The organism is Paraclostridium tenue (assembly GCF_039521565.1).
GTDB lineage: Bacteria > Bacillota > Clostridia > Peptostreptococcales > Peptostreptococcaceae > Paraclostridium > Paraclostridium tenue.
In genome coordinates, this window is record NZ_BAAACP010000003.1 from 57672 (window position 1) to 115342 (window position 57671).

At 28.4% G+C, this 57671-nt stretch carries 57 protein-coding genes, 1 tRNA gene and 1 other annotated feature (2 of these 59 cut by a window edge); of the genes, 50 read left to right on the top strand and 8 right to left on the bottom strand.

Features of this window, described 5'->3' with window-relative positions:
- On the bottom strand, window positions 1-618 hold the 5' portion of the coding sequence (rocF, locus tag ABFX13_RS03615) for an arginase (protein WP_346042624.1). 285 nt of this gene lie to the left of the window's left edge; 618 of the gene's 903 nt are visible here — the first part of the coding sequence; it begins with the start codon at window positions 616-618; its stop codon lies beyond the left edge, outside the window.
- Between the two features lie 354 nt (window positions 619-972).
- On the opposite strand from rocF, the gene ABFX13_RS03620 reads away from it, so the two are divergent.
- The 20 genes from ABFX13_RS03620 (at window position 973) to mgsA (ending at window position 19518) form a co-directional block, all read left to right on the top strand.
- Complete coding sequence (locus ABFX13_RS03620; protein WP_346042627.1) at window positions 973-1581, top strand: hypothetical protein; 609 nt, start codon at window positions 973-975, stop codon at window positions 1579-1581.
- A 75-nt stretch (window positions 1582-1656) separates the two neighbouring features.
- Complete coding sequence (locus ABFX13_RS03625; RefSeq protein ID WP_346042630.1) at window positions 1657-2409, top strand: endonuclease/exonuclease/phosphatase family protein; 753 nt, start codon at window positions 1657-1659, stop codon at window positions 2407-2409.
- 62 nt (window positions 2410-2471) lie between these two features.
- A complete protein-coding gene (locus ABFX13_RS03630) occupies window positions 2472-3371 on the top strand; it encodes a hypothetical protein (protein ID WP_346042631.1) in 900 nt (299 codons plus the stop codon).
- 172 nt (window positions 3372-3543) lie between these two features.
- Window positions 3544-4881 (top strand): electron transport complex subunit RsxC, encoded by a 1338-nt coding sequence (rsxC, locus tag ABFX13_RS03635; RefSeq protein WP_346042634.1) that lies wholly within the window; start codon window positions 3544-3546, stop codon window positions 4879-4881.
- Between the two features lie 16 nt (window positions 4882-4897).
- Window positions 4898-5878, top strand: a complete 981-nt coding sequence (locus ABFX13_RS03640) for an RnfABCDGE type electron transport complex subunit D (RefSeq protein ID WP_346042636.1) — start codon at window positions 4898-4900, stop codon at window positions 5876-5878.
- Complete coding sequence (locus tag ABFX13_RS03645; protein ID WP_346042638.1) at window positions 5879-6904, top strand: RnfABCDGE type electron transport complex subunit G; 1026 nt, start codon at window positions 5879-5881, stop codon at window positions 6902-6904. It abuts the gene before it with no gap.
- Between the two features lie 3 nt (window positions 6905-6907).
- Window positions 6908-7504, top strand: coding sequence for an electron transport complex subunit RsxE (rsxE, locus tag ABFX13_RS03650; RefSeq protein WP_346042641.1), 597 nt, complete (start codon window positions 6908-6910; stop codon window positions 7502-7504).
- An 11-nt stretch (window positions 7505-7515) separates the two neighbouring features.
- Window positions 7516-8091 (top strand): electron transport complex subunit RsxA, encoded by a 576-nt coding sequence (gene rsxA / locus ABFX13_RS03655; RefSeq protein ID WP_147546195.1) that lies wholly within the window; start codon window positions 7516-7518, stop codon window positions 8089-8091.
- Between the two features lie 18 nt (window positions 8092-8109).
- Window positions 8110-9081 carry an RnfABCDGE type electron transport complex subunit B gene (locus tag ABFX13_RS03660; RefSeq protein WP_346042644.1) on the top strand — a complete coding sequence of 324 codons (972 nt, stop codon included), beginning with the start codon at window positions 8110-8112 and terminating at the stop codon, window positions 9079-9081.
- A 158-nt stretch (window positions 9082-9239) separates the two neighbouring features.
- On the top strand, window positions 9240-9824 hold the full coding sequence (locus ABFX13_RS03665; protein ID WP_346042647.1) for a Maf family protein: 585 nt from the start codon (window positions 9240-9242) through the stop codon (window positions 9822-9824).
- 42 nt (window positions 9825-9866) lie between these two features.
- Window positions 9867-10526 carry a RadC family protein gene (radC, locus tag ABFX13_RS03670; RefSeq protein WP_346042896.1) on the top strand — a complete coding sequence of 220 codons (660 nt, stop codon included), beginning with the start codon at window positions 9867-9869 and terminating at the stop codon, window positions 10524-10526.
- A 28-nt stretch (window positions 10527-10554) separates the two neighbouring features.
- A complete protein-coding gene (locus tag ABFX13_RS03675; protein WP_346042649.1) occupies window positions 10555-11625 on the top strand; it encodes a rod shape-determining protein in 1071 nt (356 codons plus the stop codon).
- Window positions 11626-11643: 18 nt separating this feature from the next.
- The gene (gene mreC / locus ABFX13_RS03680) at window positions 11644-12525 is read left to right on the top strand and encodes a rod shape-determining protein MreC (protein WP_346042651.1); all 882 of its coding nucleotides are present in this window, start codon (window positions 11644-11646) and stop codon (window positions 12523-12525) included.
- A gap of 14 nt (window positions 12526-12539) precedes the next feature.
- On the top strand, window positions 12540-13028 hold the full coding sequence (gene mreD, locus ABFX13_RS03685; RefSeq protein WP_346042654.1) for a rod shape-determining protein MreD: 489 nt from the start codon (window positions 12540-12542) through the stop codon (window positions 13026-13028).
- Between the two features lie 10 nt (window positions 13029-13038).
- A complete protein-coding gene (locus tag ABFX13_RS03690) occupies window positions 13039-16017 on the top strand; it encodes a penicillin-binding transpeptidase domain-containing protein (protein WP_346042656.1) in 2979 nt (992 codons plus the stop codon).
- Between the two features lie 59 nt (window positions 16018-16076).
- Window positions 16077-16751, top strand: coding sequence for a septum site-determining protein MinC (locus ABFX13_RS03695; RefSeq protein WP_346042660.1), 675 nt, complete (start codon window positions 16077-16079; stop codon window positions 16749-16751).
- 25 nt (window positions 16752-16776) lie between these two features.
- Window positions 16777-17574, top strand: coding sequence for a septum site-determining protein MinD (gene minD / locus ABFX13_RS03700; RefSeq protein WP_346042663.1), 798 nt, complete (start codon window positions 16777-16779; stop codon window positions 17572-17574).
- Window positions 17575-17591: 17 nt separating this feature from the next.
- Entirely contained in the window at window positions 17592-17876 is a 285-nt protein-coding gene (minE, locus tag ABFX13_RS03705) for a cell division topological specificity factor MinE (RefSeq protein ID WP_021125000.1), read from the top strand.
- Between the two features lie 117 nt (window positions 17877-17993).
- Window positions 17994-19085: a rod shape-determining protein RodA gene (gene rodA / locus ABFX13_RS03710; protein ID WP_346042668.1), complete on the top strand. Its 1092-nt coding sequence runs from the start codon at window positions 17994-17996 to the stop codon at window positions 19083-19085.
- A gap of 19 nt (window positions 19086-19104) precedes the next feature.
- On the top strand, window positions 19105-19518 hold the full coding sequence (gene mgsA, locus ABFX13_RS03715) for a methylglyoxal synthase (protein ID WP_147546216.1): 414 nt from the start codon (window positions 19105-19107) through the stop codon (window positions 19516-19518).
- 40 nt (window positions 19519-19558) lie between these two features.
- Here mgsA and ABFX13_RS03720 read toward each other — a convergent pair whose 3' ends face one another.
- Complete coding sequence (locus tag ABFX13_RS03720) at window positions 19559-20752, bottom strand: FprA family A-type flavoprotein (protein ID WP_346042671.1); 1194 nt, start codon at window positions 20750-20752, stop codon at window positions 19559-19561.
- A gap of 273 nt (window positions 20753-21025) precedes the next feature.
- Here ABFX13_RS03720 and ABFX13_RS03725 point away from each other — a divergent pair, with 273 nt between their 5' ends.
- The 13 genes from ABFX13_RS03725 to ABFX13_RS03785 all read left to right on the top strand — a co-directional run bounded on the left by ABFX13_RS03725 (window position 21026) and on the right by ABFX13_RS03785 (window position 34795).
- Window positions 21026-22873, top strand: coding sequence for a TIGR03960 family B12-binding radical SAM protein (locus ABFX13_RS03725; RefSeq protein WP_346042673.1), 1848 nt, complete (start codon window positions 21026-21028; stop codon window positions 22871-22873).
- Window positions 22873-23571, top strand: coding sequence for a TIGR03936 family radical SAM-associated protein (locus ABFX13_RS03730; protein WP_346042675.1), 699 nt, complete (start codon window positions 22873-22875; stop codon window positions 23569-23571). Before ABFX13_RS03725 ends, ABFX13_RS03730 begins: the two co-directional genes overlap by 1 nt.
- Before the next feature lie 192 nt (window positions 23572-23763).
- Window positions 23764-25164, top strand: a complete 1401-nt coding sequence (locus ABFX13_RS03735) for an Rne/Rng family ribonuclease (RefSeq protein ID WP_346042677.1) — start codon at window positions 23764-23766, stop codon at window positions 25162-25164.
- 119 nt (window positions 25165-25283) lie between these two features.
- Entirely contained in the window at window positions 25284-25595 is a 312-nt protein-coding gene (gene rplU / locus ABFX13_RS03740) for a 50S ribosomal protein L21 (RefSeq protein ID WP_147546226.1), read from the top strand.
- Between the two features lie 11 nt (window positions 25596-25606).
- On the top strand, window positions 25607-25924 hold the full coding sequence (locus ABFX13_RS03745) for a ribosomal-processing cysteine protease Prp (protein ID WP_346042680.1): 318 nt from the start codon (window positions 25607-25609) through the stop codon (window positions 25922-25924).
- Window positions 25925-25938: 14 nt separating this feature from the next.
- Window positions 25939-26223 (top strand): 50S ribosomal protein L27, encoded by a 285-nt coding sequence (rpmA, locus tag ABFX13_RS03750; protein ID WP_021124986.1) that lies wholly within the window; start codon window positions 25939-25941, stop codon window positions 26221-26223.
- Window positions 26224-26387: 164 nt separating this feature from the next.
- Window positions 26388-27665, top strand: a complete 1278-nt coding sequence (obgE, locus tag ABFX13_RS03755; protein ID WP_346042684.1) for a GTPase ObgE — start codon at window positions 26388-26390, stop codon at window positions 27663-27665.
- A gap of 30 nt (window positions 27666-27695) precedes the next feature.
- The gene (locus ABFX13_RS03760) at window positions 27696-28064 is read left to right on the top strand and encodes a YhbY family RNA-binding protein (protein ID WP_346042687.1); all 369 of its coding nucleotides are present in this window, start codon (window positions 27696-27698) and stop codon (window positions 28062-28064) included.
- Window positions 28065-28289: 225 nt separating this feature from the next.
- Window positions 28290-29624, top strand: a complete 1335-nt coding sequence (locus ABFX13_RS03765; protein ID WP_346042689.1) for a CoA-disulfide reductase — start codon at window positions 28290-28292, stop codon at window positions 29622-29624.
- Between the two features lie 103 nt (window positions 29625-29727).
- Complete coding sequence (locus ABFX13_RS03770; protein WP_346042691.1) at window positions 29728-30420, top strand: response regulator transcription factor; 693 nt, start codon at window positions 29728-29730, stop codon at window positions 30418-30420.
- Window positions 30417-31658: a sensor histidine kinase gene (locus tag ABFX13_RS03775; RefSeq protein ID WP_346042693.1), complete on the top strand. Its 1242-nt coding sequence runs from the start codon at window positions 30417-30419 to the stop codon at window positions 31656-31658. The genes ABFX13_RS03770 and ABFX13_RS03775 overlap by 4 nt, the downstream gene beginning before the upstream one ends.
- 76 nt (window positions 31659-31734) lie before the next feature.
- Complete coding sequence (locus ABFX13_RS03780) at window positions 31735-32418, top strand: ABC transporter ATP-binding protein (RefSeq protein WP_346042694.1); 684 nt, start codon at window positions 31735-31737, stop codon at window positions 32416-32418.
- Window positions 32411-34795: an ABC transporter permease gene (locus ABFX13_RS03785; RefSeq protein ID WP_346042695.1), complete on the top strand. Its 2385-nt coding sequence runs from the start codon at window positions 32411-32413 to the stop codon at window positions 34793-34795. Before ABFX13_RS03780 ends, ABFX13_RS03785 begins: the two co-directional genes overlap by 8 nt.
- A 66-nt stretch (window positions 34796-34861) precedes the next feature.
- Here the strand turns inward: ABFX13_RS03785 and ABFX13_RS03790 are convergent, their stop codons facing one another.
- Both ABFX13_RS03790 and recX read right to left on the bottom strand, forming a co-directional pair.
- Window positions 34862-35728 (bottom strand): mechanosensitive ion channel family protein, encoded by an 867-nt coding sequence (locus ABFX13_RS03790; RefSeq protein ID WP_346042698.1) that lies wholly within the window; start codon window positions 35726-35728, stop codon window positions 34862-34864.
- A 119-nt stretch (window positions 35729-35847) separates the two neighbouring features.
- Window positions 35848-36489, bottom strand: coding sequence for a recombination regulator RecX (gene recX, locus ABFX13_RS03795; RefSeq protein WP_346042701.1), 642 nt, complete (start codon window positions 36487-36489; stop codon window positions 35848-35850).
- Between the two features lie 147 nt (window positions 36490-36636).
- On the opposite strand from recX, the gene nadD reads away from it, so the two are divergent.
- The 8 genes from nadD to sdaAA all read left to right on the top strand — a co-directional run bounded on the left by nadD (window position 36637) and on the right by sdaAA (window position 45021).
- Window positions 36637-37326 carry a nicotinate-nucleotide adenylyltransferase gene (gene nadD / locus ABFX13_RS03800; RefSeq protein ID WP_346042704.1) on the top strand — a complete coding sequence of 230 codons (690 nt, stop codon included), beginning with the start codon at window positions 36637-36639 and terminating at the stop codon, window positions 37324-37326.
- Between the two features lie 2 nt (window positions 37327-37328).
- Window positions 37329-37898 carry a bis(5'-nucleosyl)-tetraphosphatase (symmetrical) YqeK gene (gene yqeK, locus ABFX13_RS03805; protein WP_346042706.1) on the top strand — a complete coding sequence of 190 codons (570 nt, stop codon included), beginning with the start codon at window positions 37329-37331 and terminating at the stop codon, window positions 37896-37898.
- A 172-nt stretch (window positions 37899-38070) separates the two neighbouring features.
- Window positions 38071-38424 (top strand): ribosome silencing factor, encoded by a 354-nt coding sequence (rsfS, locus tag ABFX13_RS03810; RefSeq protein ID WP_147546250.1) that lies wholly within the window; start codon window positions 38071-38073, stop codon window positions 38422-38424.
- 30 nt (window positions 38425-38454) lie between these two features.
- Window positions 38455-38650: a binding site (T-box leader), on the top strand.
- A 53-nt stretch (window positions 38651-38703) separates the two neighbouring features.
- The gene (gene leuS / locus ABFX13_RS03815; protein WP_346042710.1) at window positions 38704-41124 is read left to right on the top strand and encodes a leucine--tRNA ligase; all 2421 of its coding nucleotides are present in this window, start codon (window positions 38704-38706) and stop codon (window positions 41122-41124) included.
- 442 nt (window positions 41125-41566) lie between these two features.
- The gene (gene ilvA, locus ABFX13_RS03820; protein ID WP_147546254.1) at window positions 41567-42781 is read left to right on the top strand and encodes a threonine ammonia-lyase; all 1215 of its coding nucleotides are present in this window, start codon (window positions 41567-41569) and stop codon (window positions 42779-42781) included.
- Between the two features lie 165 nt (window positions 42782-42946).
- The gene (locus ABFX13_RS03825) at window positions 42947-43327 is read left to right on the top strand and encodes a RidA family protein (protein WP_147546257.1); all 381 of its coding nucleotides are present in this window, start codon (window positions 42947-42949) and stop codon (window positions 43325-43327) included.
- 117 nt (window positions 43328-43444) lie between these two features.
- The gene (gene sdaAB, locus ABFX13_RS03830; protein ID WP_346042714.1) at window positions 43445-44119 is read left to right on the top strand and encodes an L-serine ammonia-lyase, iron-sulfur-dependent subunit beta; all 675 of its coding nucleotides are present in this window, start codon (window positions 43445-43447) and stop codon (window positions 44117-44119) included.
- 23 nt (window positions 44120-44142) lie between these two features.
- Entirely contained in the window at window positions 44143-45021 is an 879-nt protein-coding gene (gene sdaAA, locus ABFX13_RS03835) for an L-serine ammonia-lyase, iron-sulfur-dependent, subunit alpha (protein WP_346042716.1), read from the top strand.
- 25 nt (window positions 45022-45046) lie between these two features.
- On the opposite strand, the gene ABFX13_RS03840 is transcribed toward sdaAA, so the two are convergent.
- Entirely contained in the window at window positions 45047-46399 is a 1353-nt protein-coding gene (locus tag ABFX13_RS03840) for a D-alanyl-D-alanine carboxypeptidase family protein (protein WP_346042719.1), read from the bottom strand.
- 77 nt (window positions 46400-46476) lie between these two features.
- Between ABFX13_RS03840 and ABFX13_RS03845 the strand changes: the two genes are divergently transcribed.
- From ABFX13_RS03845 to selB, 4 genes are read left to right on the top strand one after another with little or no spacing between them, the layout of a single operon-like run.
- The gene (locus tag ABFX13_RS03845) at window positions 46477-47211 is read left to right on the top strand and encodes a ComEA family DNA-binding protein (protein WP_346042722.1); all 735 of its coding nucleotides are present in this window, start codon (window positions 46477-46479) and stop codon (window positions 47209-47211) included.
- Window positions 47212-47266: 55 nt separating this feature from the next.
- Window positions 47267-48313 carry a selenide, water dikinase SelD gene (gene selD / locus ABFX13_RS03850; RefSeq protein WP_346042724.1) on the top strand — a complete coding sequence of 349 codons (1047 nt, stop codon included), beginning with the start codon at window positions 47267-47269 and terminating at the stop codon, window positions 48311-48313.
- A gap of 26 nt (window positions 48314-48339) precedes the next feature.
- Window positions 48340-49749, top strand: coding sequence for an L-seryl-tRNA(Sec) selenium transferase (gene selA / locus ABFX13_RS03855; RefSeq protein ID WP_346042727.1), 1410 nt, complete (start codon window positions 48340-48342; stop codon window positions 49747-49749).
- Window positions 49750-49751: 2 nt separating this feature from the next.
- On the top strand, window positions 49752-51635 hold the full coding sequence (gene selB / locus ABFX13_RS03860) for a selenocysteine-specific translation elongation factor (protein ID WP_346042730.1): 1884 nt from the start codon (window positions 49752-49754) through the stop codon (window positions 51633-51635).
- A 56-nt stretch (window positions 51636-51691) separates the two neighbouring features.
- On the opposite strand, the gene ABFX13_RS03865 is transcribed toward selB, so the two are convergent.
- A complete protein-coding gene (locus tag ABFX13_RS03865; protein ID WP_346042731.1) occupies window positions 51692-52738 on the bottom strand; it encodes an FAD:protein FMN transferase in 1047 nt (348 codons plus the stop codon).
- A gap of 61 nt (window positions 52739-52799) precedes the next feature.
- Here ABFX13_RS03865 and ABFX13_RS03870 point away from each other — a divergent pair, with 61 nt between their 5' ends.
- From ABFX13_RS03870 to ABFX13_RS03880, 3 genes are all read left to right on the top strand, one after another.
- Window positions 52800-53165, top strand: a complete 366-nt coding sequence (locus tag ABFX13_RS03870) for a NusG domain II-containing protein (protein WP_346042733.1) — start codon at window positions 52800-52802, stop codon at window positions 53163-53165.
- Between the two features lie 15 nt (window positions 53166-53180).
- On the top strand, window positions 53181-53855 hold the full coding sequence (locus ABFX13_RS03875; RefSeq protein ID WP_346042736.1) for a uracil-DNA glycosylase: 675 nt from the start codon (window positions 53181-53183) through the stop codon (window positions 53853-53855).
- Window positions 53856-54096: 241 nt separating this feature from the next.
- Window positions 54097-54193: transfer RNA gene (locus ABFX13_RS03880), tRNA-Sec, on the top strand.
- A 44-nt stretch (window positions 54194-54237) separates the two neighbouring features.
- Here ABFX13_RS03880 and ABFX13_RS03885 read toward each other — a convergent pair.
- Window positions 54238-54948 (bottom strand): hypothetical protein, encoded by a 711-nt coding sequence (locus ABFX13_RS03885; RefSeq protein WP_346042738.1) that lies wholly within the window; start codon window positions 54946-54948, stop codon window positions 54238-54240.
- A 118-nt stretch (window positions 54949-55066) separates the two neighbouring features.
- Between ABFX13_RS03885 and ABFX13_RS03890 the strand changes: the two genes are divergently transcribed.
- Window positions 55067-55771, top strand: a complete 705-nt coding sequence (locus tag ABFX13_RS03890; protein ID WP_346042740.1) for a tRNA threonylcarbamoyladenosine dehydratase — start codon at window positions 55067-55069, stop codon at window positions 55769-55771.
- 62 nt (window positions 55772-55833) lie between these two features.
- Here the strand turns inward: ABFX13_RS03890 and ABFX13_RS03895 are convergent, their stop codons facing one another.
- The gene (locus tag ABFX13_RS03895; RefSeq protein WP_346042742.1) at window positions 55834-56658 is read right to left on the bottom strand and encodes a ComEC/Rec2 family competence protein; all 825 of its coding nucleotides are present in this window, start codon (window positions 56656-56658) and stop codon (window positions 55834-55836) included.
- A gap of 168 nt (window positions 56659-56826) precedes the next feature.
- Here ABFX13_RS03895 and ABFX13_RS03900 point away from each other — a divergent pair, with 168 nt between their 5' ends.
- Window positions 56827-57671, top strand: partial view of a DUF2156 domain-containing protein gene (locus ABFX13_RS03900; protein WP_346042745.1) — the 5' portion only. It continues 61 nt past the right edge of the window; the window shows 845 of its 906 coding nt (coding positions 1-845); its start codon is at window positions 56827-56829; its stop codon lies beyond the right edge, outside the window.

Consider the following 57671-nt stretch of genomic DNA (forward strand, 5'->3'; position numbering starts at 1 on the left):
TGTGTCTAGGCCTTTTTTAGATAAATCTTGAGGATAATACATATTCATATCAGTGTTTTTGATAAACTCTTTTTCTCCAAAGTCTATATCACGTCCACCTATATGATATACATTATTTTCCTTAACTTTTGTATCTTTATAATATAAATCTTTAAGTTTATTATGTCCATATCCCATTAAAGAAGCTAATGGCATCCCGTGAACATTTTTTGATTCAGATGTTTCAAATGTATTAATATCACCATGTGCATCAAACCATACTATAGCAAATTTTTTATTAAAAAATTTACTAACACCAGAAATACTTCCAAGAGCGATGGAATGATCTCCACCAATTATTAGTGGAAAGCAGTTAGAAGCTAAAGAGCAATTAACTACATGTGCAAGGTTGTTATTTATTTCAACTAATGTTTCGAAGTATTTCATATCAGGATTTGAAGTTAATTTTTCATTTTCATTAACTTCTTTTACGTATATGTTACCAATATCAAATACATTGTGCTTGTATTGTTTGATTTTAGAAACTAGCCCTTTTTCACGCAGTTTGTCTGGACCAAGTTGAGGTCCTAACTTATCACATCCATAAAAAGTAGGTACACCTATAATATTTATATTCATGATTTCCCCTCCTGTTTAGTATAATCTCGTCTCTACTAATATTTTAGCACAATAATCTTTTTAAATTTATAAAATATAAAAATAAAAAAAAGACTTCTATTGGGGGAAATAATAGAAGTCTAAAATGGGGAGATTGAGTATGTTTGATTTACATTTATAGTATTTGCTAAATTAGAAAATATATACGTAATTTATAAAAATAATTAAGAAAGAAATTTTAATAAAAAATAATATAACATAAAATTAAAACATAATATTAAATATGAGGTTTTACAATCTTTATATTAAAACCTCATATGAAGTCACTTTTATATATTCAAAGAATATAATAAAAGTAACTAAAGGGGGGATATCATGGAATCTAGAGAGTATAATGAAGATTTAAGAAAAATTATACTTGATATGACCCAAGAAGAACTTCAAAGATCTGCATCTAATAAAGGTGCAATGAGATATATTGAAGGCAAAGTAAATTCAGTCATAGATGATAGCTTAAATGAATTTAATGAAGAATCATTAGATATACAAAGATATAAGAAGATTATAAAAAAAGGATCATATCAAGAAAGTTTTAATGATATAGGAAAGTTAATAAAAAATGAAGAGATATTTAAATCCAAATTAGAACTTATAAAATTTGCTAAATATTTAAATCTAGAAGTTTATAAAAAACAATCATACAAATCAATATTAAAACAAATTGCAAATCATATATATTTAAATAAAGATTATTATAATAAAAAGTATGTATATTACTTTAAAGATGATAATGATTATGTACTTGAACCTGAGAATATAAAAAAACACTTAATTGAAGAGTATAGATCTAGAGCTAGAAATGATATGGAGTCTATTGCAAGAATACTAAATATAGAAACTAATGAAGGAGAAGGTGCAGAAGATATTAGAAAAAAAGTTATAAACTGCATAATTAAGGATAAACTAAGTAAAATTAAACATTAAGGCGCTAGAATTTAGCGTCTTAATTTTTTCGACAGTAAATCACTAGATTTTGATAAGTCAGGAGATGATTATAAAGTGTTAAAAAAGGTAGGAGTTATATTAATAATAATTATTATCATTATAGCAAGCTGCTTTTTTGAAATAGATAAATTTACTCCTAAAAAAGAAGTAAAGGTAGTTAGTTATAATATACATAGTGGATTAAATGAAGATATGTTTCCTAGCTTATTTGATATAATCGATTTTTTAAGAATAGAAAATGCAGATATAATATGTTTACAAGAAGTTAATGAGTCAGCAAAAGCAGGATTTCAAGTAAGTAGTTTAAAAGAAGATTTAGAAATGTATTCACATTTTGGAGCAAATGTAGTAAAACTAGGGTCAAATTATGGACTTGCAACATACTCTAAATATAAAATAATAAGTCAAGATCATATATATCTTAGCAGTCAGACAGAACAAAGAGGAATGTTACATACAGTAGTAAGACTTGGATTTGGAAGAAAGTTAAATATTATAAATTTACATTTGGGGTTGAGTGAAAAAGAAAGAGAAAAGCAATTAGATGAAGTAGAACAATTTGTAAAAACTTTAGATAGTCCATATATAGTTACAGGAGATTTTAATCAAAGTAATATTAAAATAAATAAAGAAGTATTTAAAGATGTTGCACTACAATTTAACAAAGACAATGTATTAACATATGCAACGTCACTTGATAGAATTGACTATATGCTTGTTTCGCCAGATATTGAAATTGACTATTACGATGTTTTAATAAAAAATATGTCAGATCATTTTCCGATAGTAGCCAAATTGAAAATATAGGAATAAATATATTTTAAATGAATATATATTTAGTAAATATATTTATATGGGGGGACAAACTAATGAATAAAAGAAGAAATATATATAGAGGTATTAATAAAAGAAGAAATAATGTGGCTAAGGGATTTACTTTAGGACTAGTTATAGTTGGTATAGCCGGGGGAGTTATGTTCATAAAATCTAAAGATTTTAGTTTATCTGAAAAAATAAATAACTTAAATTTCTTTGATAAAAAAGAATCAAAAATTCAAGAGTTTTCTTATAATGATTTAATAGATAAATCTGATGAAAACAAAAGTAAAGAAACTGCATCGGCAGTTAAAAGCGAAAATTCTAAATTAGCTACTGTGTCAAACTGGGATATGTACTCAATTCAAATAGCAGCAATAGATAATAAAGAAGAACTAAATAAAATAAAAGATAAACTAAATGAACTAAAAATTCCTTTTTCAATTGTAGATATAGATAATGTAAAAAAAGTTCAAACCTCCATATCATTTAAAGAAGAAGAAAGTAGAAAACAATTAGAGAATATAAAAAAAGATTTCTCAGATGCATTTATAAGTAAATTAGAAGTTCCATTATTAAGTTTAGAATATACAGAAAAATATGCATATGTAGAAGATATATGTAATGATTTAAATGAATTAATAAATAACTTTAAAGAAGAATCAAGTTTTTGGGATAAAAGTGAAAGTGATATAAATAAAGCAAATTATAAAAATATAATAAAAAATAAATTAGAGGTTTTAGGAAAACTTGAAAAACATACAAAGAAAATAGATTATAAAGGCATGAAAGGATTTAAGGAAAACTTAACTGTGTATATAAAATCAGTAAGAGATAAATCAAATGAAAGTTTAAAAAATGTAGAAAAAGATCAATACTATATAAGTAAAAGCTTATTTATGTCATCTATGCAAGAATATTATAGTTTTGTTAATTCTATAAAAACTATTTAAAAAGTTGTTATTTAACAACTTTTTTATTTTTACATAATTAAAAAATAAGTCACAAAAAGTTGGAATTTGTTTTAAAATAAGATATTTTTTTAACGATAGTTAATATTTTACAATTGTTATAGTATACTTATATTAGAAAAAAGTTTAAATTAAGTTATAAGGGGGTAAAATAATGAAGCTCTTAACCTTCAAAGGAGGGATACATCCTCCGTATAGAAAAGAGTATACAAATAATAAGGCATTAGAAAAAGCTAATGATCCTAAAGTCGTATATATTTCTATGCAACAGCATATAGGTGCTCCAGCTAAACCTATAGTAAACGTAGGAGATGAAGTGAAAGTAGGGGAAAAGATTGGTCAGATGCAAGGGTTTGTATCTGCAAATATTCACTCATCTATATCTGGAAAAGTAATCTCTATAAAAGATGTAGAGGTACCTGGAGGAATAAGTACGTGTGTAGTTGTGGAAAATGATTTCCAAAACTCTATTCATGAAAGCGTTAAACCAAAAGGGAGTTTAGATGACCTAGAAAAAGAAGAAATAGTAGAAATTATTAAAGAAGCAGGAATCGTTGGTATGGGAGGAGCAACATTTCCAACGCATGTAAAAATATCTCCGCCACCAGACAAGAAAATAGATTTTGTAATATTAAATGGCGCAGAATGTGAACCATATTTAACAGCAGACCATAGGTTAATGGTTGAAAATCCAGAAGATGTTGTATTTGGATTAAGAGTCCTTATGAAAGCACTAGGTGTGAGAAAAGGTTATATTGGCATAGAGGTAAATAAGCCAGATGCTATAGATGCGATATCAAAAATAACTAAAGATTATAATGATATAGAAGTTGTAGAACTTGAGGTTAAATATCCCCAGGGTGCAGAGAAGCAACTTATTTATGCATGTACAAAAAGGGAAGTTCCATCAGGGGGTTTACCGATGGATGCAGGAGCTGTAGTTAATAATGTGGGAACGGCTGCTCAGATAGCTAAAACTATAAAAACAGGCATGCCACTTATAGAAAGGATAACAACTATAACTGGAAGTTGTATACAAGAACCAAAAAATCTTGTAACTAAAGTGGGAACACTTTTCTCAGAAATTATAGATCAGTGTGGTGGATTTAATAAAGAGAAAGAACTAGGAAAAGTTATAATGGGTGGACCTATGATGGGAATAGCTCAGCATACAATAAACATACCTACAAATAAAGGCACATCAGGAATATTATGTCTAGATAAAATCGAAGCAAGAACTCCTAAACCTAAAAATTGTTTAAGATGTGGGAAATGTCTAGATGTATGTCCAGCATTTTTACAACCATTGTACATAAGTGCATATAGTATAAAAGGTGATTATGAATCATCTGAAAAGTATAAAGCATTAGATTGTATAGAGTGTGGATCTTGTTCATTTATTTGCCCAGCAAGAAGACCTCTACTTCAATCAATTAGGGTAGCTAAAAAAGAAATAATTTCATTAAAAAGAAAACAATCAATGAGTAAATAAGTTAGGGGGAAATATGATGGATAACAAACTAATAGTGTCATCTTCTCCACATGTGAGAAGTAATGAAGATACATCATATATAATGAAGCAAGTCATAATAGCTCTTTTGCCAGCTGCATTAGCAGGGATATACTTTTTTAGACTAAGTGCTATAAATGTAATGTTTTGGTGTATATTAGGATCAGTAGGATTTGAGTGGTTATATCAAAAGCTAAGCAAAAAAGAATCGGCAATAGATGATTTTTCAGCAGTTGTAACAGGACTATTACTTGCATTTAATGTACCAGCATCTCTTCCTTGGTGGATGTGTTTAGCAGGTGCGGCATTTGCAATAATAGTAGTAAAGATGGTGTTTGGGGGAATTGGTAATAACTTTGTAAACCCTGCTTTAGCAGCTAGGGCATTTTTATTAGCATCATTTCCAGTAGCTATGACTGCTTGGACAAAAACTGGTGTAAATTGGGTTAGTTCAGGAAGTATAGATGCTGTAACTACAGCTACACCACTATCTTTTTTAAAGGCAGGACCACAAGGTATACAAACTTTAACTGATAGTGGAACAGGATTATTTGATATGTTTATTGGTAATATAGGTGGTACCATAGGTGAGACTTCAGCGATACTCCTTATACTAGGCGGATTATATTTAATGTATAAAGGTATAATAAATTACGTTATACCTGTATTTTATATAGGGACTGTAGCAGTATTAATGTTTATATTAGGTGGATTTAATATTGAATTTGCTATGTACCAAATGGTAGCAGGAGGACTTATGTTAGGGGCATTTTTCATGTTAACAGATTATACTACATCACCTATGACTAAAAAAGGCCAAATTATATATGCTATTATAGCTGGTGTTATAACAACAGTTATAAGACTTTATGGAGGATATCCAGAAGGAGTATCTTATTCTATATTATTTGTAAATGTAATGACACCTCTTATAGATAAATACACAAAAACTAAAGTATTTGGGGAGGTGGAGAAATAAATGAAAGATATATTCAAATTAGGGAGTATATTATTTTTAATATGTGCTGTAGCAGCTTTATTATTAAGTGTAACTAATAATATAACTGAGCCGGTTATAAAAGAAAGAAATATACAAGCAAATAATGAATCAAGAAAAGAAGTGCTTAAAGAAGCTGAAGAGTTTAAGCAATTAGATAATGTTAAAGCTAACTTAGTAGAGGAAGTATATGAGGGATTAAAAGGTGATGAAGTAGTTGGTTATACTATTAAAACTGTTCCTAAGGGGTATGGAGGAAAAGTAGAAGTTATGATAGGTATATCTCAAGATGGAAAAATTACAGGAGTAAAAGTTGGGAATCATTCAGAGACTCCAGGTCTTGGATCTAAGGCTTCAGAACCAACATTTAAAGATCAATTTAATGGAAAGAGTACAGAAAAACCTTTAATAGTTGTAAAAGGAAGTGCAAGTAATGATAATGATATAGCTGCTATATCTGGAGCTACAATAACGTCTAATGCTGTTACTTCTGGAGTAAATGCAGCTATTAATTTGTATAAAGAACAATTATTAAACAATTCACAAAATAAAGAAGTTCAATCTCTTGAAAAAGATCCTATGGTCAAAATATTTGATAATGCACAATTTAAGAAAATAAAAGATAAATCAGAAGGTATAGTAGTATCTGTATATGAAGTATTAGACGGAAAAGATAAAATTGGATATATATTTGAAACAGAACCAGATGGATATGATTCTAAGACAGAAGTTTTAGTTGGAATAACTCTAGATGGAACAATAAAAGGTGTAGAACTAGGTGAAAAAACTAGAAATAATGAATATTTAGCATCTACTTTTGACACAGGATTAAAACATCAAATAGAAAATAAAAAGGCTAGTGAAATATCTTTAGTACAAGAAAAAGCTAGTAAAGATAATGAAGTTCAAGCTGTTTCGGGGGCTACTATAACATCTAAATCAGTTGTAGAAGGAGTTAACTCTGCTATAGACTTATTTAAAAAAATAACTAATGGAACGGGGGCATAGAAAATGGGTTTAGGAAAAATAATTAAAAATGGATTAGTAGATGAAAACCCAACACTTGTTCAAGTAATTGGTATGTGTCCAACTCTAGCTGTAACAACATCAGCTATAAATGGATTAGGAATGGGTCTTTCAACTACGATAGTTTTGATATGTTCAAATATAGTAATATCTATGATGAGAAAAATTATACCATCTAAGATAAGAATACCAGCATTTATAGTAGTAATAGCAACATTTGTTACTATGGTAGGTATGCTTTTAAAAGCTTATATACCAGCACTTGATAAAGCATTAGGTTTATTTATACCTTTAATAGTGGTTAACTGTTTAATATTAGCACGTGCAGAAAGCTTTGCATCTAAAAATAAACCAATAGAGGCTGCAGTTGATGGAATTGGTATGGGCCTTGGGTTTGCACTATCTTTAACTGTATTAGGGGCTATAAGAGAAATACTTGGTAATGGAAGTTTATTCGGATTTGCTTTATTTGGGTCATCTTTCCAACCAGCTTTATTATTTATATTACCTCCAGGAGCTTTCCTAACATTAGGATTTTTACTTGCAGGATTTAATAAATTAAAAGCTAAAAGAGCTAATTAGGAGGGAGATATATGAATTTAATACTTTTATTTTTAAGTGTTGTATTAGTTAACAATGTTATAACATCTCAATTCTTAGGAATATGTCCATTCCTAGGTGTTTCTAAAAAAGTAGATACAGCAGTGGGTATGGGGGTTGCAGTTACGTTTGTTTTAACATTAGCATCATTTATAACTTACTTTGTTCAAAGAATATTAGAAATAACTAATAATCAATTTTTACAAACTATAGCTTTTATATTAGTAATAGCATCTATAGTTCAATTTGTCGAAATGGTTATACAAAAGATGAGTCCATCTTTATATCAAGCTTTAGGTGTATTTTTACCACTAATAACTACAAACTGTGCAGTTTTAGGTATAGCTTTAGTTAATGTTCAAAATGGGTATAATTTAGTTGAGACAATGGTAAATGGATTCGGAGCAGGAGTAGGATTTACTTTAGCTATAGTTTTATTTGCGGGTATAAGAGAGAGATTAGAATTAGCAGATATACCTGAAACATTTAAAGGATTTCCTATAACTTTAATATCAGCAAGTTTAATGTCTATAGCATTCTTAGGGTTTGCAGGACTTATAAAATTATAAGTTAGGGGGGCGAAGTAATTGGCTATAATTAATTCAATTTTGGTTTTAGGTGTAATGGGTCTAATCTTTGGAGCTATACTTGCATATGCATCTAAAAAGTTTGCTGTAGAAGTAGATGAAAGAGTAGAAAAAATACTTGAGGTATTGCCAGGAGCAAACTGTGGGGGATGTGGATTCCCAGGTTGTGGAGGATTAGCAAGTGCAATAGTAGAAGGAAAAGCTTCTGTAAATGGATGTCCTGTTGGGGGAAGTGATTGTGCATCAAAGATAGGTGAAATAATGGGAGTGAATTCAGAAGTAGGAGAACGAAAAGTAGCAAATGTTATTTGTAAAGGTAGTTGTGACGTTTCTAAGGATAAATATACATATGAAGGAATGTTAGATTGTAAAGCTGCTAATGCATTAAATGGAGGAGCTAAATCTTGTAAATATGGATGTCTAGGACTTGGTACTTGTGTTAACGTTTGTAAATTTGATGCTATAAAAATAATAGATGGAGTAGCTGTTATAGATGAAGAAAAATGTGTTCTTTGCGGAAAATGTATTGAAGTTTGCCCAAAAGGATTGATACATGAAAAGCCAGTTAAAAATCAAGTAATAGTAGAGTGTAATAGCAAAGACTTTGGAAAGAGTGTAAAGGAAAAATGTAGTGTAGGATGTATAGGATGTGGTATATGTGCTAAGTCATGTCCATTTGATGCTATAATAATAGAAGATAAATTAGCAAGAATAGATTACAGTAAATGTGTACAATGTATGGTTTGTGTAGAAAAATGTCCGACAAAAGCTATAAAAGGAGACTTGAGTAAAAGAAAAAAAGTTCAGATAGAAAAAGATAAGTGTGTAGGATGTACTATATGCAAGAAACAATGTAAATTTGATGCAATAAAAGGGGAATTAAAAGAAAAGCATAAAGTAGATGAAAGTAAGTGTGTAGGATGCCATGCTTGTGTTCAAAAATGTCCTAAAAAAGCTATTAAAATTTTATAATGTGGATATCATAGAGATATGGAGTTTTTCCATATCTTCTTTATTTTGGTAAAAAAGTAAAAATTGTAACCGGAGTGTAACAAAAACGTTCGACATTAACATTGAATTTTTTACAATATAGTGATAAACTAATTAAGTATTAAAAAAGAGGTGAATTAATGAGTATAATATTGGCATCAGGATCGCCTAGAAGAAGAGAAATTCTAGCTAATACAAAGGTTAAATTTTCGGTTATAACTAGCGATATAGATGAAAAAATATTTGATTTTGAGGAGCCTACACAACTAGTATTAAGGCTAGCATTTGAAAAGTGTATGGATGTTGCTACTAATAACACTAAAGATTTAGTTATTGGAGCAGACACTATTGTCGTTTTAGATAATGAAATATTAGGAAAGCCTAAAAATGAGAAAGAAGCTTTTAATATGTTAAGCAAATTATCTAATAGAAAACATCAAGTAATAACAGGAATTAGCATAGTGCATTTGGAAAAAAATAAAAAAATTCTAGACTATGCTGTAAGTGATGTTAAATTTAAAAATTTAACTGAGCAAGATATAAAAGACTACATAAATACTGGAGAGTGTTTAGATAAAGCTGGTGCATACGGAATACAGGGATATGGAGCTTTATTGGTAGAAGAAATAAAGGGAGATTACTTTAATATAGTAGGATTGCCTATATCTAAGTTAAGTGATATTCTTAAAGAAAATTTCAATATAAATCTTTTGTATCAAGCTTAGGAGGTTAATTTCATGAGGTCATCAAGTTTATGTGTAAAGGAGATGGCATTAGAAGAACGACCTAGAGAGAAAATGCTTACTAAAGGAGAAAAAAGCTTATCTAATGCCGAGTTATTGGCAATTATTTTAAGGACAGGAACTAAGAAGCAAAGTGTTTTAGAATTAGCAAATTATATAATTAATAAAGATAGTCAAGGAATAAGATGGCTAAATGATATAACTATACAAGAGTTATGTGAAATAGATGGAATAGGTATTTCTAAGGCAGCTCAAATAAAGGCTTCCCTAGAACTTGGAATAAGAATATCAAGTGCAAAACCTATTAGATATAAAGTCACGAATCCATGGGATGTATATAAATATTACATGGATAGCCTCAGATATTTAAATAAAGAAATATTTAAGATAATTCTTTTGAATACTAAAAATGAAATAATTTGTGACATAGATATATCAGTAGGGACTTTAAATATGTCTGTGGTACATCCAAGAGAAGTATTTAGAGAAGCGATAAAAAGAAGTAGTAATAAGATTATTCTTATGCATAACCATCCATCTGGAAATGTAGAGCCATCTAATGAAGATAAAAATGTAACGTCTAGATTAGTAAAATGTGGCGAATTAATTGGTATTGAAGTCATTGACCATATAATAATAGGGGATGGGCTTTATTACAGTTTCAAGGAAAATATGATAATTTGATGGATTTATGTGAAAGGAGCTTGAAATTATGGCAAAGAAAGAAAAAAAAGAAAAAAAAGGATTCAAGTCGTTATTTGGATTTAATAAAATGTCTAAAGATATGGGAATAGACTTAGGGACAGCAAATACATTAGTTTATATAAAAGGTCAAGGTATAGTGGTTAGAGAACCATCTGTTGTAGCAATAAGAGATGATAGTAAGTCTGTTTTAGCAGTAGGTGAAGAAGCTAAGAAGATGATAGGTAGAACACCAGGTAATATAGTTGCTATAAGACCTATGAAAGATGGAGTTATAGCTGATTTTGATGTAACTCAAGCAATGCTTAGCTACTTTATAAAAAAAGCTGCTTCAAATAAAGGTGTTGTTAGCCCAAGAATAGCTATATGTGTACCTTTTGGAGTAACTGAAGTTGAAAAAAGAGCTATAGAAGAAGCTGCTAGACAAGCAGGAGCAAGAGATGCATATCTTATAGAAGAACCAATGGCAGCAGCTATAGGTGCTAACCTTAGAGTCGAAGAGCCAGAAGGAAATATGGTTGTTGATATAGGTGGAGGTACAACAGAAATAGCTGTTATATCTTTAGGTGGTATAGTTACTGCTAAATCTATAAGAATAGGTGGAGATGAGTTTGACGAATCTATAGTTAGTTATGTAAAGAAAGAATATAACTTAATGATAGGTGAAAGAACTGCGGAAGATGTTAAAATACAAATAGGATCTACTTTTAAAGATGATGCAGAAGAAACTATGCAAATAAGAGGTAGAGACTTAGTAACTGGTCTTCCAAAAACGGAGCATATATCATCAACTCAAGTTAGAGAAGCATTAAAAGAACCTATAACATCAATAGTAGATGGAATAAAATCAACTTTAGAAAAAACTCCACCAGAATTAGCTTCAGATATAATGGAAAACGGAATAATGTTAACTGGAGGAGGAGCTTTACTTAGAGGACTTGATAAGCTAGTAAAAGAACATACAGGAATGCCTGTTCATATAGCTGAAAATCCACTAGACTGCGTTGCATTAGGTACTGGTAAGTCTGTAGAAGATCAAGAAATATTTGAAAAAGTATTAATGATGAATGAAAGAAGATAATTTAAAGTTGGTGATAGGGTGAAACTAGGTAAAAATAAAAAAAATAATAAAAAATACAATGTTAAAGTGATAGCAACTATAGGAGTTGCTATCACTTTAATTGGAATTGTAGGAATGTCAATCGGCAGATATTCAAAAGATAGTTTTACAAAAAATGGATTTGTCTTAAATACAATATCTTCAATAGAAGGCAGCTTAAATAATGGATTTACATTTATAAAAGAAGGTACAGGAAATATATTTAAGTTCAAGGAAAATGCCAAAAAAGTAAAACAATTAGAAAAAGAAAATGAAAAGTTAAAAAAAGAAATAATTGAATTAAAAGAAGACGCACAAAGTGCACAATCATTGCAAAGTCTAAAAAAATCTTTGAAATTTATAGAAGAAGATTATAAAGATACTATGATTAGCACTGAAGTTGTAAGTAAAAATGATGGAAATTGGTATACATCTTTTGTAATAGGGGCTGGAAAGGATGAAGGTGTTAAAAAAAATAGTATTGTGATGAATGGAAAAGGATTGGTAGGAATTGTTACTGAGGTTTCAAATCATTACAGTAAAGCAATATCTTTATTAGACACTAAATCATCAGTTAGTTTCCAATTACTAAAAAATAAAGAATTTAAAGGTGTAATAAGCCAAGGTGCAAATGAAGATGAAAATTATAAAGCAAAAGGTTTATTAGAAGGATATATGTTTAAAACTTCTTATGATGTGCTTCCTGGTGATGTTTTAGTAACATCTGGGTTAGGTATATATCCTAAGTCAATACCTATAGGAGAAATAGAAAAAGTTGTTGATGATAAAAACAAAGGCCTAAAATACGTAGTTGTAAAGCCATACGTTAATTTCAAAGACGTTGATGATGTTGTAGTTATTGAGCCAAGAAATATAAATTAAAAGGAGAACTACAAATGAAAAGAATATTACTTTTTCTTATAGGTGTTTTAATAGTTATAATAGAAGGAAGTATAACTAACTATGTAGATTTCTTAGGCGTTAGCATTAACCTTCTTCTTATCTATATAACTATAATATCATTATATTTAGAGGATGTAGAAGCAAGCATTTTAGCAATACTACTAGGTTTTGTTAAAGATATCGCTATGGGTAGTTTATTTGGAGTTAATGCATTAGTATTAGCTGTAGTAGCATATGGAATAAGTAATCTAAAGGATAAGATATATAAAAATAGTTATATAACTATTTTTGCTTTAGTTTTTATAGCAAGCTTAATAGATTCTATTGTAAATATAATTCTTTTAGGAAGCGTATATCAAACATATGATATCTTAACTATTTTTATAAAAGGTATCTGCACAATACCACTTGTTAATAGTATAGGAAGTTTAATTTTTTATTTTGTATTTAAGGATTCAATCCTTAAACTAAAAAAAGATTAGTGGTGATTAAATGGAGAAAAAAAAGTTTGATAGGCTTGATATAATCAAGCTTATAGTAGTAGTAGCATTATGTGCAATTTTTTTGAAAATTGCTTATATGACAACATTTAAACATGAGCATTATAATGAATTAGCAAAAAATAAAACATATAAAGAAATACCTGTAAAAGCACCAAGAGGTGAAATAAAAGATAGATATGGACGTACTATAGCTACAAATAGAAACTCTTTTACAGTTCATATATCTAAGGATGGAATAGAGAAAAAAGTTAAATCTGGTAACTCAAGAGCTAATGAAATTTCATTAGAATTAATAAACTTATTGAAAAAAAATAAAGAAGAATACTTAGATGAATTCCCTATATATGTTGAAAATGGAAAATATTTTTATACATTTGATAAAAAAATAAGGGAATTTAAATTGGAAAATAAAATTCCACTAGACTACAATGCTAAGCAAAGCTTTTATTATATGGTTGATAAGGCTATAGAAGATCATAAAATAGATGCATCTGTTAGAGATTTAAAGCCAGATGAAATCCAACAGAAGTTAAATTCGGCAGGCATATACCCTCCGATTTTAGTAAAAGGTTGGAAGTTTACAGAACAAAGAAATAAAGAAGACTGGTTAAAATCTTATAAAATAGATAATATAAATACTAATGCAAAAGATGCTTTTAAAGATATAAGAAAATATTATGAAATACCTAGCAATTTATCTAATGATGATGCTAGAAGTATAATGATTGTAAGAGACTTACTTAAATCTCAAGGTTTTGTTCAATATAAACCAGTAACTATAGCAAAAGATATAACACAAGAGACCATATCTCAAATAGAAGAAAGGGCTATGCAATTACCAGGGGTATCTATAGCAGTAGAACCAGTAAGGGACTACCCTGATAAGAATCTTGCATCACATGTACTTGGAACTATGGGTAGAATATCAGAACAAGAGTTAGCCCAAAAGCAAGAAAATGGAGAAAGTGGATACACTAAAAATGATGTAGTCGGAAAAACGGGTATAGAGAAATTTTATGAAGATAAATTAAAAGGTAAAGACGGATATAAAAAAGTTGAGGTAGACTCAGTAGGAAGAATAAGTAAAGAACTTGCATCTTCTGCACCTGTTTCAGGAGATACTGTATATCTTAGCTTAGATAAAGATTTACAAAAAGTATCAGATGATTCACTAGCTAGAGTAGTCAAAGCAGGAAAAAGTGGAGGTACTTTTAAAAGTAAATTTGGAGACTATAGTGCATCAGGAAAGGCAGCACCTAATTTGGAATCAGGAGCTACAGTTGTTATAGATGTTAAAACAGGAGATATATTAGCAATGTCTAGTTATCCAGACTATGATCCTAACTTATTCGCAACTGGTATATCATCAGAGGAATATAAAAAATTACAGCCTAAAAATCCTAATGATGTTTTAGGGGCAAATCCTTTAAGTAACTTAGTTACAAAAGGAGCATTCCAGCCAGGTTCTACATTTAAAATGGTAACTGGTATGGCAGCCTTAGATAATGGGCTAAATCCTAATTATGGAATAAATGATACTGGTGTAATTTATATGGGAAAAAGACCTTTTGCCGATTATGTATGGCATCACGGAAGAGGAAACCATGGATACACTAATTTATACAAAGCATTACAAGAGTCTTGTAATATATACTTCTATACAATTGGTACAGGCAAAAACTGGTTAGGAGGGAATGATCCTAATGTCAAGATTGGTGCCAAAGATATATTAGAATATGCAAGATTATTTGGTTTAAATGATAATACAGGTCTTGATAAGGAAATTGGTGAAAGTAAAGGAAAGGTTCCTAACCAAACTGATAAACTTAAAAACACTGAGAATTCCCTTAGATTAGCTTTAGATAAAGCTATGAGAGATGCATTTACTGATATAACTAAAGCAAAAGATCCAGAAGAGTATAAAAAGAGAATAAATGAAATTGTAAGTTGGACTAAAGAAAATCCATCAAGAACAGAAACTATGAAGAGATTAGAAAAGCTTCATGTAAAAGAAGATAAAGTTACTGAAATTGCAGATTTAGCTAAATTTAATTACTTTAACTTTGGAAACTGGACTGATGCTGATACATTCAACTTAGCAATTGGACAAGGTGAGAATGCTTATACTCCTGCTCAGATGGCTAGATATATTGCAGCTATAGCTAATGGAGGAAATTTAGTAGAAGCATCTGTAGTAGATAAAACTATATCTAGTGACTATATGAATATAGATATAGATGAAAATAAAGTAGAAAAAATACCATTTAAAAATAGTGAAAAACTTAAAGATTTAACTAAAGGTATGAGACTTGTTTCTACTCAAGGTACAGGTAAAAGTATATTTGGTAATTTCCCTATTGAGGTTGCAGCAAAAACAGGAACTGCAGAAAAAAGTGGTAAAATACCTACTGCAGATGAGTATAAATACTTATTAGACCATATAGGTTCATATGGAGTATCTAAAGATGAAGCTGTGAAATTAGCTAATAAAATGAAACAAGAAGACGATGCAAAAGCTAAAAAAGAATTTGAAAAGGAACAAAAAGAAAAAGAAAGTAAAGAACTATTTGGAAAAGATGAAAAAGATAAAGCAGAATTTGTTCCAGACAATAGTGAAAAAGCAAAAGCTAGATATTTAAGAAAAGCAATTAAAGAGTTAAATCCTAAGATAAAAGATGAAGATATAGATAGATTTAAACAAGATTATGCATCTTTTGCTTGGGCAGCAGCATTTGCACCAGCAAATGATCCAGAAATAGCTGTAGTTACAGTTTTACCTCAAGGAAACTCAAGTAGTCTTGCTTTACTACCTATAAGAGAAGTAATGGGTGAATATTTTGGATTAACAAAAGATAAGGAAAAAGATAAAGAAAATAAAAAACAAGTTGAAGATTCAAATAAAGAAGCAGAACCTGTAAGATCAAAAGAAGATAATGAAATGAATTTTGTATCACAGCTAAAAAAATAAAAGGATTTGAAGTTTTTTTGAAGAATATATAAAATGAGATAGAGCTTTGGAGGTATAAAATGTCTTTTAAAGCAGCAACCAATGAAGAACTAATAGAGTTCAAAGGAAATAAAAGAGGCATAGTTGTAAATGTAAAGAAAAAAGCTTCTTTTGAAGAAATAAGACAAAGTATAATAGATAAAATAGAATCCTCTGTAGGTTTTTTCAATGGAGCTAAAATTTACTCTATAAATTATAATCATTTAAGCGACATACAATTACTTCAACTTAAAGAAGACATAACCTCTAGATTTGATATTGAATTTATAGAAGAAGAAATTCAAGTACCATTTGGAGTTTATGAAACTAAGTATATAAACAATATGCGTTCTGGAGATAATGTTGAGTTTGAAGGGGATGTAGTTGTTATGACGGATATGAAACCAGGTTGTCGGGTTATGGCAACAGGAAGTGTAGTTGTAATGGGAAATATAAAACCTGGAGCTAAAGTGGTTTCATATGGCAATGTAGTTGTTATGGGCAAGGTAGAAGGGTTTATACATGCAGGAGCAAAAGGAAATAAGAATGCATATATAGTTGCTAATAATTTAAATCCTATGGTTTTAAAGATAGCTAACTACATAGCAGAAGCTCCGGATGAAGAATATATAAAAAGTGATGATATAAATCCAGAAATAGCATTTGCAAGTAATGAAATGATTGTTATAGAAAATTATTTGCCAAAAAATAAATAAATTTTGAGTAGGAGGGGGTAGTACTATGAGTGAAGTTATAGTTATAACATCAGGAAAAGGTGGAGTTGGAAAAACTACAACAACAGCAAATTTAGGAACGGCCTTAAGTTTAGAAAATAAAAAAACTGTTGTAGTGGATGCAGATATAGGTCTTAGAAATTTAGATGTTGTTATGGGACTAGAAAATAGAATAGTATATGATATTGTTGATGTTGTAGAAGGAACTTGTAGATTAAAGCAAGCTCTAATAAAAGATAAAAGATTTGACAATTTATACTTATTACCAGCAGCACAAACTAGAGATAAAAATGCAATTTCTGTAGAACAAATGAAAAATTTATGTGACAAACTAAGAGAATCATTTGATTATATAATAATAGATTGTCCTGCAGGTATTGAACAAGGATTTAAAAATGCTGTAGCAGGAGCTGATAGAGCTATAGTTGTAACTAATCCTGAAATATCTGCTGTTAGAGATGCAGATAGGATAATAGGATTACTAGAAGCTAATGAAGTTAAAGATATACGTTTAGTTATAAATAGAATTAGAAATGAAATGGTTAAACGTGGAGATATGATGGACAAGCAAGATATAGTTGAAATACTTGCTATAGATTTAATTGGTTTAGTTCCTGATGATGAAAGTATAATTGTTTCTACGAATAAAGGTGAGCCAGCTATATTAGATTCAAAATCAAATGCAGGTCAAGCATATAAAAACATTGCTAAGAGAATACTTGGAGAAGATATACCTCTAATGCAAATAGAAAATGAAACTAATATATTAACTAAGATTAAGAAGATGTTTGGAATGGCTAAGTAATAAAGGGGGATATACTTATGTTAGATTTGTTTAAGATATTTTCTAATGAGTCTAAAACTAGCAAAAATGTAGCTAAAGAAAGGCTAAAATTAGTTTTAGTACATGATAGAATAGACTGTTCTCCACAGCTTCTGGATCTGATTAAATCAGATATATTAAAAGTTATTGCAAATTATGCTGAGATAGAAGAAGACGGATTGGAAATAAAGATGGCTAAATCTAGAAGTGATGAAGAAGATGGTCCTGTATCAGCATTAGTTGCTAATATACCATTAAAGAATATAAAAGAAAGAAGTAGGTAAAAGGGGGAGGCGTATTAGCCAAGCCCCTTTTTGTATTAATATAAAATTATACGACTTAGGGATGGCCTTAATAGGAAAGATGGTGATGAAGTGTTTGACTATAAATCGAAATTTAAATTGATAAAAGAACTTGATTGGAAACTTATAACTATAGTTACATGCATATTTGCTTTTGGGCTTATGATATTAAGTAGTGCCACTCATGCAACTACAGGGGGTAGTTATTTACAAATAATTAAACAAGGGCTGGCTTTTATTGTAGGAATGGCACTTGTAATAGTTATATTATTGTTTGATTACAATTTTTTAGGAAAGCATTATAAAGGATTATATATAGTTAGTATAATATTACTTTTACTAGTGTGGATACCTGGACTTGGTAAAGATATGGGTGGAGCTAGATCTTGGCTTAACCTGGGGCCTCTTGATTTTCAAACATCTGAACTTGTTAAATTAACATTTATACTAAGTTATGCAAAGTTAGTTGAAGAAAAAAAGGGGAAATTAAATACTATAAAGGATTTAATTCCACTTGGGTTATATGCAGCACCTATATTATTATTATTACTTATACAACCAGATTTAGGTACTGCAATAGTATTTTGTTGTATAATAGGAGGAATGTTATTTACAGCAGGTCTTAACAATAAAATAATAAGAAATACTATTATAGTAATAGTTGTAGCTATGCCTTTGATGTATATGCTTATGGCAAATCACCAAAGAATAAGAATAGATGCATTTTTAAATCCAGAAGATGTTTCATTACCTGGTAACTATCAAGTTATGCAATCTATGATAGCTATAGGATCAGGTGGGCTAACAGGTAAAGGATTATATGAAGGTACACAAAATCAAAATGACTTCTTACCTGTTCAAGACAGTGACTTTATATTTGCTGTTATAGGTGAAGAATTAGGGCTTGTAGGAATGTTTGTTATAATGGTTCTTTATGCATTATTTTTAATAAGAATGATTTCTATGGCACGAGAAGCTAAAGATTTTTATGGAACCTTGATTATAATTGGAGTAATGAGTATGTTTGCATATCAAATTATACAAAATATAGGAATGACTGTTGCTGCAATACCAGTTACAGGAGTAACTCTTCCTTTTGTTAGTTATGGAGGAAGTTCATTAATGACATCATTAGCTAACTTAGGATTAGTTCTAAATGTAGGTATGAGAAGAAAGAAAATAAATTTCTAATATATTAGGGGTGACTTAAATGAATATAGCATTAATAGCACATGATGAAATGAAAAACACTATGGTTGGATTTTGTATAGGCTATGAGCATATACTTAAAAACTATGGGTTATATGCAACTGGAACTACTGGAAAAAGAATTGAAGATGAAACAAAACTTAAAATCAAAAGATTGGCATCTGGACCACTTGGAGGAGACCAACAAATTGGCTCTTTAGTCGTTTCTCAAGAAATTGACTTAGTAATTTTTCTAAGAGATCCAATGACAGCTCAAGCTCATGAACCAGACATACAAGCATTGATTAGGCTTTGTGATGTATATCATGTGCCTATTGCTACAAATCTTGCTTCAGCAGAAATTTTTATTAAGGCATTAGACAGAGGAGAACTTTCTTGGAGGGAAATTAGAAAGACTAAAACTCAACGTATATAAATAAAAAAGCTATCTCAATGAGATAGCTTTTTTATTTATATTATTTAATTGCTTCAGCAAATTTTACACCGAAATCAAAGCATTCTTGTAATGTTTCATCACTTGGGAAGAATTTTTTCTTAAGTGTTTCAACAGGCATTTTGAATCCCATGCTCTTAACAAGCATCTCAGCCATTGTTATACCTTCACCACTCCATCCATAAGAACCAAATACTCCAGCAAACTTACCTTGGTTGGCCATAGGATCTATTAAAGAAAATGCATCCCACATAGGTTTAACCATAGTTCTATTTATTGTTGGAGAACCAAATAGTATACCTTTTGACATAACCATAACATCGTGAAGTTCTGCTAAGTCCATATTTTCTATATCATATAAAGCTGCAGATTCACCAGTAGATACTATACCATCATAGATTTTTTCAGCCATAACTTTAGTATTAGTATAAGCTGATAAGAATAATATAGCTACTTGATCTTGATTAGTAGAATTAACTGTCTCAGTAGACCAATCTACATATCTTTTAACTTGAGCCATAGGATCTTTTGATAATATAGGACCATGAGAAGTTAATATAGTATCAAAATCTAATCCTAATTCTACAACTTTATTTACAGCTTTTAATACATGTTTAGAGAATGGTTTAACTATACAATCAAAGTAATGTTTAGATGATTTTAAATAGTCTTGACTATCTACTACATCAGGATCAACACTTGCAAAGTGACATCCAAAAGCATCACAAGTTAATAAAGTTTTGTCTTCTTCTATATAAGTAAACATTGTATCTGCCCAGTGTAAAAATGGTGCAGATATGAATTTTAAAGTTCTCTTACCTATATTTAAAGTTTCACCATCTTTTATTACATGACATTTAAAAGGTCTATTTACTTGCTCTGTTAAATACATTTTAGCTGCATTAGTACAAATAACTTCTACATCTGGATTTATATCAAGTATATACTTTAAACTTCCAGCATGATCTGGTTCAGTATGGTGTATAACAACATAATCTAAATCCTTTATGTTTGTTAATTTTGATAATTTTTCAATAAATTCATCTTTAAAATTTGGTTTTACAGTATCAAATAACACTTTCTTTTCATCATCTAAAAAGTAAGCATTATAAGTTGTACCAAATTCAGTTTCCATTATGATGTCAAAGATTTTTAAGTCTTTATCTATAACACCAGTCCAATAAATATCTTTTTTAATTTCAAAAGCTTCTTTCATAAGAAAATCCTCCTAAAACGTGGTTAATAAATACATAATTATATTTAAAATATACCCATAAATAAAACTTTGAAACATTTTGTATACAAAAAAGTTTAAAAATTCTTTAAATTTTTTGCCTCAATTATTATATTAACAAAAAATGCGAACGTTTTGAATAGAATAATTGTCAAATTACAAATATTATAGGTAATTATATTTTGATACATCTTAGTATATCGTGTATAATAATATTTATGTTTATAGAATGAAATAAACTTACGGAGGTTTTTTATGAATAAAAAAGTAGACTTAAAAAGGATTCTAAAAAAGGTTGAAAAACCTGCTAGATATTTAGGTAATGAAGTTAATTCAATACATAAAGATATATCAAATGAAAACCTAATAAGATATGCTCATTGTTTCCCTGATCTTTATGAGGTAGGTATGAGTCATTTAGGTAGTCATATATTATATGATGTTATAAATAAAGATGAAGAAGTATTTTGTGAAAGGGTATATGCTCCTAATGTAGATATGGAAGAAAAAATGCGCGAAAACAATATTCCTTTATTTGCATTAGAATCAAGAGAAGCTATAACTAATTTTGATTTTTTAGCTTTTACACTTCAATATGAATTATCTTATACTAACATATTAAACATGTTAGATTTAGCAAAAGTTGAAATATTAGCAAAAGATAGAAAGTTAGATGATCCTTTTATATTAGTTGGAGGGCCATGTGCATATAATCCAGAGCCAATAGCTGATTTTGTTGATATAGTTATTTTAGGTGAAGGTGAAGAAGTTAACCTAGAAGTAATTAATAGATATAAAGAGTGGAAGAAAAATAAAACTACAAGAGATGAGTTTTTAATGGATATAGCTAGCATAGAGGGGGTATATATACCTAAGTTTTATGATGTAGCTTATAATGAAGATGGTACTATAAAAGAAGTAAAACCGAATAGAGAAGGAGTACCAGCTAATCCTCATAAGAGAATAATAAAGAATATGGATTTAGTAGAATATCCAGAAAAATTAATAGTTCCATTTATAGATACTGTTCATGACAGAATAGTGCTAGAATTATTTAGAGGATGTACAAGAGGTTGTAGATTCTGTCAAGCAGGTATGATATATAGACCAATAAGAGAAAAAAGTTTAGATAGATTAAAAGAGATACTTGAAAAATTAGTTAAGAATACTGGGTATGATGAAATATCACTTTCTTCACTAAGTACAAGTGATTATAGTGGGTTATCAGAACTTACTGATTACTTAGTTGAAGAATATGCATCTAGAAACATTGGTATATCATTACCATCACTTAGACTAGATAACTTCTCTATGGAAATAGCTGAAAAAATACAACAAGTGAGAAAGTCAGGTCTTACATTTGCACCAGAAGCAGGAACTCAAAGAATGAGAGATGTTATAAATAAAGGTGTAACAGAACAAAACTTAGAAGATGCTACAAGAAAAGCATTTGAAATGGGATGGAATAGTGTTAAGTTATACTTTATGATAGGACTTCCAACAGAGACATATGATGATTTAGATGGTATAGCTGACCTTGCGTATAAAGTTATAGATATATACAGAGATGTTAATTGTGGAAAGTTAAGAAGAGCATTTGGAGTAACTGTAAGTACTTCAACTTTTGTTCCTAAACCATTTACACCATTCCAATGGCATGGACAAGATACTACTGAACAAGTAAGAGAAAAACAAAGATATTTAGTTAAAAAATTAAAAAATGGAAATATAAAATATAACTACCATGATTCTAAAACTAGTTTAATGGAAGCTGTTATAGCTAGAGGAGATAGAAAACTAAGCAAGGTTATATATGATGCATATAAAGCTGGAGCTAAGTTTGATGGATGGGCTGAACACTTTAAATTAGAAATATGGGAAGAAGCTATGAAAAATAATAATCTTGATATAGCATTTTATGCAAATAGAGAAAGAGATTATGAAGAAGTATTCCCATGGGATCATTTAGATGTAGGTGTTAATAAAAAATTCTTAATAAGAGAAAATGAAAAGTCAAAACAAGATGCTATAACTGTTGACTGTAGACATAAATGTAATGGTTGTGGAATAAATACACATACTATAGGAAGGGGAATGTGCTAATGAGTAAAATAATAAGATGTAAGTTTAAAAAAGAAAATGATATGATATATATATCACATCTTGATTTACAAAGATTATTACAAAGAGCTTTTAGAAGAGCTGAAATACAATTATCATATTCTCAAGGGTTTAATCCCCACCCTAAGATGAGTTATGGACATGCTCTAGCTCTTGGAACAGAAAGTCAAGGGGAGTATTTAGACGTTGAGATAGAAGATGATTTAACATCTGATGAATTTTTAACTAAAATAAATGCTACTATGCCAGAAGGTATAGAGTTTATAAAAGCTAAGGAAATAACTAAAGAAGTTCCTTCATTAGCATCTACTATCGAATATGGTGAATACATGTTTACTTTAGAAGTAGATAAAGAATTATCTAAGGAATTTATAAAAACTAAAGTATCAGATTTAATGAATCAAGAGCAAATATTAATAACAAAGAAAAATAAAAAAGGAAAAACAGTAGAAGTTGATATAAGACCTATGATAAAGACTTTTGATGTTATAGATGTTGAAGATAAAGTTATAACTTTAGAAGCTACTATGTCTACTGGGTCTAAAGCAAACTTAAATACTAATATATTTATACCTAAGATGTTAGAAGCTTTTGGTTTAGATATAGATCCTTTAGATGTTGATATATTAAGAAGAGAATTATATATAGTTAAAGATGGAGAATTAGTAACTCCAATGTAGGAAAGAGGTGGATGTCCACCTCTTTTTCTGGTATCGGGGTCGGCTTGGTGTTTGCGGGATTGCTTCCTTCACACGACGTACTACGTACGTAAGTGTTACGTCAACAATCATACAAACAACTTTGCCTTTTGATATATAAAAGTTATGGACATTATCAAAAAAATAGAGAAAGAGAAGAGGAAGTGAAGTTTTTTGAAAAGTATTGTTATAGAGTCGCTAGTAACTTCTCAGAAAGTAGCTGTTTTAGAGGATGGTAAATTAAGTGAGCTTTTTATAGAGGATAGTTCTAATATAAAAACTGTTTCTAATATTTACAGAGGAGTGGTTAAAAAGGCATTAAAGGGGATAGAAGCTTATTTTGTTGATATAGGAACTGATAAACTTGCTTATCTTAGTATGAAAAGTAATGAAAGTATTAAGTGTGGTCAAGATATTTTAGTTCAGATTAATAAAGAAGCAATAGGAACTAAGGGAGCTAAGCTTAATACAGAAATTAGTTTTGCAGGTAGGTATTTAGTTTTTATTCCATCAAATGAGAGATTGACTATTTCTAATAAGATAAAGTCTGAAAAAGAGAGATTTAGGATAAAGAAAATTGTTCAAGGTATAGATAAAAATTTTACAGGGATTATAAGAACTGAAGCTGTTGGTTGCTCTAGAGAAGAACTTGAAAAGGATATAGAAAATTTAAAAAATAAGTATGAGTATGTTTTAAGAGAGTTTAAACTAGGTATTGGACCAAAAATTTTATATAAGGATTTAGATTTTGCATCTAAATATGTAAAAGATAATGTAAATGATAGTGTAGAAAAAATCATTGTTAATAATAAAGAAAAGTATGAAGAGTTAAAATCTATTTTATTAAATATAAATAAAGATTATAAAAGTAAGTTGATTTTAGAAAATAATAAAGATGTATTTGATTTATATTCTGTGCAAAGTCAAATAGATAAGTGCTTGAGTAGGAAAGTATGGTTAAAAAGTGGAGGCTATTTAATTATAGATAAAACAGAAGCTCTTACAGTTATAGATGTTAATACTGGAAAATTTACAGGGAATTCTAATTTAGAAGAAACTGTTTATAAAACTAATTTAGAAGCTGCACTTGAAATTTCAAGACTTTTAAGAATTAGAGATATGGCAGGAATTATAATTGTAGATTTTATAGATATGCAAAAAAATGAGTATAAGAAAAATCTTATTGATATCTTAAACAAAGAAACATCTAAGGACAAAAGAAAAACTAATGTTATGGGAATTACAAAGTTAGGTTTAGTTGAAATAGCAAGAAGAAGAGAAAAAAATTCAATAGATAGTTATTATCTTGAGTCTTGCTATACTTGTAAAAACGGAGAAAGTATAAAATCTATAAATAGATTAATAGATGAAATAGAAAAAGAAGTTATGAGAGTTAAAGAACATACCTCTTACAATCAAGTAGAAATAGAGTTAAATGATAAGGTTTTTGAAGATATTAACAAAAACCATAAACAAAAAATAGATAGTATAAGTCGAAAATATAATATAAAAATATGTTTAATCAAAAAAACAGAAATAGATCATGAAAAAATGAATATTATTTTTAATAGTTAGTTGACACAAACTATAAATTATAGTATTATTTATAAATGTAGTGCCGCTCAATAAAGGTCTGAAAATCTCTTAAATGAGTACCTTTGATTGGCGAGTTTGAGACCGAGGAGGTGTATTTAATGTACGCTATAGTTAAAACTGGAGGAAAGCAATATAAAGTTGCTGAAGGTGATGTAATCTTCGTAGAAAAGTTAGAAGCTAACGAAGGTGATGTAGTTACTTTAAACGAAGTATTAGCTTGTTCTAAAGATGGAAACTTAGTAGTAGGAGCTCCTACTGTTGAAGGTGCATCTGTAACTGCTAAAGTTGCTGAGCAAGGAAAAGCTAAGAAAGTTATAGTTTTCAAGTATAAAGCTAAGAAAGACTACAGAAGAAAGAACGGACATCGTCAAGCTTACACTAAGTTAGTAGTTGAAAAAATAAACGCTTAATTGTAAGAGCCATGATAAAGGTTAAATATTATCAAAACGACGATTTTAAGCTTAAAGGTTTTTGTCTTAAGGGACATGCTGATTATGCAGAACTAGGTTCTGATATTGTATGTGCAGCTGTTACATCCAATGCCTTATCAGTTATAAATTCTTTAAGTGTACTTAAAAAAATTGAATTTGAAAAAGTGATAGGCCAAGAAGGTCATATTGAGTGTATTGTCGAAGATAAATATCTAGATGAAGCTCAATTATTATTACAACATTTTCAATTAGCAATTAATGAAATTAAAAGGGAATACCCAAAAAATATAAAAATTCTAAAAAAGTAGGAGGTGACTCCAGAATGTTAAAAATGAACTTACAATTACTTGCATCTAAGAAAGGGGTAGGATCTTCTAAGAACGGTAGAGATTCTATATCTAAGAGATTAGGTGTTAAGAGATTCGACGGGCAAGTTGTAACTGCTGGAAGTATAATAGTTAGACAAAGAGGAACTAAAATACATCCAGGAACTAACGTAGGTAAAGGTGGAGATGACACTTTATTTGCATTAGTTGACGGTGCTGTTAAATTCGAAAGAAAAGACAAGAAAAGAAAGAAAGTAAGTGTATACCCAGTTGCTGAGTAATATACTAAAAAAAGGAGTGTTCATACACTCCTTTTTTAAATATAATAATTAATATTAAATATTGTATTTAGTGTTAATTTTGACTTAAATATAGCGCGCATGGAATTTATATTATAGATTATGGCAAATATAAATAAAAAGCTTTAAAAAGAAGGTGAATAATTATGTTTATAGATAAGGCTAGGATATTTGTTAAAGCTGGAAATGGTGGTAACGGATCAGTATCTTTTAGAAAAGAAAAATATGTTCCAGCAGGAGGTCCAGACGGTGGAGACGGAGGCCGTGGAGGAAGTATAATATTTAAGGTTGATTCAGGGTTAAGAACTTTAATGGATTTTAAATACCAAACTAAATATTCTGCACCATCAGGTGGAGATGGAACTAAAAAAAGACAAGCTGGTAAAAATGGTGAAGACTTAGTTTTATTAGTTCCTCCAGGAACAATAATAAGAGACGAAGCTACAGGCCTTGTAATAGCTGACTTAAAAGAAGATGGAGATGAAGCTATAGTTGCAAAAGGTGGAAGAGGCGGAAGAGGAAACCAACATTTTGCAAACGCAATAAGACAAGCTCCTGCATTTGCAAAATCAGGAACTGATGGAGAAGAAAAATGGATAACGCTAGAGTTAAAAATGATAGCAGATGTTGGATTACTAGGATTCCCTAATGTAGGAAAATCAACATTCTTATCAGTTGTAACTAAAGCTAAACCAAAGATAGCTAACTACCACTTCACAACTTTAACACCAAATTTAGGTGTTGTTCAAACTAAGTTTGGAGATAGTTTTGTACTTGCTGATATACCAGGACTTATAGAAGGTGCTGCTGAAGGTATTGGTTTAGGACATGACTTCCTAAGACACGTTGAAAGAACTAAAGTATTAATTCACATAGTTGATATATCAGGGATAGAAGGTAGAGATGCTTTAGAAGACTTTGATAAAATAAATGATGAATTAAAGCTATACAATGAAAAATTATCAACTAGACCACAAGTTGTTGTTGCTAACAAAATAGATATAATGGAAGATGAAAGTAACTTTGAAAACTTTAAAAATGAATTAGAGTCAAGAGGATACAAAGTATTTAAGATGTCTGCTGCAACAAGACAAGGTATAGATGATGTTATAGCTTATGTTTCTCAATTATTAAAAGAAGTTGAAGATGTAGAGTTAGTATCAGAAGAAGAAATGTATAGACCAGAATTAGTTGAACAAGCTGAAGAAGGATTAGAAGTAGAAATAGAAGATGGAGTATATGTTGTTACTGGTAAAGCATTAAGAAGAATAATGTACTCTGTTAACTTTGAAGATATGGAATCTGTTCAGTTCTTCCAAAAATCTATGGAATCTCAAGGTGTATTTGATAAACTAAGAGAAATGGGTATAGAAGATGGAGACACTGTTAAGATATACGACATAGAATTTGAGTTCTATAACTAAAATTAATTTAAGACGTAAAGAGGTGGACATATGTTAAAAGGAAAGCAAAGAGCATACTTAAGATCTATAGCTAACACTTTAAAGCCTATAACTCAAATAGGTAAAGAAGGTGTTACTGAAAGTTTCTTAGATCAATTAGAAGATATGTTAAAAGCTAGAGAAATAGTTAAAGTTTCTATATTAGAAAATGCAGGATTAGATGCGAAAGAAACTGCAAATGCTATATGTGAAGCTTTAAGAGCAGAATTTGTTCAAGCTATAGGATTTAAGTTTACTATATATAAGAAAAATTCTGAAAATCCTAAGATAATATTCCCAGGTCATGAACAAGCAAAAGCTAAAAAAGTAAATGACAAGGTAACTAAAAAAGGAAAACCAACAAAGAGATCTGCTAGATAGATATAAAAAGATGCCCTAAAAATTATATGGCATCTTTTTTTATTTAAATTATTATTATATTAAAATAATATTGAATAAATATTTCAAAATTTCAAAACAAGTAGAAAAAACAATTAAAATATGGTAATATATTTTGAGAAATGGGTAAACGATATACTATATAATTTATTTTAATATTGAAAATAAAAATACATTCAAAATATAGTACTTTTAAGGAGAATGAATATGAGAGTTATAATAGTTGGTGGAGTAGCTGCAGGTATGAGTGCCGCTGCAAAATTAAAAAGAATGAAGCCAGAATATGAAGTTGTAGTTTATGAAAAAACTGATGTAGTATCATTTGGAGCTTGTGGACTTCCGTATTTCGTAGGTGGATTCTTTGATGATCCTAATAATATGATAGCAAGAGCACCTGAAAAATTTAGAGAAAGTGGAATTGATTTAAATATATTCCATGAGGTAGTATCTGTTGATACTAAAGATAAGAAATTAAAAATTAAAAATGTAAATACAGGGGAAGAATTTATAGATAACTACGATAAGTTAATGATAGCAACAGGAGCTAGCAGTATAATACCTCCTATTAAAAATGTTAAGCTTGAAAATGTATCTACATTAAAAAGCTTAGAAGATGGCATAAAGATAAAAGAATTAATGAATAAAGAAGATATAAAGAAAGTAGCTATAATAGGCGCTGGATTTATAGGACTTGAAGCTGTAGAAGCTGCTAAAAAATTAGGTAAAGATGTAGTAGTATTCCAATTAGAAGATAGAATATTACCTCAAGTATTTGATAAAGAGATAACTGACATACTAGAAGAAGAAATAAGAAATCACAATGTTGATTTACGTTTAGAAGAAATAGTTAGTGAATTAGTTGGAAAAACTAAAGTAGAAAAAGTAATAACTAATAAAGGTGAATATGAAGCTGATTTAGTTATAGTTGCTACTGGTGTTAGACCAAATACTGCATTTTTAAAAGATACTAATATAGACATGCTAAAAAATGGGGCTATAATAGTTGATGAGTTTGGAAAAACTTCTGTAGAAGATATATATTCTGCTGGGGATTGCGCCACTATAAAAAATATAGTAACTGGACAAGATTCATATGTTCCACTTGCAACAGGAGCTAATAAGTTAGGAAGAATAGTTGGAGAAAACTTAGCTGGAGCTAATATTAGTTTCCAAGGTTCTTTAAGCTCAAGTTGTATAAAAGTTATGGATATGGAAGCTGCTGCAACAGGAATTACAGAATCTCAAGCAGTTAAGTTAGGAATGAATGTTAAAGCTAAGTTTATATCTGACTTTAACCAAACTAATTACTATCCAGGTAGAAATAAAATGTATGTAAAATTAGTGTATGATGCAGATACTAAAGTTATACTAGGTGGACAAGTGGCAGGATTTAAAGATGCTGTTCAAAGAGCTAATGTATTAGCTGCTTGTATATTTGGTAAATTAACTACAAACCAATTAGGTATGCTAGATTTATGTTATGCACCACCATTTGCTAGAACTTGGGACATATTAAATGTAGCTGGAAATGTATCTAAATAACAAATTAAAATATATATTAAAATAATTATACCCCTGGGTAACGAAATGTTACCTAGGGGTTATTTATGTAGTAAAATATATTATATGAATTGAGGAGGTAATTATGGGAAATATACTGCTTTTAGAAGATGATAAATCTTTAAATAGGGGAATAAGTTTTAAGTTGAAAAAAGAAGGCTATAAAATTTTTAATGCCTTCAATATAAAAGATGCTAAAGAAATATTTAAAAGTAATAAAATAAATTTAATAATATCAGATATAGGACTACCAGATGGAGATGGATTTGAATTTTGTGAGTATATAAGAAGTATAAGTAATGTACATATAATAATGTTAACAGCTCTAGATCAAGAAGTGGATATAGTTACAGGTTATGAAGTTGGAGCTGATGATTATATAACAAAACCATTTAGTTTGATAGTTTTAATATCAAAAGTTAATGCAGTTATGAAAAGAATAAGTGATTTTACAAATGAAAATCAAATTTATTGTGATAATTTAATTTATAATTATGTAGATGGTAAAATTACAAAAGGTAGCAATGAAATAATACTTAGTAAAAATGAAGGAAAATTACTTAGATATTTAATGGAAAATTCATGTCAAATTGTTACAAAAGAACAACTTATAGAAGTTCTTTGGGATATTGATGGGAATTTCGTAGATGAAAATACAATAGCAGTTAATATAAGAAGGCTAAGACAAAAGGTTGAAGAAAATCCATCAAACCCAGATTATATAAAAAATATTAGAGGCATTGGATATACCTTTGAAAAGAGGTGTATTAAAAAATGATAGAGTTATTAAAAAGAGAACCTATAATAAGGAGAATTTTTTTAATAGCTATTATAGGAGTAATATTAATATTTGGAGCATTTTTCATATTTCAATATGAAAATTTGAAAAATATATACTTAGAACAACAAAATATAAATAAAAGAATAGTTGGAAAATTAGTAAACAAGTATCCTCAATCTGAATCAGATATAGTAAAAAGCGTTTATAGTGAAAGTAAAGAATATGAAAATATAGGACAAAATATTTTGAAAAAATATGGATATGATGAAAATTATAATATGATTAGAAATATAAATTTTCATCAACATTTAAAATATTTCCTGGTAAATAATTTGATTGTTTTTGTTGTTGTAATGATATTAATGATAATAATGCTATCAAATTTGATGAAATATGTATTTTCTAAGTTAAAAATAATAAGTAAAAATATAGAAAATATAATTCATAATAAATATGAAATAGAAGATGATTTCAAGGAAGAAGAAGTATTAAATATAATACATTCAGATTTAAATAAACTATCTAAAAGTTTAAATTTAAAAATAAATAATATATATAAAGAAAAAGAAAGTATAAAAGAACTAGTCACAGATATATCACATCAATTAAAAACTCCATTAGCATCTTTAAAGCTATATAATTCTTTATTACTAGAAGAAAAACTTGATGAAGAAGATAGAATTGAATTTTTAACAACTAATAAAATGTCTATAAATAAACTACATAATCTAATTGATTCTTTAGTAAATATATCTAGGCTAGAAGCTAGTATGATAAGTATAAAAAAAGAAGATAAAAGTATAAAACAAACTTTAACTAAAGCTATAGATAGCGTTAAAGCAAAGGCTAATTTAAAAAATATAAAAATTAGCGTAACAGATTTTGAAGATAAAACAATACCTCATGATTCTAAATGGACAGAGGAAAGTATATTTAATATTTTAGAAAATGGAGTTAAATATACTCACGATAACGGGAAAATAGAAGTCTCAGTACAAGAAACTATAAACTTTATAAGAATTGATGTAAAAGATAATGGTATAGGTATAGATAAAAGTGAATTTAACAATATATTTAAAAGGTTTTACAGAAGTGAAAAAGTAGAAGAAATGGAAGGTTCAGGGGTAGGACTTTATTTAAGTAGAAAGATAATAGAAAGTCAAGGTGGAAATATTATTGTTTCATCAAAAATAGGACAAGGCAGTAAGTTTTCTTTATTTCTTACAAAAGTGTAAGCCAATATGAAAGTGTTATGTAAGGATTACCTTTTATCATTAAAGTATAAAGAATAGAGATAAGGAGAATTAAATTATGGAGATTTTAAAAACTAAAAATTTAAAAAAGTATTATGGTAAAGGAGAAAGTTTAGTAAAGGCAATTGATGACACAAATATAAGTATAATTGAAGGTGAATTTGCTGCAATAGTTGGAAAGTCAGGTTCTGGGAAAAGTACTTTGCTTCATATGATTGGAGGACTTGATAGACCAACAGAAGGTAAGGTTTTTATAGATAAAAAAGATATATTTACATTAAAGGATGAGCAATTAGCTATATTTAGAAGAAGAAAAATAGGATTTATTTTTCAATATTATAACCTGATACCATCGCTTAATGTATGGGAAAATATTGTTTTACCAATAGGTCTTGATAATAAAGAAGTAGATAAAAATTTTATAAATGATATTATAAATGCTTTAGGGCTTGAAAATAAAAAAGAGTCATTACCTAATACTTTATCTGGGGGACAACAACAAAGAGTTGCTATAGCTCGTGCTTTAGCAAGTAGACCGTCAATAATACTTGCAGATGAACCAACTGGAAACTTAGATTCTAAAACTTCTGATGAAGTTATGAGTTTGTTAAAAACTATGATAAAAAAATACAATCAAACATTAGTTATGATAACACATGATGAAACTATAGCACAAATGGCTGATAGAGTAATCTATATTGAAGATGGTAAAGTAGTAAAGGACGGTGCTATAAATGATTAATACTACTAAAATAGCTAAAAGTAATTTAATGATAAATAAGGCAAAAAGTATAATAATTATTATCACTATAATATTATCAACTACATTATTATCAGCAGTTGGCTTAACATGTTTAGATTGGAGTAAAGCTAATAAAGAGAGAGTTATAAAATATTCAGGAACACAACATGGCGTTTATGGTAATATGGGTGAAAAGAAAATTGAAGAAATTAAAGCTCATGCAGATATAGATGCTGTAGGATTATTAAATGGCATAGGAATTATTAACTATGATGATAAAAGTAAGGTAGCTTTATCATATGTAAATGATAAATCTATGGAGTTAAGTAGTATAAAGCTTGAAAAAGGAAGTATGCCTAAATTAAAAAATGAAATAGCATTAGATGATTTAGCATTAAAAAAATTAGGATATAAAGGCAGAATTGGAGAAAAAATAAAAATAAAATATGAAGATTATGCTAAAAAAGGATTTACAGAAAATGAATTTATTTTATCTGGTATAATTGAATCTAATGAAATGGCAAAAATTAAAAGAATTTATTCTGGCATAGTTTCTAAGGAATATATGAACTCTACAAGAGATATGAGTAAAGAAAACTTTAATGCATATATTACTATTAAAGAAGAAACTAACTTAAGTGGAGATGAATTAAAGCTTAAAGTAGAAGATATAGCTAAAGATTTAAATATACCTAAGGCAAGAGTTTTAGTTAATGAAGATTATATAAATACATTAAAACCAGACATGGAAGTTATAATGTGGGGTGTTGTAATTGGTATTATAGTTATAATGTCTAGTATATTAGTAATATATAATATATTTCATTTATCGGTGGTAACTAAAGTACAAGAGTTTGGAAAACTAAGAGCTATAGGAGCTACAAAAAAACAAATTAAATCAATAGTTCTTAAAGAAGGTATTTTCTTATCTATGATAGGAGTTCCAATAGGAGTTTTAGTTGGCTTTTTAATAAATGAATTTGTTATAGGAAAGATATTTATGTTTGAAGGGAAGGCTTTTAAATTACCTATGATTATAGGAGTTATGATTATAAGTTTAATAACTATATATATATCATTACTTAAGCCTATGAAAGAAGCATCTAAAGTATCTATAATAGAAGCTGTAAGATACAATGGAGAAGATAAAAATAATAAAAAAAGCAGAAAAGGATATGAAAGTATAAACTTAAATAGACTTTCCTGTGCTAACTTAAGTAGAAATAAAAAGCGTACTTATATAACAGTAATATCACTTTCATTAAGTGCTATAATATTTGTCGTTATATCTAGTGTTATGAATAGTATAGATGCAGAAAAGATGACTAGAGAACGATTTTCACAAGATATAAAAATAGATTTAGATGGATATACATATGGAGAAGAGGATAGTCCTGATACTGAAATGAATATTTTACAGAAAAATAATCCTTTAGGAGAAAATTTTATAAACAAATTATTAAATATAAATGGAGTAACTAATATAGATAAAAGTAAGAGTGCTAAATGTGAATTAAATGGATATAAAACTGAGTATAAATACCATGATTTATCCAGTGTGAATGAAAATGATTTAAAGAATTTAGAGTTTTATTTAGAAGATGGAGAAATAAACTTAGAAAAGTTAAAATCAGGAGAAGAAATACTTATAACACAGCCGGAATTAGCAACAGAAATAGGGATAAAAGTCGGTGATAAAATAACTTTAACCTTATATGATGGAGATAAGAAAATAAAAAAAGAATTTAAAGTTCAAGGTATAACTTCAAACCCATCTACATTTGCTATGCATTATGATGCATTTGATAAAATGTTTGATACAGATACAACAACAACTATTAGTGTATATACTCAAAAAGGTGAATATGAAAATATTAAGTCATATATAGAAAGTTTAGATAAAAATGATGATTATATTCAAGCAAACTATATAGATGAATTACTTAAAGATAATAAACTATCTATAGCTGTTACCAAAGGTATAGGTTATGCATTAGTCGTAATTATAGGAATTATAGGATTTATGAATTTGATAAACTCTATGATAACAAGTATTATAACTAGAAAAAAGGAACTTGGAATGTTACAAGCTATAGGATTAACAGATAAACAACTTGTTAAAATGTTAAATATAGAAGCTATGTTTTATATAGGTACAATGATTTTGAGTTCATTAACTTTAGGAACAGGAATTGGATATATTGCAGTTTATGCATTTAGAAAAACAGGAGCTTCATATGCAACTTATACATTCCCTCTAAATCAAATTTTAATTATGGTTTTTAGTGTATTTATAGCACAATTACTTTTAACTTACTTTATAAGTAAGAATTTTAATAAAGAATCATTAATTGATAGAATTAGATATAGTGAGTAATTTTTGATAAACAAAAAACTACTTTAGATGGGTTTTCCGATATTTCCATTTAAAGTAGTTTTTTTATTAGTTATTTTTTATATGAACATCCATTTGAGGGTAAGGTATATTTATACCTTCTTCATCAAATTTAATTTTAACTTTTTCTAATAAACTAGCATGTATAGTCCAATAATTTTCAGAATTACACCAAACTCTAACGGCGAAATCTATTGAACTTGGACCATGAGCAACCATTCCTACAAAAGGAGCTGGTTCATGTAAAATAAGATCTTGAGTTTTAACTATATCACTTAAGACATTTTTAACATGATTTATATCATTATCATAACTAACATTAAAAATTAAATCAACTCTTCTTGTTGCTTTAGCAGAGTAGTTTACTAAACTTCCATTAGATAAAGTTCCGTTAGGTATTAAAATTAATTTATTATCTATAGTAGTAAGCTTAGTATAAAAAAGGCCTATCTCTTCTACAGTACCTTGATATATACCTGTTTCTATGTAATCGCCTACTTTAAAAGGTCTAATTAATAATATTATAAAACCTCCGGCAAAGTTAGATAAACTTCCTTGAAGAGCTAAACCTATAGCAACCCCTCCAGATGCTATTAAAGCAGCAAATCCTGTAAGTTCTACATCCCAGTATCCAAGTACAATTATAAACAATAATAGTTTTAAGGATATTTCTACAAAACCATGTAAAAACTTTGTAAGTGTAATATCTACAGATTTTTTTTCTAAAAATTTAGTAAAGTGTTTAACCACTTTTTTTATAACTTTTAGTCCTATAAATATAACTATAAGACCAATTATAAGTTTTATACCATAATTTGTTACCCAACTTATAAAATTTTCTGTTAGTTTATCTAATGGCATATTGCTTAATCTTTCAACTTCATTAGTTACTGATTTAGCTACATTATTAGTCAAGTACAACACCTCGTTTCTAAAAAATTATACTAATAGATAATATAATAATATTCGACAAATGTCCACAAAATGAAGCTGAAAAGATTATACATAAAGATTAAGTAACAGTAACTTTTAATTTAGCAGTAATCAGACTCATCAAAATTAAGTAGTTTGTTTAAAACTCTTTTAATAATATCATAGCCAAAACCTTTATAAGCTAAATGTTGAGATATCTTTTGATAAATTTTATTTCTATCTTCATTTTTAACACGTTCGTATCTTTTTTTAGCTAGATACATTGCATTTTCAAATTCTACATCTGAATCAATATCAGAAACAACAGAATCTATGGTATTTCTATCTATTCCTTTGTTGTATAAATTTTGTTTAATTCTGTTTTTACCACATTTATTAAGTTTTAAGTTAGTGTTAGTTATTCTTTGAGCAAGATCTTCGTCATTTACAAAATTATATTTTCTTAAAAAAACAAGCACATCTTCTATAATATCTTCATCAAAATCATTAGATAATTTGTTTATTATATTTTTTTCAGATTGAGGAGCTTTAGATAAAATATTTAAAGCTTTGTTTTTAGCTTTTATATACATTTCATCATAAAGCATATTTTTTAAAACTTCTTCATCTATTTCCATTCCTTTTTTTAGATTTAAAGTGAAAACTAATTCTTTATAAATTCCCATGAAAAATTGATCGTTTAAATATATGTTAACTCTATCTTCATTTTTTTGTTGAGCTTCTATTTTAGTTATTATAGGCATATATATCTCCTTTGTATTGTTATAATATTTACATTAAATATCTTTCTAAACATATACAAAATTATACAGGAAAATATAGAATAATTGTATCTAAGAAGTAAAAATTAATGATACAATAGTAGTATAAAGGACAAAAGGAGATAGTTAATGAGAATTGATGAATTAGTTTTAGAAGCCAGGAATATAAACAACCTAAAGTCAAATTTTCATGAAACGGGAAATGAGAAAATAAAAATTGGTATAATGGGAGGAACTTTTGACCCTATACATTATGCACATTTAGCAACAGCGGAATATATAAGAGAAACTTATAATCTTGATAAGATACTTTTTATACCAAATGGAAATCCACCGCATAAGTTAAGATTAATAACAAATAAAATAGATAGATACAATATGGTATTATTAGCAACAATGAATAATGATAACTTTGTAGTTTCAGATATGGAAATGAACAGAGAATCTAGGACTTATACGATAGATACATTAAGAGAACTTCATAAAATATATAAAAATGCTAATATATACTTTATAACTGGATTTGATGCTATTTGTGATATGGAAAGTTGGAAAAATGTTTCTGAAAATTTTGAATTAGCAACTTTTATAGCAGCAAATAGGCCTGGAGTAAGCTCTTTAGAAGCTAAAGAAAAAATAGAAAAGTTAAAAACTAAATATAATGCTAATATAAGGTCTGTAAATGTTCCTTCTTTGGATATATCGTCAACATATATAAGAGAGCATATAAAGGATGGTAAATCTATAAAATATTTAATTCCTGAAAATGTAGAAACTTATATATATGAAAAAAATATATACACAAATGGAGATGAATAAATTTGAATTTAGAAGACATAAAAAATAAGTTAAATGAAATGTTACCTAAAAATAGAATGATACATTCACAAGGAGTAGCTGATTGTGCAGTTAAGTTAAGTCAAATATATGGCTATGATAAAAATAAAGCATATTTAGCAGGCATACTTCATGACTGTGCAAAATATTTAAGTCAAGAACAAGTTGATTATTATGTAAATAAATATGAAATTTATCTAGATGAATATGAAAAAGATAACTTAGCTTTGTCTCACAGTATAATAGGATCAGTATTAGTTAGACATGAATTTTTAATTGAAGATATAGATATAATAACAGCTGTTAGATATCATACAACTGGAAAATCAAATATGGATATGTTAGAAAAAATAATATATATAGCTGATTTAATCGAAGTAAACAGAGATTATCCAGGAGTAGATGAACTTAGAGAGTTAGTTTATGATGGAAAAATGAATGAAGCTTTATTAAAATCTTTTGACAATACTATAAAACTAGTAATTGATAGAAAACAAATAATACATCCTAGAACTATAGAAGCTAGAAATTATATTTTAAATAAAAAGCATTAATAAAATAAATCACAATAATTATAAACATAAAGTATTATATAATAATAATAATAATAAAAAGTGAAAAGTTTTATTAAATAAGTTAATACTAATGATATAAATTAGTATTAGAAATATAGTTTTTTGTGGTATAATATAAAAACGCGAAAAATAAGGAAGGTAGGAATTTAACATGACGACAGTAGAACAAATGGTTAAAGTTATATATGATGCTATCGATGATAAATTAGGTAAAGATATATCTATAATAAATGTAGGTGCAGTATCAAGCTTATGTGATTACTTTGTAATAGCAACAGCTGGATCTCAAAGACAAGTAAAGGCTATAGCTGACAATGTAGAAGATGAACTTACTAAGTTAGGAATAGAATCAAGAGGTAAAGAAGGATACGAAACTCAAGAGTGGATATTACTAGACTTTGGTGATATAATGGTTCACGTATTTAATGAAGAAAATAGAGCATACTATAACTTAGAGAAAATGTGGAAAGATGCTCCATATGTTGATGTTGACACATTAGCATAATAATTATATAATTTAAAAATATAACTTAAAATTAAAATAGACTAGAGTAGTAAAATTAAATTTTGATTTCAGAGAGCTAGTGGTTGGTGTGAACTAGTATAAAGTTGATTTGAACTTGCTAGGTAAAATCTATTTAACCGTAGTTGGTATAAAGACTAATCCAAGAGGGTTATTTATAAAAATAACCAATTAGGGTGGTACCGCGAGTAATATCCTCGTCCCTAAACAGTAATGTTTAGTGACGGGGATTTTTTAATATAAAAATATAGGAGGTAAACAATGAGCGTTTATAAACCAAATGAAGTTGAAGCTAAATGGCAAAAGATTTGGGAAGAAAATAATCAATACAAAACTGATACTAATGATACAACAAAACCAAAATACTATGCATTAGAAATGTTCCCTTATCCATCAGGAAAATTACACATGGGACACGTTAGAAACTATTCTATAGGTGATGTTGTAGCTAGATTTAAAAAGATGCAAGGATACAATGTCCTACATCCAATGGGATGGGATTCATTCGGACTTCCAGCAGAAAATGCAGCTATAAAGCATGGAATACACCCAGATAAGTGGACTATGGAAAACATAAAAGACATGAGAGGGCAATTTAAAACATTAGGACTTAGCTTTGACTGGGATAGAGAAATAGCAACATCTACTCCAGAGTACTACAAGTTTACTCAACAAATATTCTTAAAGTTTTTAGAAAATGGTTTAGCATATAAGAAAAAATCTTTCGTTAACTGGTGTCCATCTTGTGAAACAGTTTTAGCAAATGAGCAAGTTGTTCAAGGTGCTTGTGAAAGATGTGACTCTGTAGTAGTTAAAAAAGATTTAGAACAATGGTATTTTAAAACTACTGAATTTGCAGAAGAATTACTTCAAGACTTAGATACTTTAGATGGATGGCCAGAAAAGGTTAAAACAATGCAAAAGAACTGGATAGGAAAAAGTACTGGTGCTGAAATAACTTTCGATATAGATGGTATGGATAAATCTATAACAGTATTTACAACTAGACCAGATACAGTTCATGGAGTTTCTTATATGGTTTTAGCTCCAGAACACGACTTAGTAAAAGAATTAGTTGCTGGAACTGAGTATGAAGAAGCTGTTGAAAAGTTCGTAGCTAAAATGCATACTATGACTGAAATAGAAAGAACTTCAAGCGATGTAGAAAAAGAAGGAATGTTTATTGGAAAGCATGTTATAAATCCATTAAACGGACAAAAAGTTGAGTTATGGATAGCAAACTATGTATTAGTTGACTATGGAACAGGTGCTGTAATGGCAGTTCCAGCTCATGATGAAAGAGATGGAGAATTTGCAGCTAAGTACAACTTAAACGTAGTTGAAGTTATAAATGAAGACAATATAATGGTAAACTCTGGTGAGTTTGATGGAATGGAAGCTTCAAAAGCGTTTGATGCAATAATAGAAAAATTAGAAGAAATGGGAAGAGGAAAGAAAACAGTTAACTATAGATTAAGAGACTGGTTACTTTCTAGACAAAGATACTGGGGATGCCCAATACCTGTAGTATACTGTGATGAATGTGGTATAGTTCCTGAAAAACAAGAAAACTTACCTATATTATTACCAACAGATGTTGAATTTACAGGTAAAGGTGAATCACCACTTACAACTTCAAAAACATTTATGAATACTACTTGTCCTTGTTGTGGAAAACCAGCTAGAAGAGAAGTAGATACAATGGATACTTTCGTTGATTCTTCTTGGTATTACTTAAGATACATAGATCCTAAAAATACTGAAGAACCATTTAGTAAAGAAGCAGTTAATAACTGGATGCCAGTTGATCAATATATAGGTGGAGTAGAACATGCCATACTTCATTTACTTTACTCAAGATTCTTTGTTAAAGCATTTAATTCAATGGGAATGTTAGATTTTAAAGAGCCATTTAAAAACCTATTAACTCAAGGTATGGTTTTAAAAGATGGAGCTAAGATGAGTAAGTCTAAAGGAAATGTTGTATCTCCTCATGAGATAATAGCAGAGTATGGAGTTGATACTGCTAGATTATTCGTGTTATTTGCAGCACCACCAGAAAGAGATTTAGAATGGTCAGATCAAGGTGTTGAAGGATGCTTTAGATTTTTAAATAGAGTTTATAGATTAGTTGATGAATTAGCTGATGTAGCTAAATCTGATGCTACTATGGGTGAATTAACTAAAGAAGATAAAGCAATGAGATTTACTATAAATGCTACATTAAAGAAAGTAACTGAAGACTTAAATGAGAAGTTTGGATTTAATACTGCTATATCTGCATTAATGGAATTAATAAACGAAATGTACAAGTACAAAGAGTTAGAAAATAGAAATGATGCAGTTATAAAAGAAGGTATAGAAACTATAGTTACTATATTATCTCCATTTGCACCACATATGGGAGAAGAATTATGGGCTATGATAGGTAAAGTTGGAAGTATATTTGATATATCTTGGCCAAAATATGATGAATCTGCATTAGTTAAAGATGAAGTTGAAGTTGTAGTTCAAGTTAATGGTAAAGTTAGAGGTAAATTAAGTGTAGCATCTAATATATCAAGAGAAGATATGCAAGAAGCTGCAATGAACGATGAAAAAATAAAAGCTTTAGTTGATGGAAAAACTATAGTTAAAGTAATAGCTGTTCCTAAAAAGCTTGTTAATATAGTTGTTAAATAAAAAAAGGTCTTTTAAAAGACCTTTTTTTATTTTAATACGAAATTTTTGAGATTTATATAAATAAATAATATTTTATTGATTTATATTAATTATTAAAAAAATAGATAGATTAAATTTAAAAAAAGTTATATTTTAAAAAATTTTTCATTATAAAAATTAAAAAAATAAAGTTTTAAAGGTTTGTTATCTAACTAAAATAAAAGCTAAATTTTATATTTTAAAATGAAAAAAGCATACAAAAATAAAATTAAATTTAAAAAAATAATTTTTTTTATGTAGGAAAATGTCCAGGAAATTAGAAAAAACAATGGCTTGTAAATTTTTTGACAAGTTAAAAAATTACAAAAAAATGTTTTCCTGTTGATTTTTGTTGAAAAACTATATACAATAAAGATGTCAAATAAATAAACTAAATCTACATATTATGGGAGTGAGTAAAAAGATGACTAGAATTACATTACAAGATGTTCAAAAAGCTAGAGAAACTATAAAAGATATAGTTAAAACAACTGATTTGTTAGAAAGCGTTAAGCTTAGTAAAAAGACTGGGGCAAACGTATACTATAAATGTGAAAACTTACAAAAGACTGGATCTTTTAAAGTAAGAGGAGCTTGTAACAAGATAGCAAGTTTAACTGATGAAGAGAAGGCAAACGGTGTTATAGCATCAAGTGCAGGAAACCATGCACAAGGGGTTGCTTTAGGAGCTAAATTAAGTGGAATAAAAGCTACAATAGTAATGCCAGCTACTGCACCACTTGCAAAAGTTACTGCAACTAAAAGTTATGGAGCAGAAGTAGTTTTAGAAGGTTTAGTATATGATGATGCATATGCAAAAGCTGTAGAAATACAAAAAGAAACTGGAGCAACTTTCTTACATCCATTCAATGACCCTTACGTTATGGCTGGACAAGGAACAATAGCTCTTGAAATATTTGAACAATTAAATGATAAAGTTGATACTATAATATGCCCAATTGGTGGAGGGGGAATTATAGCTGGTATAGCAACTGCTGCTAAAGCTTTAAATCCTAATGTAAAAATAATAGGTGTTCAAACAGCTAATATACCATCAATGAAAGAATCTATAGCTCATGGACATGTTACAACTGCATTTAAAGCTACTACAATAGCAGATGGTATAGCAGTTAAAACTCCAGGAGATAATACTTTTGAAATAATAAAAGAATTAGTTGATGAAGTTATAGTTGTTGAAGAATATGAAATAGCACAAGCTATGTTATTCTTATTAGAAAATCAAAAATTAGTATCTGAAGGTTCAGGTGCTGTATCAACAGCTGCATTATTAAGTGGAAAATATAAACCAGCTAAAGATGAAAACGTTGTATGTGTAATATCTGGAGGAAATGTAGACGTTAATACTTTATACAGAGTTATAGGAACTGCATTAACTGAAGACGGAAGAAGATATGCATTTAAAACTAAAATACAAGATAAGCCAGGCGGATTAGCTGAATTAACTCAAATAATAAGTAAATTAAATGCAAATATATTAAATGCAAATATGTCAAGAATTTCTAAAGAAAACTCACTTGGAAGTTTATACCTTGAAATACAATTAGAAACATTTAACCAAGAACATAAAGATAAAATAAAACAAGCTGTAGAAGCAGCAGGATTTGTAATAGAAGACTAATTTATGATATAATAATACATAAAAAGTGGAAATATATGTAAAAAATATATTTTTCACTTTTTACTACAAAACTGTATACAGTGTGTACAATTTAGTAGTATAATATTACTGAAAAAAGTATAATATAAATACAAAGTTATGTTATAAGAGAAGGAGAGATTGGATATGAAACAAGTAATACATACTGAAAAGGCTCCTAAAGCAATAGGGCCATACTCTCAAGCTATAAAAAATGGAAATATGGTATTTGTATCAGGACAAGTTCCATTTAACCCAGAAACTATGGAAGTAGTAGAAGGTGGAGCTAAAGAGCAAGCTGCTAGATCATTAGAAAGTTTAAAAGAAATATTAGCAGCATCTGGAGCAAGCTTTAACGACGTAGTTAAAACTACAGTATTCATAAGTGATATGAATGATTTCGCTGAAATAAATGAAGTATATGCTTCATACTTTGGTGAAAACAAACCTGCTAGATCTTGTGTAGAAGTTGCAAGATTACCAAGAGATGTTAAGGTTGAAATAGAAGCTATAGCTATAGTAAAATAATAAATGTAATTAAGATGGCCATGCCTATTTTAGGCTGGTCATTTTGAGTTAAGGCATAATTGGAAAAGTTTTCCATAAACAAAAGAAAAAGACAATTTAAGAAAAGAGGTATTATTAATGGCTAAAGATTATAGTGTATTTGATGTCGTAGGACCAAATATGATAGGTCCATCAAGTTCGCACACTGCAGGTGCTGCTAGATTGGGGAAAATGGCATTAAAAATAGCAGGGAAGCCTGTAAAAAGTGTTAAGTTTTACCTACATGGATCATTCGCTGAAACATATAAAGGACATGGTACAGATAAAGCATTAGTTGGAGGAATCTTAGGATTTGAGCCAGATGACGCTAGAATAAGAAATTCTTTTGATATAGCTAAAGAAAACGGTGTTGACTTTGAGTTTATAAAAACTAACTTAGGAGAAAACGAACATCCTAATGCTGTTAGAATGGAAATGACTTTAGAAGATGGAAGTGTTGCTATCGTAAAAGGTGCATCTATAGGTGGAGGAAACATAAAACTTACTGAAATGGATGGCTTACCACTTGACTTTAATGGTTCTAGACCAGCTGTTATACTTGAAATAAAAGATATACCAGGTGCGGTATCTTTCGTAACTGGACTTCTTGCTCATAATAACAAAAACATAGCAAATATGTCTACTAATAAACCAGCAGGGTCTGATTATACATTTGTTACTATAGAAACAGATGAAGCATTAGACAAAGATGTATTAGAACAATTAAGAAAATTTGAAGTTATAGCTAAGGCTGTAGTTTTAGACAAATTCTAATGAGTGAGGAAGGGTGACAGAATATGAAATATAACTTTACAAGCGGAGCAGAATTAATACAAAAATGTAAAGAGCTAAACATGACTATAAGTGAAATGTGTATAGCTAGAGAAGAAGAATTAACAGGACGTTCTAAAGAAGAAATAAGAGAAAAGATGGCTGTTAGTTTAGATATAATGAAAAAAGCTACTGAAAGAGCTGTAACAGAAGATATAAAATCTGTTGGAGGTCTTATAGGTGGAGAAGCTAAAAAATTAGACAACTACAGAAACAGCCAAAGAACTGTTTGTGGTGGATTAATGAATAAAGCTTTAGCTGCTGCAATGGGAACAATGGAAGTTAATGCTTCTATGGGTCTTATAGTTGCTGCACCAACTGCTGGTTCTTGTGGTATATTACCAGGAGCTATAGTTACTATAGGTAAAGAATATGGATTTAGCGATGAAGAAATGATAAATGCATTATTTACAGCTTCAGCTATAGGAGCTATAATAACTAGAAATGCAACTGTTGCAGGTGCTGAAGGTGGATGTCAAGCTGAAACTGGTGCTGCTGCTGCAATGAGTGCTGCTGGTATAGTTGAATTAATGGGAGGAAGCGTAGAAGCTGCTGTTTCTGCTGCATCTCACTGCTTACAAAATGTAATGGGATTAGTATGTGACCCAATAGCAGGTCTTGTTGAAGTTCCATGTCAAGGAAGAAACGCTATAGGTGTTGCGAACGCTTTAATATCTGCAGAACTTTGTTTAGCCGGAATATTAAATATAATACCATTTGACGAAACTGTTGAGGCAATGTACAGAGTTGGTAAAGGACTTCCAATGGAATTAAGAGAAACTGCATTAGGTGGAGTTGCTGCAACTTGTACAGGAAACTGTTTAACTAAGAAAATATTTGGATAAAAAAAGAGGCATTTGCCTCTTTTTTTTATCTTCTTCTTCTTCTTTTATTTGAATAAATCTTTTTATTTTTATTAGTGTATAATTTTCTTTTTTTGTTATACATTAGTCTTCTTCTTTTTCTTCTTATTTTTTTTCTAATTAAAACTAATGCTATAAATACTGCAACCAATGAAAGTGCTATCAATACTAATGATTTTATAACTTTAACTATAGGATTATTTAAAATTGCTTTAAATAAACTATTAACATCATTTTGTGCAATTAAAGGGATATTAGCCACTGGTTTAGAATCATTGTCTTGATAAACTTCTAAAGTTCCTACTTTAGAACCTTTTTTTATAGGAAGATTTATATCGTCTAACTTAGTTTTAGTTGTAAAATTAGGATTTGTAGCACCTTTTTCAACAATAGTGTAGTAACTATATTTTGGCATGTATTCTAATTTTCTTTCTTTAGAATACCAAATAGATTTAGATTCTAAAAAATTATTTCTATCTATAGCTTTTTCTGACTTAAAATTATCAAATCCGTAATCTAAAAGAGTTCTACTATCTATATACATATTATCTCCTTCAGTTTTGAAAACTGCAGAGATTAATCTCATATCATCTTTCTTTGCACTAGATAATAAACATTTACCAGCATCATCTGTAAATCCAGTTTTTATACCGTCTACTATATCATACTTTATATCTACCATTTGCCCTTTATAAGGTATTTTGGTATCTCCAGTTAAAAATTTGTTAGTGTTTTTTAAAAATCTTTCTGGATAAAATTCCGTAGCAGGTAATCTTAATAATTTTGTATCTACTATTTGTCTAAAAACATCATTGCTCATAGCTTCTCTGGCCATTAAAGCCATATCATAAGCTGAAGTATAATGCTGTAAATCTGGTAAACCATTAGCATTATTAAAATGTGTATCAACAGCCCCTATTTTTTTAGCTTCCTCATTCATAAGCTTTGCAAATTCAGGAACTGAACCACTAACATGTTCTGCTAAAACTACAGCTGCATCATTAGCCGAAACTATAAGCAAACCTTCAAGTAATTCTCTAACTGTAAGTTTTTCCCCTGGTTTTAAATACATACTAGACCCATCAATATCGCCAATATTACCTATAGAAACTACTTCATCAAGGTTTTTTACATGTTTTAAGGTAACATATGCAGTCCAAACTTTAGTAGTAGAAGCTGGATACATCTTCTCGTGGGGATTTTTTTCATACAATATTTTTCCACTTGTATAATCCATTAATACTGCATATTTAGCAGATACACTTGGCGCTTGTGTTTCTGCAAATGAAACATTATTAAATGTAAATACATTAATAAAAGTTAATATGAATGCTAATAATATTGAAACTTTTTTTAACATTTTTTGTCCTCCGATTTTAAACTTATATTTTAGTATAACATATTTATGTCAATAATCAAATTTGAAGGAGTGATAAAATGGAAAAAATAAAGAGCTTTTTACCGATAATTATAATAATACTTGTAAGTTCCGTATTTATAGTAAAAAATAGTGGATTTATATCAAGTGGTGATAATTATGTTGTAAGTGAAGCTGAAGATAAGAATATAAGTAATGATAAGTATGTAAATAACAATCAAATTAATGATAGTAATAAAAATTTAAATGAATCTACTAAAGATAGCAATTTAGACGGTTTACAAAAATTAAAAAATGATGAATCTATAAAAAAGAAGATAACCATTTATATAAGTGGAGCTGTAAAATCACCTAAAGTTGTAGAATTAGATAGTGAAGATAGGCTTATGGATGGAGTAATGCTTTGTGACGGAGTTAGTGATGATGCAGATATGAATAAAATAAATATGGCTATGAAAGTAGAAGACGGAGGACACTATATAATTCCTAAAATAGGAGATGAAAATGTAAATAATAATGAATCTACAAATTATCAAAATAGTGAAACTACAAATAAGGATTTAAGTGTTAGTAACAATAATAATTCTAGTAGCGATAATAATAAAATAAATATAAATAATGCATCTCTTGCTGAACTAGATTCTTTGCCTGGAGTTGGAGAAATAACAGCGCAAAAAATTATTGATTATAGAGAAGAGAATACAAAATTTAAATCAATAGAGGAAATAAAAAATGTAAAGGGTATAGGCGAAAATAAATTTAATAATTTGAAGGATTATATCTGTATTCAATAAATGTTAATTATGATATTATTAGTTATGTAATGCTTTAAAGGGAGGAGACATAATTATGGAAATAATGAAAAAACTTACAGATATGACAACATCAGGAGGATGAGCGGCTAAAATAGGGCCAGAGGTTCTGGCTGGAGTTTTATCTAAGTTACCTAAAAATACATCAGATAAAAAAGAAAATTTATTAGTAGGGCTTGAGACTTCAGATGATGCAGCTGTATATAAGTTAAATGACGATACTGCATTAATTCAAACATTGGATTTCTTTACACCAATGATAGATGATCCTTATATATTTGGACAAATAGCAGCATCTAATTCATTATCAGATGTTTACGCCATGGGAGGAAAGCCTTTGGTAGCTATGAATATAGTTTGTTTTCCTTCTTGTCATGATATGAATGTATTGGCAGAAATTCTTAAGGGTGGTATGGATAAAGTTAAAGAAAGTGGAGCTTTATTAGTAGGTGGTCACACTGTTGATGATAAAGAGCCTAAATATGGATTATCTGTATCGGGAACAGTTCATCCAGATAAAGTTTTATCTAATGCAACTTCAAAGGTAGGAGATAAAATAGTAATTACAAAGCCTATAGGAGTAGGTATATTAAATACTGCTATGAAGGAAAATTTAGTTGATGAAGAAACTTCAAAAACTGTAGTTGAGACTATGGTTCATTTAAATAAATATGCAGCAATGAGTTTTGACAATATAAATGTAAACTCAGTTACAGATATAACAGGTTTTGGACTTTTAGGACATGCTTTGGAGATGGCTAAAGCATCAGATGTTAGTATAGAATTACAAGTTGATGAAATACCTATATTAAATGGAGCTGTTGATATGGCTAAAATGGGTATAATACCAGCTGGTATGTATAGAAATAAGCAGTATATATCAAAAGATGTATATATAGAAAATATAGAAGAAGCTATAGAAGATATTTTATATGATCCACAAACATCTGGGGGATTATTAGTGTCTGTAGATAGCAACTTAGCAGAAGAACTAGTTAAAGATATGAAGAAAAATGGTTCTATAGAAGCTAAAATAATAGGAACTGTTAAAGAAAAAGGACAACATTATATAACAGTTAAGTAAGGACTTATAAGGGGAGTGTGTTTTCAATGAATAAAAGAGAGTTATTTGCTCAATTACCTTCAGTAGATGAAATGTTAAATCAGGATAAAATAATAGATGCATTAAATAGCTATCCAAGAAGTATACTACTTGAAGCTATAAGAGAATCAATTGACGAAAAAAGAAGAGCTATAGTTGATTTAAAACAAAGTGATTTTGATAAGTTTGAGATATCAATAGATGAAATAGCTCAAAGTATTATGAATAAATGCAACTTAAAATATTCATTATCACTAAAAAAAGTTATAAATGCGACAGGTACTGTACTTCATACAAATTTAGGGCGTTCTCTTTTAAGTGAAAGCATAAAAGATGATTTGTGGGAAGCTGCATCTAGATATTCAAACTTAGAATATAATATAGAAAAAGGACAAAGAGGTTCAAGATATACACATTTAACTGATACTATAAAAAGACTAACAGGAGCTGAAGATGTTTTAGTAGTTAATAACAATGCAGCAGCAGTACTTTTAGTACTTAGTACTATGGCAAAAGGTGGAGAAGCTATAGTATCAAGAGGAGAATTAGTTGAGGTAGGGGGCTCTTTTAGAATACCGAGCATAATGGCTCTTAGTGGAGCTGATTTAGTAGAGGTTGGATCTACCAACAAAACTCATTTAAAAGATTATGAGGAAGCTATAAATGAAAATACAAAAGTATTGATGAAGGTTCATACAAGTAATTATAGAATACTTGGATTTACAGAAAGTGTAGATGTTGATAAATTATGTGAATTAGGGGAAAAACATGATATACCAGTTATTGAAGATTTAGGTAGTGGAGTTTTTGTAGATGTATCTAAATATGGATTAAGTTATGAACCTACAGTACTTGATTCTATAAGAAAAGGTGCTGATATAGTTACCTTTAGTGGAGATAAAATGCTTGGAGGGCCACAAGCTGGTATTATAGTTGGTAAAAAAGAATACATAGAAAAAATGAAGAAAAATCAACTTACAAGAGCACTAAGAGTAGATAAACTTACTATATGCGCATTAGAAGCTACTTTAAGAATGTACTTAGATGAAGAAAAAGCTAAAGAAGAAATACCAACACTAAAAATGCTAACATATTCTATAAAAGAATTAGAAGAAAAAGCTAACAATTTATATTCTAAAATAGAATACTTAAATAATTATGCAGATATAAAAATAGAAGATGGATTATCTCAAGTTGGAGGAGGTTCTATGCCAACTGAGACTATGGATTCTAAAGTTATAACAATAATTCCTAAAAATATAAATGTTTCTACACTAGAAAATAGATTAAGATTAAGTGATGCACATATAATAGCAAGAGTATATGATGATAAGTATGTTTTAGATGTTAGAACTATATTTGAGGATGAATTTGAAGTTGTTAAAACTGAATTAGAAAAAGCTTTAATAGGGGGATAAATATGAAAAATGTAATAATAGGAACAGCAGGACATATAGATCACGGTAAAACAACTCTTATAAAAGCACTTACAGGAAGAGAAACAGATACCTTAGCTGAAGAAAAAAAGAGAGGTATTTCTATAAATTTAGGATTTACTTATTTTGATTTACCAAGCAATAAAAGAGCTGGGATAGTAGATGTCCCAGGACATGAAAAATTTATAAAAAACATGTTAGCTGGAGCATCAGGACTTGATATGGTTTTATTAGTTGTTGCAACTGATGAAGGAGTTATGCCTCAAACTATAGAGCATATGGATATATTAACTTTCTTAAATATTAAAAAAGGTATGATAGTATTAACTAAAAGTGATACTGTTGATGAAGACTTTATAGAATTAGTAAAAGAAGATGTTAGGGAAAAAGTTAAAGGAACTTTCCTAGAAGATGCTGAAATTATAGAAGTTGATTCAATATCAAGACGTGGAATGGACGAACTTATAACTAAAATTGATAAAATGACTGATGAAATAGAAGATAAAAACTTAAATGCGCCAGCAAGACTTAATATTGACAGAGTATTTTCTATAAAAGGGTTTGGAACTGTTGTAACAGGAACTTTAATAGAAGGTAAGATAAATGTTGATGATGATTTAGTTATATATCCAAAAGAATTAAAAGCCAAGATAAGAAGTATACAAGTTCATGGTGAAAGTGTAGAAACTGCTTATGCTGGGCAAAGAACAGCTATAAATATATCAAATGTCAAGGTTGAAGAAGTAAATAGAGGAGATGTATTAGCATCAGAACACTCTCTAGAAGAAGCTATGATGTTAGATGTTAGACTAAGTATAGTTAAACACACAGATTTAGGGCTTAAGCACTGGGATAGATTAAGACTTTATCATGGTACTAGAGAAATACTTTGTAGAGCAGTACCTTTAGAAGTTGAAGAAATAAATCCTGGTGAAAGTGGATTAGTTCAATTAAGACTTGAAGAAAGTATAGTAGCTAAAAAAGGCGATAAGTTTGTAGTTAGAAGATATTCTCCTATGGAGACTATAGGTGGAGGAATAGTAATAGATACTAATCCTAAAAAGCATAAAAGATTTGATAAAGCTATAATAGATGCTTTAAAGGTTAAAGAAAAAGGAGAACTTAGCGCTATATTAAAAGAATATTTAAAAAATAATTCTAGAAATTATCCTAACATAAAAGAAATAATGAGTTATAGTGGAGAAAGCGAAGAAAATGTAAAAAAAGCATTAAATAAGCTTTTAGATGAAAAGAGTGTTGTTTGTGTAAATAACATGTATATGCATATAAATCAGTATAATCTATTAAAAGAAAATATAGAAAATGAATTAAAAACATATCATAAGAAATTTAGACTTAGAAAAGGTATGCTAAAAGAAGAAGTAAGATCTAAAATTGAAAGTAAGTTTAAAACTAGAGAATTTGATATGTTATTAGAGATGTTTATAAATGATGATATAGTAAAAGTTGAAGATAATATTGTTTCTTTAAAAGATTTCAAAGTAGTTTTAAATGAAAAACAATTAAAAATTAAAAATGAAATAGAAAAAACATTAAACTTAGCTGGACTTAACAATATATATACTATTGAAGATATAACTAACAATAAAAAAGAATATGAAGAAGTTTTAGAATCTTTAATAGGAAATACTGTTTGTAGACTTGAAGATAGTTATATAATGTCTACTAAGGTTTACAATAATGCCAAAGATAGATTAGTTAAGTATTTAAAAGAAAATAATGAAATAACTTTAGGAGATTATAGAGATTTAGTTAATTCGAGTAGAAAAAATTGCATGATAATTCTTGAAGATTTCGATAGAAATAGAATAACAAAAAGAATAGAAAATAAAAGAGTATTATTCTAAAAAAACTGGTGAATAGCTTTAAAAAGTTATTCACCAGTTTTTATTAAAGAAAAATTTTAGTTTTTAATAGTAAAAGTAGAATCTGTAAGTTTAAAAGAATCTTTAAGTCCTGATGATAAGTAAATATCTTTATCTTTGGTTATAAATATCGCTTGTGTATTTGGTAAAGATTCTATTAACTTAAGACCTTCTTTTGTTCCAAGTGAAAACGTAGTTGTAGATAATGCATCACAATTCATTGAATTATCTGAAATTATTGTTACGCTACTAAGTTCATTATCTACTGGAAAGCCTGTTTTAGGGCTTAAGATATGATGATATATTTTATTATCCTTTTTTATATATCTTTCATATATTCCAGATGTAACTACAGATTTATTTGATATGCTCAAACTACCGATTGAATTTCCTCTAGGTTTTGTTGGGTCTTGTATTCCTATGTTAAAGTTATCATCATTATCCTTTTTTCCTAATGTATATATATTACCACCAAGATTTACTATAGCTCCTTTAATTTTTTGCCCTTTTAGATATTCTACTACTTTATCTGCTGCATAACCTTTAGCTATTCCACCTAAATCTATTTTAGAATCTTTATTTTTTAACATTATTTTACTTTGTTTATCATCTAAAATTATATTTTTATAATTTATAGTAGATAAAGCTTTATCTATTTCAGATTGCATAGGAACTTTTGAATTTTGATTGCCTATATTCCAAAGGTTTACCAATGAGCCTATAGTTGTATCAAAATTTCCATCTGATATATCTGAAAAATGTATAGATGTTTTTATAACCTTATAAGTGTCTTTTGATACTTTAGTAAAATTTTTTCCAGCATTTTGATTTATTTTATAAATATCACTAGATATTGTAGATGGATTCATTTTATTATCTATATCTTTTATTATTTCTTCACATTTAGAAAGAATTTTATTTGCTTTTTCTTCATTGGATTTGGCATACATTGTTATTTCATTAACAGTTCCAAGATAATACATGGTTTTAGAAAATTTATTGACTTTTTTATTAAATATAAAAAAAATTGAAATGATTGATATAATAAAAATAGTTATATAAAATGTAAGTTTTTTACTTTTCATAGTGTCTCCCCTTTATATTTATGATATATTTAATTATATTATAAATGGTTGGGGGATAAAAATGAAGAAAAACGATTTTTTTCTTATTTTACTAGTTCTTGTAGTGATAGTAGCAGCGTTAGCTTTTAATTATTTCAAACAATCTAGTGAAGGTGATAAAGTAGTTATATATTTAGATAATAAAGTTTACAAGGAAATACCTATAAACAAAAAAGAGGAATTAACAATAAAAACTGAAAATGGATATAATAAAATTAAAGTACATGATGGTGGAGTAGAAGTAAGTGAAGCTTCTTGTCCAGATGATATATGCGTAAAAACTGGATTTATAAAAAAATCTAACAAGAGTATAGTATGTATACCTAATAAAGTTAGTATAAAAATAGTTAGTAATGAAAAAAATGATATAGATATAATAGCAAATTAAAAAGTAGGTGACATTATGGTAAAAATAGGAAATGATTGGGATGGAGTTTTAGAAGGTGAATTTGAAAAGCCATATTATTTAGAACTTAGACAATTTTTAAAAAGTGAATATGAGACACAAGTTATATATCCTGATATGTATAATATATTTAATGCTTTAAAATACACTTCATATAAAGATACAAAGGTTTTAATTTTAGGACAAGATCCATATCATGGAGAAAATCAAGCTCACGGGCTTGCATTTTCTGTAAAGCCAGGAGTTAGAATTCCTCCATCTTTATTAAATATGTATAAAGAGTTGCACACAGATTTAGGGTGTTTTATACCTAATAACGGGTATTTAGTTTCTTGGGCAGAACAAGGTGTATTATTACTTAATACAGCACTTACTGTTAGAGCACATCAAGCAAATTCTCATAAGGGTAAAGGATGGGAAGTATTTACTGATAATATAATAAAATTATTAAACTTAAGAGCTAATCCTGTAATATTTGTTCTTTGGGGAAATAATGCAAGAAATAAAAAGAAATTAATTGACACAAATAAGCATTATATAATAGAATCTGCTCATCCAAGTCCATTATCAGCTAGTAGAGGTTTTTTTGGATCAAAGCCTTTTTCTAAAACTAATGATATATTAATTAAATTAGGAAAAACTCCCATAAATTGGCAGATACCTAATTTATAAATTCATAGAAAAAATAATAATTAGCTTATTAAATAATTTTAACAATGAAAAAATATATAATAGTTTAGAATAAAAAAGGTACAAATTTTTGTGCCTTTTTTATTTTAAAAAGAAGTTTATAATGTAAACTTTGAATTTGAATTTAAAATTATTGCAAAATATGAAAATGTTTGCTAAAAATAGTTGCACTATATTTAAATATATGATAATATAAGTTTGTGAGTGAGAGGACATCCCATATGGGGGTGGATGGGTGCTGGTGTGCCCTCTAGTCTTCAAAACTAGTATGAGGAGTTAGGAGCTTCTTGGGTGGGTTCGATTCCCACGCACTCCCGCCAATAAAATGATAAAGGAACTCTAGTTAGAGTTCCTTTTTTGTTTTTTAAATTGAATCTTCACTTATAGTAAATTTATTTAAGGTATTATTCCAAATATATAATTCTTTTAAAACTTTTTTATCAGAAGTTTTATCTAATGGTGAGATAGTGTAAACATAAAGTATCTTAGGGGGATTGTCATCTAAAAAATCCATACTAGCAGAAAGTATACTTTTATTATCATTTTCTAAATTTGTTATTTGTGCATATAAATCTTTTTTTAATTTAGATACAAATATAGATTTTTCTTTATAAAATATCTCAATAAATTTCTTATCATTTAAATAATTGCTATCATCTTCTGAATTTTGTTCAATAACTAGAAAATTTTTATAAAAATAAAAGTTATCGATGTTACACAGATTATCGACAATACAATTAAAAGAATATGTATCATCACTATTTTTTTTGTAAAAAGCTATAAAAGATTTGTTTTGAGGTAATGTTATATTAAAAGCAGTAAAATTATTTGTATCATTTTCTATATTTTTAAAAATGTTAAGTTGCATATAATCTATATGTTTTATAAAATTTTCTTTATGAGTGTCTTTTAATATTTGAACAATTAAATTATAATTATCGTTATTAGATATTGCTTTTGTTATAGAAGATTCTTTTATAGAATGTTTATTGGAATTAATATTTATAATTAATAATAATGAAACCAATATATTTACTATTAGCATGTATAATAAGAAAGTTATTAATTTCTTCAAAGCATCACCCCTGTTACTAAAAACTTTGCTATTTTTATATGTATAGTGGGTTAATTAAATAGATATTAAATTATATTCTTATATATAGAAAAAATTACATCAAGGAGAAATAATAAATATGGATAAGAATTTTAGAACTAGAACAGCTCTTATAGTCGGAAATGAAGGAGTAGAAAAATTAAAAAATTCCAATGTTTTAATTTTTGGAGTAGGTGGAGTTGGAAGTTTTGCAGCTGAAGCTATAGCAAGAGCTGGAGTTGGAAAGATGACTATAGTAGATTTTGATGATGTTGATATAACTAATATAAACAGACAGCTTCCGGCACTTCATTCAACTGTAGGAAAAGATAAAGTAGACGTTATGAAAGAAAGAATATTAGATATAAATCCAGACATAGATATAAAAGCTATAAAGGATATGTATACAGCAGAAAATAGTGATCAGTTATTAAGTGGGGATTATGATTATGTAGTTGATGCTATAGATATGGTAAGTTCAAAAATACATTTAATAGAAAGTTGTGTTAAAAAGAACTTAACTATAATTAGTTCTATGGGAATGGGTAATAAATTAGATCCGACTAAGATTGTTGTTACTGATATACACAAAACTCAAATGTGTCCACTTGCTAAAGTAGTTAGAAAAGAATTAAGAGATAGAAAGATAAAAAAATTAAAAGTTGTTTATTCACCAGAACAACCAGTGCAGTTAAAAGAAAGAATAATGAATGGTAAAAAAGTAACTCCAGGAAGTATATCATTCGTGCCATCTGTAGCAGGGCTTACAATAGCTTCTGTAGTAATAAATGATTTAATAAAATAATTTAATTTAAAAAGGTAACATTAAGCTATGCTATATTGTTACCTTTTTTATTTTAATTAAAGCTATTTGGGAGGAGAGGAAGTAGTTATATTCTTTCCATCACTATAAAAGGATATATGGCCTTGTTTGTCAGTTCTATAGATTTTTGCATTGGTTTGAGCTAATCTTAAAAGTGTATCTTTATGAGGATGACCATATTGATTATCATATCCACAAGATATAGCAGCCACATCAGGAGATACTGCGGATAAAAATTCTTGACTAGAAGAATTTTTACTTCCATGGTGAGATATTTTTAAAAAGTCTACATCTTCAAGGTTAAAATTATTTATAATATCCAGCTCATTTTCATATGTACAATCGCCTGTAAATAAAAATGATTTATTTTTATATTCTAATTTAAAAACTATAGAGTTTGAATTGTTATCTGTATGGGTATAAGAAGGATTTAGAACAGTTAATTTTATATTATTATCTAGGTTTATTATATCTCCTCTAGATAAATATTGAGGATTTATATTTTTCTTATTGCAAGATTGTATTAAATTATAATAGGAATCACTTGTAGTTTCTTTGTTTGGTAGGTAAACTTTTGAAACATTAAATCTATCTATTACATCATCTAAACTACCGATATGATCTGTATCGGGGTGTGTTGCTATTATAAAATCTATATTTTTTACTTTTTTACTTTTAAGAAAATTTTTTATAATAAGTGAACTGTTTTCATGACCACCATCAACTAATATATTAGAATTGTTAGGTGTTTGTATTAATATACTATCACCTTGTCCCACGTCTATTATATGTATAGATAGTGATGGTGCTTTGCTACAACCAACGAAAAGTGTTATTATAATAAATATTAAAACTGTAATTTTTTTCATTTTTTACTCCAATCATTACCTGTTTATATTGTACATATAAAGCCAATATTAATTAATAAAGCAATTGTTTAATAGTTTTGACTATTACAAGAAACTTAATTCATATATATGGTAATTATTTAGAGTAAAAAATTAAATATATAAAAAGTATCAAAAGGAGAATTAATTATGATTTTTAAAGAGATTGACATAAATGCATATGAGGAATTAAGGCCTTTCTTTAATTCTGTAGATTACGAAGCTTGTGAGTATTGTTTTACCACCTTATATATGTGGAGGCACACGTATAAAACTAGCTACTATATAGGAGATGAGTTTGCAATAATAGTTGGTGAATATGAAGGAGATAGATTTTCTGTATTACCACTTGCTAAAAAAGATAAAATTCACAAAGCATTAGATTTTATGATTGATTATTTTAAAACTGAAGATCATCAAATATATTTAAGAGCTGTAACTAAAGAAGTCGTAGAACTTTTACAAAAGGATTACCCAGGGAAATTTAAATATATAGAGGAAAGAGATTATTTTGATTACGTATATGATGCAGAAAGCTTAAGAACTTTAGCAGGTAGAAAAAATCAAAAGAAAAGAAATCACGTAAATTATTTCTTAAAAGAATATGAAGGAAGATTTGAATATAAAAAACTGGAAGAAAAAGATTTTGATGAGTGTATAGAGCTTTTAAAATCTTGGGCTAACAATAAAGCAGAGCATGGGGATATTGATGATGGAATAGATGATGAATTTATAGGGGTAAAAAAAATATTTGATAATTATGACGTGTTAAAACAAGATGTAAAGATAGCGGGTATATATATAGATTCTAAATTAGAAGCATTTACAATAGGTGAAAACATAAATGAAAATATGGCTGTAATTCATATAGAAAAAGCTAATCCTGAAATAAGAGGATTATACCCATATATAAACCAACAATTCTTAGCTCATGAATTTAAAGATGTTGAACTTGTTAATAGAGAAGAAGATTTAGGAATTGAAGGACTTAGAAA

Coding starts and splice junctions, on each gene's coding strand:
- ABFX13_RS03620 (WP_346042627.1), top strand. CDS start 973: ATGGAATCTAGAGAGTATAATGAAGATTTAAGAAAAATTATACTTGAT.
- ABFX13_RS03630 (WP_346042631.1), top strand. CDS start 2,472: ATGAATAAAAGAAGAAATATATATAGAGGTATTAATAAAAGAAGAAAT.
- rsxC (WP_346042634.1), top strand. CDS start 3,544: ATGAAGCTCTTAACCTTCAAAGGAGGGATACATCCTCCGTATAGAAAA.
- ABFX13_RS03640 (WP_346042636.1), top strand. CDS start 4,898: ATGGATAACAAACTAATAGTGTCATCTTCTCCACATGTGAGAAGTAAT.
- ABFX13_RS03645 (WP_346042638.1), top strand. CDS start 5,879: ATGAAAGATATATTCAAATTAGGGAGTATATTATTTTTAATATGTGCT.
- rsxE (WP_346042641.1), top strand. CDS start 6,908: ATGGGTTTAGGAAAAATAATTAAAAATGGATTAGTAGATGAAAACCCA.
- rsxA (WP_147546195.1), top strand. CDS start 7,516: ATGAATTTAATACTTTTATTTTTAAGTGTTGTATTAGTTAACAATGTT.
- ABFX13_RS03665 (WP_346042647.1), top strand. CDS start 9,240: ATGAGTATAATATTGGCATCAGGATCGCCTAGAAGAAGAGAAATTCTA.
- radC (WP_346042896.1), top strand. CDS start 9,867: ATGGCATTAGAAGAACGACCTAGAGAGAAAATGCTTACTAAAGGAGAA.
- ABFX13_RS03675 (WP_346042649.1), top strand. CDS start 10,555: ATGGCAAAGAAAGAAAAAAAAGAAAAAAAAGGATTCAAGTCGTTATTT.
- mreD (WP_346042654.1), top strand. CDS start 12,540: ATGAAAAGAATATTACTTTTTCTTATAGGTGTTTTAATAGTTATAATA.
- ABFX13_RS03690 (WP_346042656.1), top strand. CDS start 13,039: ATGGAGAAAAAAAAGTTTGATAGGCTTGATATAATCAAGCTTATAGTA.
- ABFX13_RS03695 (WP_346042660.1), top strand. CDS start 16,077: ATGTCTTTTAAAGCAGCAACCAATGAAGAACTAATAGAGTTCAAAGGA.
- minD (WP_346042663.1), top strand. CDS start 16,777: ATGAGTGAAGTTATAGTTATAACATCAGGAAAAGGTGGAGTTGGAAAA.
- minE (WP_021125000.1), top strand. CDS start 17,592: ATGTTAGATTTGTTTAAGATATTTTCTAATGAGTCTAAAACTAGCAAA.
- mgsA (WP_147546216.1), top strand. CDS start 19,105: ATGAATATAGCATTAATAGCACATGATGAAATGAAAAACACTATGGTT.
- ABFX13_RS03720 (WP_346042671.1), bottom strand. CDS start 20,752: ATGAAAGAAGCTTTTGAAATTAAAAAAGATATTTATTGGACTGGTGTT.
- ABFX13_RS03725 (WP_346042673.1), top strand. CDS start 21,026: ATGAATAAAAAAGTAGACTTAAAAAGGATTCTAAAAAAGGTTGAAAAA.
- ABFX13_RS03730 (WP_346042675.1), top strand. CDS start 22,873: ATGAGTAAAATAATAAGATGTAAGTTTAAAAAAGAAAATGATATGATA.
- rplU (WP_147546226.1), top strand. CDS start 25,284: ATGTACGCTATAGTTAAAACTGGAGGAAAGCAATATAAAGTTGCTGAA.
- ABFX13_RS03745 (WP_346042680.1), top strand. CDS start 25,607: ATGATAAAGGTTAAATATTATCAAAACGACGATTTTAAGCTTAAAGGT.
- rpmA (WP_021124986.1), top strand. CDS start 25,939: ATGTTAAAAATGAACTTACAATTACTTGCATCTAAGAAAGGGGTAGGA.
- obgE (WP_346042684.1), top strand. CDS start 26,388: ATGTTTATAGATAAGGCTAGGATATTTGTTAAAGCTGGAAATGGTGGT.
- ABFX13_RS03760 (WP_346042687.1), top strand. CDS start 27,696: ATGTTAAAAGGAAAGCAAAGAGCATACTTAAGATCTATAGCTAACACT.
- ABFX13_RS03765 (WP_346042689.1), top strand. CDS start 28,290: ATGAGAGTTATAATAGTTGGTGGAGTAGCTGCAGGTATGAGTGCCGCT.
- ABFX13_RS03770 (WP_346042691.1), top strand. CDS start 29,728: ATGGGAAATATACTGCTTTTAGAAGATGATAAATCTTTAAATAGGGGA.
- ABFX13_RS03775 (WP_346042693.1), top strand. CDS start 30,417: ATGATAGAGTTATTAAAAAGAGAACCTATAATAAGGAGAATTTTTTTA.
- ABFX13_RS03780 (WP_346042694.1), top strand. CDS start 31,735: ATGGAGATTTTAAAAACTAAAAATTTAAAAAAGTATTATGGTAAAGGA.
- ABFX13_RS03785 (WP_346042695.1), top strand. CDS start 32,411: ATGATTAATACTACTAAAATAGCTAAAAGTAATTTAATGATAAATAAG.
- recX (WP_346042701.1), bottom strand. CDS start 36,489: ATGCCTATAATAACTAAAATAGAAGCTCAACAAAAAAATGAAGATAGA.
- nadD (WP_346042704.1), top strand. CDS start 36,637: ATGAGAATTGATGAATTAGTTTTAGAAGCCAGGAATATAAACAACCTA.
- rsfS (WP_147546250.1), top strand. CDS start 38,071: ATGACGACAGTAGAACAAATGGTTAAAGTTATATATGATGCTATCGAT.
- leuS (WP_346042710.1), top strand. CDS start 38,704: ATGAGCGTTTATAAACCAAATGAAGTTGAAGCTAAATGGCAAAAGATT.
- ilvA (WP_147546254.1), top strand. CDS start 41,567: ATGACTAGAATTACATTACAAGATGTTCAAAAAGCTAGAGAAACTATA.
- ABFX13_RS03825 (WP_147546257.1), top strand. CDS start 42,947: ATGAAACAAGTAATACATACTGAAAAGGCTCCTAAAGCAATAGGGCCA.
- sdaAB (WP_346042714.1), top strand. CDS start 43,445: ATGGCTAAAGATTATAGTGTATTTGATGTCGTAGGACCAAATATGATA.
- sdaAA (WP_346042716.1), top strand. CDS start 44,143: ATGAAATATAACTTTACAAGCGGAGCAGAATTAATACAAAAATGTAAA.
- ABFX13_RS03840 (WP_346042719.1), bottom strand. CDS start 46,399: ATGTTAAAAAAAGTTTCAATATTATTAGCATTCATATTAACTTTTATT.
- ABFX13_RS03845 (WP_346042722.1), top strand. CDS start 46,477: ATGGAAAAAATAAAGAGCTTTTTACCGATAATTATAATAATACTTGTA.
- selA (WP_346042727.1), top strand. CDS start 48,340: ATGAATAAAAGAGAGTTATTTGCTCAATTACCTTCAGTAGATGAAATG.
- selB (WP_346042730.1), top strand. CDS start 49,752: ATGAAAAATGTAATAATAGGAACAGCAGGACATATAGATCACGGTAAA.
- ABFX13_RS03865 (WP_346042731.1), bottom strand. CDS start 52,738: ATGAAAAGTAAAAAACTTACATTTTATATAACTATTTTTATTATATCA.
- ABFX13_RS03870 (WP_346042733.1), top strand. CDS start 52,800: ATGAAGAAAAACGATTTTTTTCTTATTTTACTAGTTCTTGTAGTGATA.
- ABFX13_RS03875 (WP_346042736.1), top strand. CDS start 53,181: ATGGTAAAAATAGGAAATGATTGGGATGGAGTTTTAGAAGGTGAATTT.
- ABFX13_RS03890 (WP_346042740.1), top strand. CDS start 55,067: ATGGATAAGAATTTTAGAACTAGAACAGCTCTTATAGTCGGAAATGAA.
- ABFX13_RS03895 (WP_346042742.1), bottom strand. CDS start 56,658: ATGAAAAAAATTACAGTTTTAATATTTATTATAATAACACTTTTCGTT.